This is a genomic window from Pseudomonas sp. FA-1 (assembly GCF_056856075.1).
In genome coordinates this window covers 1-57,671 of sequence record NZ_JBWXTH010000013.1, presented here as the reverse complement: position 1 = coordinate 57,671, position 57,671 = coordinate 1, and the positions used below count along the sequence as shown (strand labels likewise).

The window sequence follows — 57,671 nt, the reverse complement described above, 5'->3', positions numbered from 1 at the left end:
GTTGTGGTCGACTGCGCCAGGCGTACGGCGGTCGTGGGGGCCGGCACCGCATGCATGCTCGCCGAGATCGAACAGGCTCTGGAGGCTGCATTCGAGAAGAAGCCAAGTGGGCCCTGAGGATCAATCGGCCAGCCATTTGTTCTTCATCGAGGTCAGCAACGCTTCTTTGGCCAGCCCTTCGATGACCATCCCTGCGCACCGATATCTATCGCCCCGATAATCCCGCTCAATAATCAAGCAAGTCGATAGTTTGAATCGCTCCAGATTGTTTTTTCTCAACCTGCCTTTGCATCACCCTTGGCTCCACAAGCGAAACCCGGAGCCACCACCATGGGCACGACCCTTCTCCACTCACTCAAGCAAGGCGCCTACCTGGCGATCCTAGGCTACACCCTGCTCGTCCTCGTCGCGTTGGCCGCCAATACCCAGGGGCTGGCATCGTGAGCGCCGGGTCATTCTGGGTGATTGCGTTCTTCGTGTTCATCAACAACGGCTGCTCGCTGCTGGGCTGCGGAGATCGTTCGGTAGGCGCCGTGGCACGGGGCATCGAATCTCGCACGGAAATCGCCAACGCCATCACGCTACAGCGGGCGCAGAAAGCCAATGCCGGTGGCCGGCCACCAGACGATGGGCAGGAGCCCTCGACGATCTTCCTGACGCTTCGTGCCTGACGCTCACTCGCCCGCCGCCACGCGCTCCAGCCGATAGCCGTATCCGTAGATGGTCAGCAATTGCCAACCGCGCTCGGCACTCAACCCGAGCTTGTTGCGCAGGCGATAGATATGCGTATCCAGTGGCCGTGAGGAGAGCACTTCTTCGTGGGGCCAGAAACGCTCGTAGAGGTACTCACGCGACAATGGGCGGCCCAGGTTGGCGAACAGGCAGCGGGCCAGGCGGTACTCCCGTTCGGTCAGGTTGATCGGTGCGCCGGCGCGGGTCACGGTCAGCTCGGCATCATCGAAACGCAGATCGTTGAAGGTCTGTACTTCATTTTGCGCCGGACGTGTCGGCGCATGGCGGCGCAGCACGGCCCCCACCCGTGCTTTCAGTTCGTTCGGCCGGAACGGCTTGCTGACGTAGTCGTCGGCCCCGCAGTTCAGCGCCTGCACGATGTCCTGCTCGGTGTCACGGCTGGTCAGCATGATCACCGGCGGCGGTGCGTCGAGGTGCTCGCGGCTCCAGCGCAGTACTTGCAGGCCGCTCACATCTGGCAACTGCCAGTCGAGCACCAAGAGGTCGAAGGTTTCCCGCTTCAGTTGCCTGAGCAGGTCCTCGCCACGCATGAAGCGATGCACGACCCAGGCTTGTTCGCCGTGCGCGGGTATCTGCTGCAGGGTGTGCTCGACCCGATCCAGTTCGGCCGGCTCATCGTCCAGTATCGCGATACGCATGAAAAAACTTGTCCTGTTCCAATGGGCCAGCGCCCTGTTTTCGCTCCATGAACGGTGGATCACGAATCTGAAGAATTGTGGCGGATCAGGCGGGTCGCAACCAGCCCTTGATAGCCTGATCTCAAATCGCCATCGGGCCAGATACAGCACCGGCCTGACCGTTCAAGGAGCAACAGCCATGGGTTCTCGGCCAATTCGTCAACGTATGCGTGACATCAACCTGCGAGCCCTCGCCGCGGTTTCCTGCATGGCCTTGCTCCTGGGCATCGGCTCGAGCAGCCATACGCAGGCGCCCGCCTTGGCGTCGGTGGTCGGCCAAGGCACTGCCAGCCCCGCCTTCGCCGCCCCGCTGGGTCTCGACACGCGCCCCCATGTGCGTGGCGACCTATGGGAAGTCAGCGGCGCTGTCAGCGTGCAGGATGACCCGCGCTGGGTATTTTGAATCGGCCGAATCTGAAATATCAGCGAAAGAATCTGAAGAAATATGGCAAATCCCCCAGCAGCTGAAGCCCGCTTGGTAGATTGCCAACCGTTGAGCAGGACGAGGGGCAAATGGACGGCCCCGACACACGGATGTGTAAACCTACTTCACCAACGGGACGAGGCAACTCGAACCCGGGTCAGGGCCGATAAAGGATGATCGCCCCAGGCAACCGAGCCGCTTCCTCCCTGGGCCGGCTCCGACACAAGGACGTGTCATCTCCTCTTCCCCTCCCGAGCCATTCCAACCACTGATGACGCGTTGCGCGTTTCACCTCTGGATCTGACAAGGACCTCATCATGAAAGCATACGGAGCCGAGTTCTTCGGCACTTTCTGGCTGGTACTGGGCGGTTGTGGCAGTGCCGTGCTCGCCGCCGGTGTACCGGAACTGGGTATCGGCTACCTCGGCGTCGCCCTGGCCTTCGGCCTCAGCGTACTGACCATGGCCTATGCCATCGGCTCGATCTCCGGCGCGCACCTGAACCCAGCCGTGTCCATCGGCCTGTGGGTCGGCGGACGCTTCCCCGCCAGCCAACTGCTGCCCTACATCGTCGCCCAGGTGCTCGGCGGCCTCGCCGCCGGGGGCGTGCTGTACCTGATCGCCAGCGGCAAGGCCGGCTTCGACCTGGCTGCCGGCTTCGCCTCCAACGGCTACGGCGAGCACTCCCCAGGTGGTTATGCGCTGCAGGCGGCGCTGATCAGCGAGGTAGTACTGACTGCACTGTTCCTGCTGGTCATCCTTGGCGCCACCTCCAAGCGTGCGCCCCAGGGCTTTGCACCGATCGCCATCGGCCTGACCCTGACTCTGATCCACCTGATCAGCATCCCGGTCACCAACACCTCGGTGAACCCGGCACGCAGCACCGCGGTGGCGCTGTACGTCGGTGACTGGGCCATCGCCCAGCTGTGGCTGTTCTGGGTCGCGCCGATCCTGGGGGCCGTGCTCGGTGCCCTGGCCTATCGCCTGGTCGGCGACAAGGACGATTGAGCCGATGCGCCTGGCACTGCGCCAGGCGCAATTGCCAGAGAAGGCTGAGGGCGCTTCGTGCGCCCGATGGTGCTGCAAGGATTGCGAAACCGGCGCTCGATCAGGCAGATTGCAACCTGACCGGATCGCCAGCGATACCTGACCCGCTGCCCAGTGAAGCCCATGACTGCCCTCCTCTTTGCTTCGAACCTTGTTTCCCTGCCGCTGCGCCCTGCCTGCCTCGCCCTGGCGTTCGGCGGCCTGCTGGCGCTGCTCGCCGGCCCTGCACCGGCCACCCCGGCCAAGACCGAACGGCCGCCGTACATCGAACTGGGCCAGGCGTGCCTGCCCCAGCCGCTGCCCGCGAGCGTGCTGTACCTTGCAGGCGATGCCTGGAAGGTCGACGCCAAAGGTAACCAGACCCCGCTCGAAGAAGGCATGGCCATCGACGAGCAGGAGGGCGTGAAAACCTCCCCTACCGCCTTCGTCAGCCTGCTGCTCGGCGATGGCAGCCGCATCGTCCTGCCATCGAGCTCGCACGTCACCCTGCACGTCGATGAACAGAAAGGAATCGCGCAAGTCGCCCTGCGCGCGGGTCAGGTCGAATCCTATGTCCTGAAAAGAATCAGCGACCACGACCGCTTCCAAGTGCTGACGCCGGTCGGCGTGCTGGGCGTGCGCGGTACCCATTTCCGCGCACGCATCGAAGACCGACAGGCCTTGGCCGAAGTCCTCGACGGGCGCGTCGCGGTCAACCGCGACTTGACCAACGACGACCTGCCGGTCGCCGGCAAGCGCCCGCCCCGCAAGCTGCCACAGGCCCGCGCAGAGCCCGACGACGTGCTGCTCGACGCCCGCCGTGGCTTGAAGATCAAGGCACAAGGCAAGCTGACCCCGGTCGACCTGCTGCCCGCCCCGCAGTTGCGCGGCCAAGGCGGCGAACACGGCCAGTCGCGCCAGTGGACGCTGTACCTGGCACCGGTCCAGGGCGCCAAGCGCTACCGCGCCCAGGTGGCCAGCGACCCGGACTTCCTGCATATCCAGCAGGAGCGCTTCTCGAGCACGCCGCAGGTCAGCTTCAGCGACCTCGAGGCTGCGTTCTACCATGTGCGCCTTTCGGCCTTCGACAGTGAGGGCCTGGAAGGCCAAACCAGCGTCTACGATATTCTCTACTACCCCCGGCGCAGCGATGCGCAATAAAGGATCGGAGCTGCGCCGATGAAACCGTTCGCCCGCCAGGACGAGCCCAGCCAGGCGCAGCGCCTGTTCCACAGCCTGGTACGCGAATGGTTGCTGGTCAGCCTGCTGCTGGTGCCGCTCACCGCACTGCTCTCGCTCGCCACCCACCTGTCGCTGAACAACCTGCTCTATGATCGCCTGCGCAGCCTCACACCGTTGGCGGTCGACCCCCGCATCCTCATCGTCAACATCGACGACCGCAGCCTGCAGAGCCTCGGCCGCTGGCCCTGGCCACGCAGCGTGCACGCCGAACTGCTGGACCGCCTGACCACCGCTGGCGCGCGCAGCGTGCTGTTCGATGTGATCTTCAGCGAACCTTCCAGCAACCCGGACGAGGACCGTCAACTGGCGCAATCGCTGTGCCGGGCAGGCAACGTGCTGCTGCCGCTGCTGCGCGAAAGCATCCCGCGTCATGGCGAGCCGCCGCGGGAAATACCGCCCACCCAGACACTGACGCAGTGCGCGGCGGGTATCGGTCATATCAATGTCGAAGCCGACAGCGATGGCACCCTGCGCAGCGTCTACCTGCGCGAAGGGCCGCTTGGGGCGCCGCGCCCCCTGCTCGCCTGGCAGGCCTTCGCCGGCAACCACGAAGCCGGCATGCCGGGGCTGGACACCATGCGCAACCTGCCCGGCTGGCAACGCGACCACGCCATCCGTATTCCCTTCATCGACGCCGACGCGGGCTTTCCCAGCGTGTCATACGTCAGTGTGTTGCGCGGCGAGGTGCCCAACGAACTGCTGCGCGACCGCCTGGTGCTGATCGGTGCCTCCGCGCCGGGGCTCGGCGACCGCTACGTCACCCCGCTCTCAGCCAGCCTGGGCACCACGCCAGGCGTGGAGATCCAGGCGAACATCCTCAACGGCCTCCTGCAACAGCGCACCAGCATCGACCTGCCACCCTGGCTGGGCGCCCTGCTCAGCGCCGCTGGCGTCGCCCTGCTCCTGGGCCTGATGCTGTTCCGCTCGCGCCATGCGCTGGCCCTGGCCTTGGCCTGCGCGGCGCTCGCCCTGGGGGGCTCTTGGGCCTTGCTGCTCAATGGGTGGTGGTGGTCGCCGCTGGCCACCTGGGTCGGCCTGCTGCTGGCCTACCTGGTCTGGAGCTGGCGCCGGCTGAACGCAGTGGTCGGCTATTTCGGCTGGGAGCTGGCGCGCCTGGACCAAGAGCCCAAGGTACTTCCCGAGCGGGCCGCCCCGCCGATGCCGGGCAACGACCCGCTGCAAAACCGCATCGCCGCCTTGGAACAGGCGATCAGCCGCACCCGCGACGCCCGCCGGTTCATGGCCGACGGCCTGGAAGGCCTGCCGGTGGCGACGCTGATCTGCGACCCAGAAGGCCAGATCCTGCTGGCCAACCGCAAGGCGCGCGAGCTGTTCGGGCAGCCACTGCGCGGCGATGAACTGCGCGAACGCCTGGCCGATCTCGGCCACCCGAGCCTCGCGGGCGGTGCGCGCCCGGCCCTGGAAACCCTGGAAGCGGTCGAATTCCATGACCACCGCGAGCGCGACCTGCAGGTCCACCTGGCACGCCTGCTGCCGGTGCACAGCGAAACCGCCATTGGTTGGTTGGTCAGCCTGATCGACCTGAGCGCCGAACGTGACGCCGAACGCCAGCGCGCCGCCCTGCTGCGTTTTCTCTCCCACGACCTGCGCGCACCCCACTCGGCGATCCTCGCCCTGCTCGATGTCCATCCCGCCAGGGACCAGAACGAGCTGCAGGTCTACCGGCAGATCGCGCAGCAGGTCCAGCGTGCCTTGGGCTTGACCGACGCCTTCGTGCAACTGTCCAAGGCCGAGTCCGACGCCTACCACTTCGAACCGTGCATGTTCACCATGCTGGCGATGGATGCCACCGACCAGCTCTGGCCGCTGGCGCAGCACAAACACATCGACCTGCAGCGCGACTGGGACGATACACAGGAGCCGATGGTCTGGGCCGACCCCGGCCTGCTCACCCGGGCACTGTTCAACCTGCTGGAAAACGCCGTCAAATACAGCCCGGCAGGCACACGCATCACCCTGGCTATCCATTTGCAAGGTGACTGGCTGGCCTGCCGGATCACCGACCAGGGCAAAGGTATCGCGGCGCAGGAGCTGCCGTGCCTGTTCGCCCCCTACCAGCGCTTGACGTCAGCCGAGGGCAGCAACGGCCTCGGCTTGGGCCTGGCGATGGTGAAGACCGTGGTCGACCGCCATGGCGGCGAGATCGGCTGCCAGAGCCAGGTCGGCCAGGGCACGACGTTCGTCATTCGCCTGCCCCTGCTACAGGGTGAGCACTGAATCGCGACACCTGCGGACAAGGCCGTTCCGGCGCCTTGCAGCGCAAACCGCCGGTCACGCCGGCCTCAGGCCATGCTCGGCTTCTCGCTCGCCTCCAGAACCGGGCCCTCTACCCAGATCAGGTCGCCGATCTCATCGTTGTGCAGGATCACCACCTGCTGCGTCCTCAGGCGCTGGTAGGTTTCAGAGGTGACACGGAAGCTCTTCATCAGGGTCCGCTCGCCAACGTTCGACACGCGCGTGCGCCGGTCGAAGCGCCGAGCGCGTATTTCGTTGTATTTGGCCCAGGCGAACAGCGCCAACCCGATCAATACGGCGCACAGCGTATAGACCATCAGGGTGCCGAAGGTATGTACCATTTGTTCCGTCAGGTCCTGCTGCGCGCCACTGCGCGATGCTTCAACCATGGCCTTCAGGCCACGCACCAGCAGGTAGGTGAATGCCGCCCAGGCCGCCAGGGTGAGCAGCAGGTCGATCGCCCGGTGCAGCCAATGCTGCGAAGTCTTGATCAGCGTCATGCAGTAGGGTTCCTTTTGATTCCACGGTCCGGGCTGGTCCAGCGTGCGCGCTGCTGGCGCACCTTGAGCATGACCTTGGGGAAGCTGACCAAGGTGGTCATGAGGGTCACCAGCCAGAAGGCGAAGGGGTACCAGATGACCCAGAACAGGTTCCTACCCAGGCGTTTTTCGTAACGTCGCTCGATCAGCAGGCTCAAGGCGAACTGCAGCAGGCAGACCACCGCCAGCAGCATGCCGGTGAAGGCTGGCGGTACGATGCCGGCCACGCGCAATTCTGGCGGCAGCTCGACCAGGTAGCCGACGCCCCACAGCAGGAGCGTCAGGGCGAAGGTGAAGGCCCAGGTCGCCGACAGGCAGAACTCGATCAGCAGCGGCCACATGTAGCGCAGGCGCCAGCGCCAGATCGTCCGGATGTTCTTGAGCAGCACCTCGGCACCGCCCTGGGCCCAGCGCAAACGCTGCTTCCACAGCCCACGCAGCGTCTCGGGCATGAGGATCCAGCACAGCGCACGCGGCTCGTAGAAGATCGACCAATGATCGAGCTGCAGCTTCCAGCTGATGTCGATGTCCTCGGTGATCATGTCCGGGCTCCAGAAGCCGACCCGATCGAGCGCGCTGCGGCGGAACGCCGCGACCACGCCGGAAACGGTGAAGACCCGGCCGTAGACGCGCTGGGTGCGCTTGATCAGCCCGATGATCGAGGAAAACTCGCCGACCTGGACGCGCCCGACCAACGTCGAGCGCGTGCGGATGCGGGGGTTGCCGGTGACCGCCCCGACACGCGGGTTGTCGATCAGCGGCGCCACCAGGTAGGAGACGGCGTCAGGGTCGAGCAGCGCATCGCCGTCGATGCACACCAGGTATTCGCTGTGCGCCGCCAAGGCGCCCATACGCAGCGCCACCGCCTTGCCCTGATTCTGCGCCAGGTGCAGCACCCGCAGGCGCGGATGCTGCGCGGCCAGGGCGTCGAGCACCTCGCGGGTGTCGTCCCTGGAGCCATCGTTGATGACGATCACCTCTATATGTTCATAGCGCTGCGCCAAGGCCGCGCCGATGGTCTCCCGCGCGTTCGGGCCTTCGTTGTAGCAAGGGATGAGAATGCTCACCAGCGGGTTGCCACTGAGCGCAGGCACGCCCTGGCGCCACGGCCAATGGCGCTCCCAGTGCAGCCAGAAATAGGTGCCGCCGGCCATCCACAACGCCGACATGAACAGCGGGTAGAAAAATACGAAGTTAAGTAACAGTTCACCGGTGACGACCAGCGCCATTCCAACGGGGGCGCCCAGTATCACCACCAGGATCAGCAGGGCTACGATTCGATCGGTCATAGTTTCGGATACCAGGAAGAGGAGAAGGCAGCACGTGTGGTTTCAAGGCCGGGCTGGTCGTTGAAGAAGTCGTCCGGGTAGTAGCCGTAGTGGCGCACGCCGTTCCAGCGCAGGCGCTTCGCCCACTCGGCCAGTTGCCGTGCCTCGATCGGTGCCTCATGGCCCGGGCGCCAGTCACGCGCTTGCAGTTCGAATACACTGCGCTCCAGCGCACCCGGGCGCTTGGCCACCTGCTGCACCAACCGGTCAAGCCAGGCGTTCGATGCTTCCAGCGTCTCCCCTTCCATCAGCGGCATGGCCATCGGCGCCGTCCAGTCGTAGGTGGCAAGGAAGTCGTCGAGGTTCTGCGCGAACCAGGTTTCGGCCTGCGGGTCGAGAATCGGCTGGGCGAAGATGTTGCGCGCCGTCAGCACCTGTGGCCCACGGATCGCTCGGACCTTGGCCGTCAGCTCGCGGGTCAGGTCGATCAGGTAGCGGCTCTTGTAGCGTGTCCAGCGCTGCAGGGTCTGTTCGTCGCCGCGCAATGCGTGCAGGTCGCCCGGCAGGCCGGCCTGGCGGTAGGCCGCCAGGGCGCCGGGGCTGGCGTCCTCGAAGTCCGACAACACTGCATCGTCATGGAACAGGAGGCCCTGGAAGCTGGCGTGCTTGGCCAGGTCTTCGTAGATCTCGCCGATCTGCTGGCGCACCCGCGGATCGAACGGCGACAAACGCCGGTATTGATCCGGGGCGACCGCCACGCTGCCGGTCTGCGGGTCCCAGGCTTGCACCCGCGGCAAGGCGTCGTCCAGTTCGAAGGCCAGGACCGGCATCCATGCATAGACGCTGGCACCTGCCCGGGTGCGCAGTTGCCAGGCGACACGGTTGAACAGGTCCGCCCGCATCGGCAGGTGCCGGTTGGGGAAGTACAGGGCGTGGATATTACCGTCGCCCTTCGGGTCGGCGAAGGCCTGCAGGAACACGGTATTGACGCCCAGGTCGGCGATCCGCTGCACCAGTGTGCCGACATTGGCGTCGGTGCGCGCCGGATCAGGGTCGTAGACATAGTCCAGGTCGACATGGGCAACGCGCAGCGGGCCTTGCTCCTGCACGCTGTTGATGTCGGCGGCGAAGGTGCGCATCTCCGGGTCGCCGTTGACCAGGTAGCGCGGCACGCTCATCAGGTCGTCCACGCTACCAAGGCCGTCGTCGAGCGTCAGCGCCAGGCCATAGCCATGCTCGCCCACGATCTGCAGGGTAGTGCCGCCGGCGGCACCGTAGGGCCAGACCCACACGCGCGGGGCCTTGCCAGTGATGGCCTTGAGCGTGGCGCTGATGGCAGCGACGTCCGTGTCCAGGCGCTGGTGTAGCTCGGCGTCGGTCTCGTAGCGCTGCTCCTTGGCCAGGTACAGGCGGTTGGCCACCGCCGGAAGCGTATTGCCCTGGGGGTTGGCCAACAGGCCAAGGTGCGACGCGTAGGTGTGTGCGCCGATCTCCACCAGGTTCGACTGCGCCAGCTCACGCACCTGCTCCACCGTCAGGAAACGCTCGCGCGGGGTGGGCAAGCCGCCAAAGTCCACCGCCTGGTTCGGCGCAGTCTTGAGCCAGACACCCACCGGCGCCATGACTGCCGGCCATCCATAGGCCTTGAGTATCGGCAGCACGCGGCTATGGAAACTGCTGTAGCCGTCATCGAAGCTGAGCAACAGCGGCTTGTCCGGTAGCGGCGCGCGGCCTTCACGGGCGGCGATGATCTGATCGACGGAGACGGCCTGGAAACCTTGCTCGCGCAGCCATGCCAACTGGTCGACCAGGTGAGCGGTACGGGTGGTGATGTAGGCCTGGTTGCCGTCGATGTCATCCACATCGTGGTAGGCCAGGGTCAACAGTCGACCGGACGGCCAAGGCGACTCGCTGATGGCCACCGGGCGCTCCTTGGGTGCAACGAAGGGCGGCGCTTCGGCTGCGCAGCCGGTCAACAGCACGGCCAGGCAGAGAATGCGAAACAAGACATTCATGTCCAAGATCCTCAGAAGCGGTAGTTGATGTCGAGCATCAGGCGGTAGTCCATTTCGCGATCGCCGTCGTAGGGGCGGCTCATGGCCGTGAGGTTCACGCCGCCATCGAAGCGGTCGTCGAACTTCAGGCGCTGCCCATAGCCGACCAGGGCGATCGGCTCGGTGCCGTGACCCTGCTGGCTGTAGGTGCCGACGCCGACCTGCGCCTGCTGGCTCCAGACGGTCTGGTAATGCCGATAGAGGATGTGGTCGATATCCAGGGTCGGCAGCACGCTGAGGTCGCGCTTGGGGTTGTAGTACGGAACGTCGTCCGACTTGCTGTTGTGGCTGGCGCCCACTTCCAGGCCGATATCGGCTTTCAGATAGGGCTGGTTGTAGACCTGCTGCCGGCCGGTCAGTACCAGGGCTATGCGCTGGTTGCCGTCGCTGAAGCGCTGTGGGGTGAAGGCGAGCCTCGCCTCGCGGGTCTCATCCTGACGCCAGGCCAGCCAGGCACTGCCGGCGTTGGAGCGGATGCCACTGTTGAGCGCGCGCAAAGGGGTTTCGCGCGACAGGTATTCGGCACTCCAGCCGTACTGCCAGTGATCGTCGATCTCGTGGCTGCCGGAAAGGCGCGCGCCAGGCTTGTCGCCATCGCCATAGGCGTTGTGCGAGAGCTCGCCTTCGACCGTGTTGCCACGGTCACGCCACTCCAGCCCCGCGCGCTGGTAGCGGTAATGGCCGGTGCCCTCGAGAAAGTCACCGGTGGCGTAGCCGACACCAGCGAAGACGCGCCAGTTGTCGTCCATCGGCGGACTGTAGAGTACGCTGTCGATGCCGAAGTCGCGGTTGCCGACCGCGTCGCCGCCACCGTTGCTGCGCCCGGCATAGGCGCTCACCTGCAGCTCGAACATGTGGTGCACCTTGCGCAGCTTGTCCAGGCGCTGCGCTGGCAGTTGTTCGGGGAAACGCTGGATGACGTCATCGGCCAGCAGGTCGGCCTGTCGCCACTCCTGAAGCGCCAAGGCGGTAAGCCCCTGCTGCACCTCCAGCGCGGCTTCTCGCGGGCCGAGGGATTCGGCGCTCTTGAGCACATCCTCGGCCCGGCGCGGCCAACCACGCGCCAAGTAGACACTGGCCAGCCCGGTATTGAGCCTGCCATTCGCCGGCGCCGCATGGGCCAGCGCCTCGAACGCCTGCTGTGCCTGCTCCAGCTGGTCACGGTACAGGTAGGCATTGGCCTGCATCACCTTCGCGTCCAGGCGGTCCGGGTTGGGCACGCCGACGGCGGCGCCCTGCGGGTAGGTCAGCACCGGCTGCTGCGCGACCAACTGTTCGGTCATCGGCTGGATAGGCTCGAGCTGCTCGCTTTCCACCAGGGCATAGAACAACCCTTGGTTGTCTTCCGTCCATTCCAGGTCCTTCGGCGACTCGCCGGTCAGTACCTTGCGGTACAGCTCAGCCGCAGCGGCGGGCTGACGCAGGTACAGGTAGGCGCCGGCGACCCAGCGTTCGGCGTAGGCCGGCAGCTCGACCTGCGCCTGGCGCAGTTGCTGGTGTTCCTGCACCACCTGTTGCATCCGCATGCGTGCGTACAACGCGCCCAGGCGGTCGATGCGCACGCGGTTGCGCTCCTGCTCGGCGCCCGGCAGCGCCTTCCATGCTTCCAGCAATGCGTCCGAGCGCGCGATGGCGCGATCGGCGATCACGAACCGATCGGCCTCGCGACGTACCGGGAGCTGGGCAAAGCGCACCTGGCGCGCCAAGGCATCGGCTTGCAGGCGTCGGCTTTGGGCGTCGTCGACCAGCCCAGGCTGCGCCATGGCCTCGCGCAGCGCCGCCTCGGGCAGGTTGGCCCCCTCCAGGCCACGCATGTACTCACTGCGTACATACCCCTTGTCCGGGGCCAGGCTGTTCGCCTTGTCCAGCTCGGACAGCGCCGCATAGGGCTGGCCCGCACGGGTATGGGCGTAAGCCAGGGCAATGTGCGCGTCGGCCTCCCCAGGCAGCGCGCGCACCAGCGCCTGCGCGCGGCGCAGGGCCTGATCATGCTGCCCGGCATCGGCCAGGGTCATCACCTGCCCCACCCGCAAGGCACTGTGTCGTGGCGCCTGGGCCAATCCTTGGCGGTACACCGCCAAGGCCTCGTTCCAGCGTTTCAGGTTACGGTAGGCGCGGGCCACAAGGGCCTGCGAGTCGACGCTCAACATGCCCTTGCCCCGGTTGGCCTCGTAGACCTGCACCACTTCCTGATCGCGCCCGGCCCAGCTGGCGATGGCGACATGGTCATTGAGATAGCGCGGCGTCCCCGGCTGGCGCGCCAGGTAATCCAGGGCCGGCGCATGATCGCCGGCCCGTGCTTTGATCACCAGGGCGTCATAGCCGTCCTGTGCCTGGGCCCAGGGGGTGCACAACAGCAACCCGGCGACCCAGGTAGCGCACGCACCACCTGAAAGGGCCCGGGAACGTGCCTGCCAGAAAGCCGGCACAGTTGGAACATCATCAAGGCTTCGCATAAGAAATGTTCGGGTCAACGTAAAGATGAAGACCCCTGCGGCAAGGCCGGCCGGGTCGGATATCAAGGCGTGAATCGCAGGCAAGCGCCGCCGTCGATCACGCGCGGGCGTGTCGGCGTGAACGCTGCCTTTGTTTCAGGGCTTGGTCTTCAGCTTGCCCATGCTGGCCGGCATCGGCCCGTCGACGGGCGCAACGCAGCGCCCGCACCGGTCAAGACACCAGGCGAACGTTGGTGGCAGCAGCGTCTTGCGCTGCGCGAGGCATACAAGGAGGGAGTTGCGATAGCAGCGACGGCGGCAAGGCGGCTCGATGTCGTGCCACCATGGCTTGATATCAGTCCAGTGGACACCGCAATGCGAGGAGTGGAGTTCGGCATACTGATAAATCCCTGTCAGTCAAATAAACGATCCTGTCGGCAGAAGCCGGGTGACTATACCTGCAAGGTCAATTTTCCGCCACAAAAACGAACAAATAATATACAACCAATGAAAAAGTCATTGTATTGACACTTCTTGTGTCCCTAGCACCTCCTGCCGGCGGTCTCGGCCTGACATGCATCCGCAGATAGCGGGTGTTTATTCGCGATTATTTCTCATTTACACTCAGCCTCCTCCCCCGAAGCCAAGCTCCTTTCCTGGGTGCATTCGTGTCGCTCGATCCCGCCAAACCAACGCTGTTGTCCACCCTGATACGCCACTACGACGAGCTCGTGGACCACGTTCGCCGTCGCTTCGGCGACCGAACCACGGCGCGCGACGTCGTGCATGATGTGTGCGTGCAATTGCTCGAGCGCAATGACAAGGAGGACGTACGCACGCCCCTTGCCCTGCTGCGAAAAATTTCCCACGATACAGCGATCAATCGCTATCGAAGCGAACGTCGCCGGGCCGTGTGGGTGGAGGCTGTTGCGGAACTTCCCGAGGTCGCCTGCACGGCCGCGACACCCGTGGGCCGCCATGAGGCTGAGCACGAGTTTCAACAGCTCGTCGACGCCATCGCCGCCCTTCCCCCGCGTTGCCAGGCCGTATTCGTCATGCACAAGATCCACGAAATCCCCCAGGCGGAAGTCGCCACCCGTCTTGGGATCTCCATCAAGACCGTCGAAAAGCACCTGCGCCTGGGGATGGCGGCCTGCAGGGCGCGGCTTGGCCGTGGCGAGGTTCGACCATGACCCGCCCCCCTTCGCACAAGACCGGGCAAGCGCCTATAGACGAGGCCCTTGGCCGTCATCGGGAAACGTTGAAAACCCTGTTTCCACTGCCGGCTTGCGAACCCAGGCGGCGAAGGTCGGCCAAGGTTGCCGGCATCGCCCTGTCGATCGTGATCGCCGGCGGGGCCCTGGCCTGGCTGGACCCAGCGTACAAGACCGAGCGCTTCGCTACCGCCATCGGCGAGCGACGCACCGTGGTCCTGGACGATGGCAGCACGCTGCTGCTCGACAGCGCCAGCGATGTCGAGGTGCGTTGGCGCATGCTCAGTCGCCAGGTGGACCTGCAGGCTGGCCAGGCGCTGTTCGACGTAGCTGCAGCCGTGTACCGCCCTTTCGTGGTATCAGCCGGTGCCACGCGGGTCGAAGTGCTCGGCACCTTGTTCAATGTCCGGCGCCTGGATAACGACAATGTGCGCGTGACCTTGGCCCGTGGACGCGTCGAAGTCGTGCCGGCAAACGCAGCGCAAGCTCCGGCTATCTTGATGCCGGGGCAACAGGTCGATTCGATCGCTGGGCAATTGACGCCGGTCGCCAAGGTCGATGCCGCCACCGCCATGGCCTGGAAGGATGACCGCATTGTGTTCGAGCAGACGCCCCTGGACGAGGCAATCGCGGTGTTGCGCCACTATCGCAAGGCGCCCATCGAGATGGGTGACCCAAGCCTGGCCGCGCTCAAGGTGACGGGCGTCTTCGACGCACACAAGGTCGATCGACTGCTCGACCTGCTGCCGAGCATCCTCCCCGTTGCCGTCCTGCGCCAAACAGATGGCACCGTCCAGGTCCAACGCAAAACGACAAGAAAATAATTCTCAGAAGCAGGTAGGGTTTCGGGATTCCCGGGGCGGCTATTTGGAAAAAGCCAACCTACAAAGGAATTCCAGACGTGCATTCTTCTTTCAAGAATCGCTCCCTACGCCTGTCGTTGCTGGCCAGCAGCCTGCTCATCGCGATGTCGGCCCAGGGTCGGGAAAAGGTAGATGTGGACCTACCCGCCGCCCCGCTCGGCCAGGCCATCAACACCCTCGCCCACCAGTCCTCGGTGCAGATCATCTTTGCCGGCGACCTGGGTGCAGGCCGCCAGGCCCCTGGGATCAAAGGCCGGTTCACGCCGGAGGAAGCCCTGCAGAAGTTGCTTCAGGACAGCGGCCTGCAAGCGCAAGCCAAGGACGAACACACCTTCATCATCGTTCCGTCCAGCGCGGCCCAGGAAGCCGCCGCAGCCGCGCCGAGCCAACCTCTGGAAATGGCGCAAATGGAAATCACCGCCTCACGCACCAGCAGCGACCTGGTCTCGGCCACCCGCCAGTCCACTGTCATCGACCACGCCCAGTTGCAGGAGCTGCGCCAGGGTTCCGACAGCCTGGCCACGGTGCTGGCCAAGGTGGTCCCAGGCATGTCCGACTCCAGCCGCACCATCACCGAATACGGCCAGACCCTGCGCGGGCGCAGCATGCTGATCATGGTCGATGGCGTGCCACTCAATACCAACCGCGACTCCTCGCGCAACCTGGCCAATATCGACCCTGCCCTGATCGAGCGGGTCGAAGTCATTCGCGGCAGCAGCGCCATCTATGGCAGTGGCGCCACCGGCGGCATCATTTCCATCACCACCCGCCCCGCTGGCGGCGAGTTCCGGGCCGAAACCAGCTTGAGCGCCACCTCGCCCCTGACCCGCCTGGGCAGCGACGGGCTGGGCGGCCAGTTCCAGCAGTACGTTGCAGGCTCCCAGGGGGCGGTGGACTACGCGTTCGATTTCGGTACCCGCCACGTCGGCGCCTCGTACGATGCGAACGGCGACCGCATCGCGCCCGAACCCAGCCAGGGCGACCTGTTCGACTCGAACATCTACAACATAGGGGGCAAGCTCGGGCTGCACATCGACGAGGACCAACGGGTCCAGCTCGCAGTCAGCCACTACGACGCACGCCAGGACACCGACTACGCCACCGACCCGAGCGTTGCCAAGCTCCCGCCAGGTTCGGTCCCGGCCAATGCGATCAAAGGCCTGGACCTGGACGAGCAGAACCGCATTCGCAACACCTTGGTGAACCTTGAGTACGAGAACCTGGACATTCTCGGCAGCCGGCTCTCCGCCCAGCTGTACTACCGGGACTATTTCACCCGCTTCACCCCCTTCGACGCCCGCGCCGTCGCAACCCGTGGCGGCAATGTCGACCAGGTGATGCAGAACAGCGAAGTGTTCGGCAGCCGCCTGACCCTGCGCACCCCGCTTGGCGAGAGCGGCAACACCGAACTGGTGTGGGGCGGCGATTACAACCAGGAACGCAGCGACATGCCGCTGGACGTGTTCGACCCGGACGCCTACGACGCCAGTGGCGGCCTGGTGTTCGACAAGACCGGCAAGCTTACCTACATGCCGCCGCTCAAAACCCGAAGCGCTGGCGCGTTCGCCCAGCTGCAACACCGTTTCAACGAACATTGGTCGATCGACGGCGGCCTGCGCTACGAGTATTCCACGGCCAAGTTCGATGACTTCGTGCCATTGTCCGAATCCAAGGCGGCTTCGCCGGCCACGGTCAAGGGCGGCGACATCGACTACGATGCGCTGCTGTCGAACATCGGCATCGTCTATTCGCCGGTCGCCGGCCAGGAGCTCTACGCCTCCTTCAGCCAGGGCTTCCAGTTGCCTGACATCGGTATCCAGCTGCGCAATGCGCGCCGTGGTTTCGACCTCGGCGCTTCGAACCTGGAGCCGGTCAAGACCAACAACTACGAGCTTGGCTGGCGCGGCGAGCTGGGCAGCAACACCCTGGGTACCCTGGCGCTGTTCTACACCACCTCCAAGCTGGGCGATGTACAAAGCTTCAACAACGGCCTGATTCTCACCCGGACCAAAGAGCGTGTGTACGGCGTCGAAGCCAGTGCAGACTGGCTCGCCGATGACGAAGTGTGGGGCGCAGGCGGTAGCGCGACCTGGATGCAAGGGCGCGAGAAGCCGGACGGCAAGGGCTGGCAGGACATGACCGGTTATCGCGTGCCGCCGTTGAAGCTGACCGCCTACATCCAGTACAAGCCGACCTTCGAATGGAACAACCGGCTCCAGGCCACGTTCTTCGATTCCAAGGACTATCGCCTCGATGGTGTCGACAGCTTCGGCCGCCATCAGGTCAGCACCTACACGACAGTGGACCTGGTGAGCCAGTATCGGCTAACCCCCGATGACCAGGTGAGCATCGGCATCCAGAACCTGTTCAATCGTGACTACTACCCGCTCTACAGCCAATTGCTGCGCAATAACAACAACACCAGCCACCTGCCAGCACCCGGGACCGTGCTGACGGCCAGCTATACGCACAACTGGTGATACCGTTCCGGCCGCCGGGCCCGTTGCGAACCCGGTGGCCGGCATCGAATACCAGGGTCGATGTCAGGCCTGCACGGCACCGGCGCTGGGCCGATACATCAGATAGGCGTCCCCCGACACTCGAACCATCGGATGTGGCGCGATCCGGCAGGTCTTGACGATGCCGAAGCCCTTGCGCTCATAGAAGCGCCGTGCCCCGGTGTTCTCGGCATAGTCGATCAGGCTCAGGCCTTTGAGCCCCAGTTGGTCGGCACGTGCCTGGGCGAGTTCGAGAAAGCGCGCGCCCAGGCCCTGGTTACGCCAACCGTCATGCAGCGCCAAGCTGGAAATGTAAAGCGTGTCCGGTACTTCCATGTCGGCGTAGGGTGCCAGCACTGGGTCGGTCACAGGCTCGGCTTCCGGGTCGTGATACATCGCATAGCTGTGCATCATGCCGATCACCCGCCCTTGTGCTTCGGCGATCAGGCAGTTCTGGTACGAAAAATCCACATCGTCCCGGGCATAACGGATGGCACCGACATCCAGTAAAGCCTGCCCTGGCTCGGCCAGCTGGCTCCAGATGTAATCGGCCACCCCTTCGGAAGTGATCTGGAACAGCCGGGCGATATCACGGGCATCCGAGCGGCGCGCCGGACGAAATTCAACGGTCATGGGTAGGGTTCCAAAAGGGATGGAAGCGTCCTTATAACGGTCTGATCAGGGCCATTTCAATCCGTTTGCCGGTTGCAACCCCAACACGTCGTCCCGAGGCACTGGCGTGACGTACCCAGGCAACGCAAGGCCTCTGCCTCGCGATGCCCTGTGCCGTCGCAGCAAGAAAGAAACCTGCCCAGGTATGCGCACAAGGGTGTGTTTTGATGCCGTCATTTTTCTAACGAAAAAGGGCTTTTCTCACCACGTTTCCTAAGTATTCACGCTAAATCGCTGAACCACCGTGTCTCAGCCGTGAGCCTACTGCTCGCCAGGAAAGTCAAATTAACGTCATATTTGCTAATCACTAAAAATTATTAGCAGGTTTTTGACGCTCACTCTATAGTCGCCGGGTTTCTGGCTGCACGTTGTTCTTTGGACCTACAAGGAAATACGACATGCCGAACCCGACTCCTCGTATCGCGGTACTGGGCGGGCTGGTGTCGAGCCATGGGGGCGCGACACTGGACTGCTTCGCCGACCTGGACAACCTGCTGGCCGCGCCTTTATTCGATGTGCTGTTGATCGACCAGCCCGCCGCGGTTGCCAACCGCTCCCTGCATGCTTTACGCAACGACAGCCCCTACCGTTTCCACCTGATCTACTGTTGCCGCGACCTGGACGATGGCTGCCACGCGCTGAGCGATGGGCCGGTGCCTGCGGACCAGAACGAATTGTCCATGCGCTGGCAATTGTGGCAGTCGCGCTTTGCCCGCTTCGAGTCATCGCTGGCTGCCGATCGCTTCGAGGGCCGTATACTGGCCTGGCTGTGGATGCGCGCCAGTGCGCAGATCCTCGCCGTGCGCGACCCGCATGTCGCCCAGCACTACCGCTACCCGCTGCTCGAGGCCCTGGCCGGTGAAGAGCATGTCAACAGCTTTGCCTGGCTGAGCCTGATGGCGCAGCAAGACTGGCTCGAGGAAGGCGACATGCTCGACCGCATCCGCCTGTGTGGCGAATGCGGCAGCGGGCGTTTGAATTTCGTCGACGTCTGCCCCGAATGCCAGGACCTGGACATTTCCCGGCAACCGGCGCTGCACTGCTTCACCTGCGGCCACGTGGCGCCCCAGGATGCGTTTCTGAAGAACGCGATGCTGCTGTGCCCCAACTGCCTCAAGCAGCTGCGCCACATTGGCAGCGATTACGATCGCCCCCTGGAAAACTACTGCTGCCGCAGCTGCAAGGCGTTCTTCGTCGACGCCACCGTGCAAGCACGCTGCATGGATTGTGGCCAGGCCCATGCACCGGAGCGCTTGCGCGTCCGTGAGATACGCCACTACAGGCTGACCGAGGCCGGTCGCCTGCGCTGCCGCCAGGGGCTGGACAGCGCGAGCGGCGACATCAGCCACTTCAACCGGCTGAACCTGCTGGGCGGACGCGCCTTCCACGACCTGCTGAGCTGGCAATTGCAGATCGTGCGGCGCTATGACACTTCGACCTTCTCGGTACTGGGCCTGCGTTTCATCAACCTCGGCCAGACGCTCCTGCGCCTGGGCGAACACCGCGGGCACGCCTTCATCGACAGCCTGGTGGCACGCCTGCAGGAAGTGCTGCGCGAAACCGACCGCTGCTCGCGTGGCACGGAGGAAATTCTCTGGGTCTTGCTGCCCCATACCGGTGCAGATGGGCTGGAGACGGTCAAGCGGCGCCTGGGTCAAGTCGCGGAGCTGTTCAGCGACCCCGAGGTGAGCAGCATCAGCCTGCGCATCTCCAGCCTGACCGCTCCCCAGGACCTTCATGGCGACGAGAATGCCGAACTGCTGCTGGCCCGCGTGGCCAGCGGGCTGGCATGAGGAGAGCGCCATGCCGCCGTTTTTCGAGCAGCTGTACAACGCGTTGTACCCGCTGACCGGGCCCGATGGCCTGAGCCGCGTGTTCCTGATGCTGTTTCCCTACTTCCTGATGCTGGAACTGCCCCTGACCCTGCTGGTGTTGCTGGGCGTACTGCGCTGGTTCGTGCGCCGCCACGCCTCCACGCCCCAGGCGTCCCTGTACCGCCCACGGGTCTCGTGCATCATCACCTGCTACAGCGAAGGGATGGATGTACAGAAGACCCTGCTCAGTTTGTGCGAACAGACCTACCCGGGGCACATCGAGTTGATACCCGTGGTCGATGGCGCCACCGTCAACCAGCCGACGCTGCAGGCCGTGCGCAGCTTCCGCCTCGATTCGCACCTGTATCCCAAGCGCCACCTGCGGCCGATCGCCAAATGGCAGCGCGGCGGGCGCGTATCGTCGCTCAATGCGGGGCTGTCGCTGGCCAGTGGCGAAATCGTCATGGCCCTCGATGGCGACACCTCGTTCGACAACAACATGGTCAGCTCGATCGTCCGTCATTTCGCCGACCCTTCGGTACCGGCGGTGGCCGGCAGCCTGCGAGTACGCAACACCTGGGCGTCGGTGTCGACGGCGATGCAGGCGCTGGAATACTTGCTGTCGATTCACATGTCCAAGATCGGCCTGGCAGAATGGAACCTGGTCAACAACGTGTCCGGTGCCTTCGGCGCGTTCAGGCGCAGCTTCCTGGTCAAGATCGGCGGCTGGAACACCCACACCGCAGAAGACCTGGACCTGACCCTGCGAATCAAGAGCTACTTCGCCCGCCACGACCTGCGCATTCCCTTCGAGCCCCAGGCCATCGGGCACACCGACGCGCCCGTGACCTTCCGCCAATTCCTCATGCAGCGCCTGCGCTGGGACGGCGACCTGTTCTTCCTCTATGTGCGCAAGCACAACCACAACATCACCCCGTCGCTGCTGGGCTGGCCGACCTTCATCATGATCCTGCTCAGCGGCTTCTTCTTCCAGCTGGTACTGCCGTTCATCATTCTCGGCTACCTGCTGCTGGCCGTGTTCGTGCTGCCGGGCACCACGCTGTTTGTGCTCGCGGCGTTGATCTACCTGCTGTACCTGTCGATCACCTTGGTGCTGTTCCTGGTGATGCTGCTGATGGTGTCCGACCGGCCACGCCAGGATGCACGCCTGGCCGTGCTGGTGCCGGTATTCCCGTTGTTCATGCTGGTCATGCGCTGCTGGAGCGCGGTGGCCATGCTCAATGAAATTTTCCGTCGCGGCCATGAGGAAAGCAGCATGGCGCCTTGGTGGGTCCTCAAGAAAGCCACGAGGTTCTAGATGCGTTCATTTCTCCTGGTATTGACCTTGTCCATGACCAGCGGTCTGGCCCAAGGGCAGCTCTTGACCCTGCAGGAACTGCTCGACAGGCAGCAGGACAACCCCCTGACCCGGGCCGGCGCGGCCGACCTACGCGCCTTGCAGGCCGAAGCCAAGCTGCACGAAGACCGCGCCGGCTGGCAGGTATTCGCCGGCGCCAGCGTCGGCCGCTTCGAAGAGCTGGTCACCGAAGACATCCGCGATGACTACTATGGGCGCAACCTCAACCTGGGGGTACGCCACCCCCTGCTTGGCAGCCTCAACCGTCAGCTCGAGCTGCTGGAGAACAACCAGTACGAGCAACAACGCCAGCAGATGCGCCAGGCCCTGGAGCGTTCCAGCCGGCGTCTGGCATTGCGCAGCGCCTATGCCGACTGGTGGCGGGCGCAACAGGAGCTTGTGCTGTGCCGATCGCTCAATGCCGGTGCCTCGGATGCCGCGGGCAAGATCCGTATGCGCCGTGAAAAAGGCTGGCTGCGCGACTCCCAGGCACAACTGCGCCTGAGTGAATGGCAGGCCATGACCCAGCGTTGCGATGGGCTACCCCAGCTGGAGGCGGACATACGCGCCGACCTTGCCCTGCTCAGCGGCCAACCGGTACCCGAGGGCGCCCAGGCGGCGGCCGAACCCCTGGCCCTGGCGCCGGAGCCGCTCGATCGCTGGCAAGCCGTGCTGGGCCGCCATCCCCGTATCAGCGAGAAGCAGAACCTGCTCGCCCAGGCCGACGCCCAGCGTGACAGCCCTTGGTACAACGCCATCGACTCGGATGTGATCCTTGCTGGCAGCAAGGAGTACCGCAGCGGCTCGGACAAGTCCGGCAGCGGCCTGTTGGTGGCGTTGAACTTCTCCATGCCCTTCGACGTGGTCGGCAACAGCCGTGCGCGCAAGCAACTGGCCCAGGCCCGCTATGATGCGGCCAGCGAACGCCTCGAGGCAGAACGCCAGGCACTGGGCCTTGAGCTCAACAAGGCACTGCGTGCACAGCGCGCCGGGCAGCTCACCCTCGAGCAGCGGCGCCAGCAGCGCAGCGTCGTCGCCCAGGCCCTGGAAGAGGAAAAACGGCGCAACATCGGCGGTGGCGACGATGGTTTCGATGGGCAACTGATGGCCCAGCGGCTCTACTACCAGAGCGGCCTGGACCTGATCGCGGCCTGGCACGCCGCCTGGTTGCGCCAGGCCAACCTCGACCTGCTGCTCGAAGATGCGCCCCAGGCCGAGCAACTGCTGGGGCGCGAGCGGCAGCAGTGGACCGCTCTGGACAGCTCCCCGGCCCCGCTGACCCTGGCCGCGGCTGCTCCGCTGCTGCCCATCTCCGCCGTGCGCGACGCGCCCGTTCGCACTGACGGCTGGAACCAGGGCACCTATGTCTGGAACAGTGCTGCGCTGCTCGAGCCACGCCGTCGCCCTGCCGAACTGCAAGCTTTGCAGCAGGCCGGCATGCAGAAGATCTACCTGGGCCTGGATGCGGCGCAGGTGCGCAACCTGTCTGCCACCCGCCAGGCCCTGGAGCAACTGCTCGCGCAAGCCTCGCGCCAAGGTCTTCAAGTGAGCCTGCTGCTCGGCGACCCCAGTTGGATCGAACCGGCCCAGCGTCATGAACTGATCGAACTGGTCAAGAAACTCGACGGCCTGGCCTTCGACAGCCTGCACCTGGACCTTGAAGTCGAACAGCTCGGCTGGCCGGTGCCCGAGCAACGCCTGCGCGATTGGCTGGACACGCTCAAGGCCGCCGTACAGGCCAGTCCATGGCCAGTAGAAATCGCCAGCCACCCACGCTGGTTCGAACCCGACCCGCCCGCCAAGACCTGCGTGCCCTGTGCCTTGCCCGGCCTCGGCGTACGCCAGGTGAGCGTGATGATCTACACCAGCAACAGCGAGCGTGGCATCCAGCGGGCCAACGCCATCGCCAAGCGTTGGCCCGACCTGCGCTTCCGCCTGGCCCAGAGCGTCGAACCGCAGTTGCTCAAGAGCGAGAGCTGGGCCGGGCAGACGCCGGCGCACTTGCAACAACAGGTCGCTACGTGGCGCAAACACTTATCCCCCCAGGGCATCGCCGGGATCGACTGGCAAGCCTGGGCTGACTATCCCAAACGGTGAACGGCCCATGAACATTCGCTTTGACAGCCCCAAGGAACTGAACCCGACCCATGACCATGGCTTGAAGGTGCTCTACGCACCGGGCAAGCGCATGGCGTTTCGCCTGCGTTGGTACCTGATCCTGTTCCTGGTCGCCAGCCCGCTGCTGTGGTTGCTGGGCAAGCTCTTGTTCAGCCTGGTGTTGATCGATGCCCCGGCGCAATTGCGCCTGCCCATCGAGGAAGTGCGCGCCCGTGATGCCGGCAGGGTCGAGCGATTGCATGTAACGGCCGGCGAGCAGGTCCAGCCCGGCCAGTTGCTGGTGAACCTGGACAACCCGGAATGGCGCGTACGCCTGCAACAACTGGCCGCCATGCCCACCGAGATGCCAACTGCCACCGACTCCGAATGGGTGAGCCGCGAAAGGCAGTCGCTGCGTGCCAGCGCCGGGCGTGCCGGCCAGCGGGTACGAGAACTGTCTGCCCTGCTCGCCCAAGGCGCGGCCACCCGCGGCGAACTGATGGCCGCGCAGGCGGAACAGGACCGGCGCCAGGCCGAGCTGGCAGCCTTCGAGCGCCGCGAACAGCTGACCCGCCAACCGCGCGAATTCGATCGCCAGCTGATCGAGCAGAACGCCGAACGGCAATGGCTGCAGACCCGTTTGCAGGCGCTGTCGCTGGTCGCCCCCGAGCCAGGGCGTATTGCCGAGGTACTGGTTACGCCGGGTGAAAATGTCGGCCCGGGCACGTTGCTGATGCGCCTGGAGCGCGTCGGCGATCCGCTGCTGTGGATCTACCTGGAGCCTCACAACATCGGCTACGCCGGGGTCGGCCAGCCGCTGCAGGTCCGTATGCCGGACGGCAACTGGCTCGACGCCCATGTGGTGCAGGCGGTGGACAGCGCCGGCCGCACGCCAGTGGTGCTGCGCGGCCCGTTCGCCGCCAGCGAGATGGGCCTGCAGGTGGCGGCGCGCTTCGACCAGCCACTGTCGGCGCGCTGGCGCATCGACCAGTTGCCCTTGCATGTACGCTTCCCCACAAACTGGAAGCGCACCTTGGGCTTCGACTGACCCGGCAGGTCTCATCCAATCGTGGAGTAAGCATCAAATCCCTTCCGAAAAAATCCTGGTTACCGGTGGGGCCGGCTTCATCGGCTCGCACCTGGTCGAAGCCCTGTTGGAAAAGGGTTACTGCGTGCGGGTACTGGACGACCTGTCGACGGGCAAGCTGAGCAACCTGCCCGTCGACAACCCACGCCTGAGCGTGATCATCGGCGATGTCGCCGATGCCGAGACGGTGGCCCAGACCCTGAAGCATTGCACCGCGGTGGTCCACTTGGCCGCCGTGGCATCGGTGCAGGCGTCGGTGGACGACCCACTGCGCACCCACCAAAGCAACTTCATCGGTACCTTGAACCTGTGCGAGGCAATGCGTGAGCGAGCGATCAAGCGGGTGGTGTTCGCCTCCAGCGCGGCCATCTACGGCAGCAACGGCCAAGGCAGTGCCATCCATGAAGACACCCCCAAGATGCCGTTGACCCCCTACGCCATCGACAAGCTCGCCAGCGAGCATTGCCTAGGGTTCTACCAGCGCCAGCACGGGCTGGAGCCGGTGATCCTGCGCTTTTTCAACATCTTCGGCCCGCGCCAGGACCCAAGTTCGCCCTATTCCGGGGTCATCAGCATCTTCAGCGAGCGGGTGAACGCCGACAGCCCGATCACCATCTTCGGCGATGGCGAGCAGACCCGCGACTTCGTCTATGTCGCCGACTTGGTGCAGGTCCTGATCCAGGCCCTGGAAAGCCCTGCGCCCTGCCCGGAGCCTGTGAATGTCGGGCTCAACCGCGCCACCAGCCTCAACGACCTGGTCGCGGCCTTGAGCCAGGCCACCGGCAAGTCTCCAGAACTGCGCTACGATGCCGAGCGCCCGGGCGATATCCGACATTCCCGTGCCGACAACAGCCGCCTGCTGGGCCAGTTCACCCTACCGACGGTAACGGGCCTGGAGCAAGGGTTGACGCGCCTGTTGGCCAGCCTCAAGTGCTAGGGGCACTCGCCGTGACACTTTCGGGGCGGCGCGCGATCTCACAGCCATCAAAGCTGCTACGGCAAACACGCTGTTTTCTTGACCTCAGCGGATCTGGTGCTTGTGCAGCAGCCGGTAGAAGGTGGGCCGGGACACGCCGAGCACCTTGGCGGCAATACTGAGGTTGTCACTGTGCCGATCGAGCACGTCACACAGCGCCTGGCGTTCAGCGCGGTGCTTGTAGTCCTCCAGGGTGCCCAGGGGCTGATCTTCCTGCTCGGTACCCTGTAGCCCCAGGTCCTGCGCCTCGATCTGCCGCCCTTCGGCCAGCACCAGGCCGCGCCGTACCCGGTTGGCCAGCTCGCGAACGTTTCCGGGCCAGTCGTGGCGACCCATGACTGCCAATGCATGGTCACTGAACGAGCGTGGGCGCCTGCCGGTCTCCACGCTGTAGAACTGGGCGAAATGGCTGGCCAGCATCGACAGGTCGCCATGCCGGTCACGCAGTGGCGCGGTGACCACCTGCAACACATTCAGCCGGTAGTAGAGGTCTTCTCGAAAGCGCCCCTGGAGGATCGCCTTCTCCAGGTCCACATGGGTTGCGGCCAGTACCCGGACGTCCACGGGGATAGGTTGGTCCCCGCCGACCCGCTCGATGTGTTTTTCCTGCAGGAACCGCAGCAGGTTGGCCTGCAGCTCCAAAGGCAGGTCGCCGATCTCGTCGAGAAACAGCGTACCGCCGTTGGCCGCCTCGATACGCCCTACCTTGCGCTGGTGGGCACCGGTAAAGGCGCCTTTTTCATGGCCGAACAGTTCCGACTGGATCAGGTGCTCGGGGATGGCGCCGCAATTGATGGCAATGAACGGTTTGTCGCTACGTTGCGACTGGCGATGCAGAGTACGAGCCACCAGCTCCTTGCCCGTACCACTCTCTCCCCGGATCAGCACTGGCGACTCGGTGGGCGCCAGTTTGCCAAGCAGGCGGCGCAGTTCGCGGATAGGCCGGCTGTCGCCGAGCAGTTCGTGCTCAGGCTCGTCGACCCGCACCGAACCCTTGCCACGCAGACGCGCCATGCCAAAGGCCCGTCCGAGGGTGACCTGGACCCGCGATACGTCGAACGGCAAGGTATGAAAATCGAAAAACCACTCGCAAACGAAATCACCGATGTTCTGCGTACGCAGCTCTTCGGCGCTGAGCACAGCGATCCATTCGGTGTTGCTGCGGGTGATGAGGTCCTTGACCGCCTCGGGATGGCGCAGGTGCGAAGGCTGCAGGCGCATTAGGCCGACATCGCACGGCTGTTCCAGGGCCGAGGCCAGGGTACAGCTGTGGACATCCCAACCGACGCTGCGCAGGCCCGGTAGTAGACGGTGGCAATCGTCGCACGGGTCGACGATCAGCAGGCGGCGTTGAGCGGTCGGTTCGGGCATGACTGTTCCTTGGCGCCAGAAAGTGGTTTTTTAAGTAGAAACAGTAAGTTGCAACGTCCGAATTAACAGTAGCAATGAACCTCGACCACCCCACGACCGTTTGTCCGCCAATGGTGGTCACCTACCGGTCATCTGGGAATCTTTGGAAGTTTCGGGCGTCACAGGCGCACAGGTTGCGCTACTTATCGCGTACCCTTTGAAAAATTTTTTAATGGCTGTGTGACTTCAACCCCAACTTGGAGCATCAGTACGAATAACCCCGCGCTGCGCATCTCTGGATATCAAGCAACGCGGACATCACTTCGCTGTTTGGGACCATAGAGAGACCGAACCATGAACGCCCCGCTCCGTGTCAACGAAGCACTGCTGATCGCCGACCACGCCTTCGAACCCTTCCAGTGCGTAGCCTGGGATGCACCCAATGGTACTGGTGAGCTGAGCCTGGCAGTGATCGACCGGACCAGCACGCGTATCGGCAGCAAGCAAGTATCCTCGCGTATCTATTCCGACCCTGCGCAATGGGCCAGCTTGATCGAGGAAGTGCGTGCCGAACTTTGCGAAAAAGGTTATGACCTGCAACCCTGGTCGATGCCTGAATAATATCGACGCCCCACACATGTGCGTGGCCCGCTCACGCACTTGTGCAACTTTTCCTCTGCCCTGTCGGCAACTTTTTATTTGCGGCTTATTGTCGCAGCCCGCACGTCTTCAGCACGTTCAAGCCAACGGCTTGAACTGCTCGATGTGTCGATAATCGGCCTGCAGTTGCGCCGCCAGTTGCTGCCCCCGCCCCACACGCACCGCCGCCCGTTCGATGTCCACCAGCACCGTCGCGCACGGCATCGGGTGCAGCGGGCTCCAACGCTGCAGGCGACCATCGGTGACGACCAGGCAGCGCCGGGTTTCCTGAGGGTGTCGCTTTTCACGCGCCAGCAACCAGCGGCGCGCTTCTTCCAATGCAGCGATCAATGGCGTACCGCCGCCTGCACCGAGTGCCTGCAACCACGGCTGCAGCGCCGCCGATGCCTTGAGCCCATGACGCTGCCAGCGCGGCGCACCACCGCTGGCCGTCAGCAGGGCCAGGCGGGCACGCTGACGGTAGGCCTGGTCGAACAGCTCGGCCAGCAGGCCCTTGGCCTGGGCCAGCGCCTGGTTGCGCCGGGTGGACGCCGAGGCGTCGACGATCACCAGCCACAGCTCCGGCGCCTTGGCCTGGCGCTGTTGCCAGCACAGGTCCTGGCGTTGCCGCGGTCGCCCTTTGAGCAAGGTGGGCAGCCAGGCGACCCGCGCCGAACCACCATTACGGGCCCGGCCCCGGGTCACACCGGCGAGCGCTCCTGCCTGGGGCCTGGCATCCGCCGCCTGTGCAGCGGGCGGGCGGATGCTCAGGGCTTTTTTGCCCAGTTCGGCACCTCGCGCCGGACACCGCTGCCGACCGCCTGCGGTGCCAACGCGCCCCAGTCGCCCTCACCGCCCTGAGGGCCTGCATGGCCACCGCTCGGGGCCGGCGCTGTGGTCGGGGCATCGGCCGTCGGCAGCTCGCGGCGCCGATGGCGCAAGGCGAATTCCGCCACGGCCTGCACGTCGCCCTGCTCGATCGTCTCCCCCCCTCGCCAGGCTGCGTGGGCCCGAGCCGCGCGTAACCAGACCAGGTCGGCACGCAGGCCGTCGACCCCTGCACTGAAGCAGCCTTCGGTGATCCAGGCCAGGGCCTGGTCATCCAGCGGAATCTGCGCCAGGCGCTGACGTGCAGCCTGGCAGCGCTCGCGCAGCTGCGCCTGGGCATCGGCCCACTGCGTGCAGAACGCCTGCGGGTCGCTGTCGAAGGCCAACCGGCGGCGAATGATCTGCTGCCGGGCCTCTGGCGGCGGCAGGCCTTCGAGGGCGACGTTCAGGCCGAAGCGGTCGAGCAGCTGCGGGCGCAGCTCGCCTTCCTCAGGGTTCATGGTGCCGATGAGCACGAAGCGGGCGTCGTGACGGTGCGAGATACCATCGCGCTCGATGCGGTTGGTGCCGCTGGCGGCTACGTCCAGCAGCAGGTCCACCAATGGGTCGGGCAACAGGTTGACCTCATCGACGTAGAGCACGCCGCCATCGGCCTGGGCCAACACGCCGGGAGAAAACTGCGCCTTGCCCTGCCCCAGCGCGACATCCAGGTCCAGGGTGCCGACCAAGCGTTCCTCGGTGGCACCCAGTGGCAGGGTCACGAACGGCGGTGTGTGCCCAGGCGCTTGCAGCAGGTCGGCCAGGCCGCGGGCCAGCGTGCTCTTGGCCATGCCCCGGGGGCCTTCGATCAGCACACCCCCGATCTTGGGGTCGATGGCGGTCAGGCACAGGGCCAGCTTGAGTTCGTCGGCCCCCACTACGGCGGCCAGCGGGAATTGCAAGGGGTCATTCATTTCAGGCTTGTTCCTCGCCATCGAGCAATTGCTCTTCGAGCGCTTGGCGGTAGTCACCCGGCGTCTCCCACAAGCCGCGCTGCTGGGCTTCGAGCAAGCGCTCGGTGAGGTCGCGCAGGGCCTCGGGATTGTGCTGGCGCATGAAGTCACGGGTCGCGGGGTCGAGCACATAGGCATCGGCCAGGGACTGGTAATGGTGGTCGTCGATCAGGTGCGTGGTGGCGTCGAAGGCGAACAGGTTGTCGACCGTCGCCGCCAGCTCGAAAGCACCTTTGTAGCCGTGGCGCTTGGCACCGTCGATCCACTTGGGGTTCAAGGCCCGGGCGCGGATCACCCGGTTCAGTTCTTCCTTGAGGGTCCGGATGCGTGGACGGTCGGCCTGGCTGTGGTCGCCGTGGTAGCTGGCCAGCGTTCTGCCGGCCAGGGTTTCGGAGGCTGCGAGCATGCCGCCCTGGAACTGGTAGTAGTCGTTGGAATCGAGCAGGTCGTGCTCGTGATTGTCCTGGTTGTGCAGCACCGCTTGCACCTGGCCCAGGCGCCGGGCGAACGGGGCTCGGGCCGGGGTGCCTTCGTCAGCGGCGCCATAGGCGTAGCCGCCATGGTTGAGGTAGACCTCGGCCAGGTCGTCGCGGGTCTGCCAGAGCCGACCATCGATGGCGTTCTGCACACCGGCCCCATAGCTGCCGGGCTTGGCGCCGAAGACCCGCCAGCCGGCCTGGCGCGCGGCTTGCTCGGGCTGCAAGCCTTCGGCCAGCAACGCCTCGCGTTCGCGTCGCACGCGGGCGGCCAGGGGGTTGAGATCCTCGGGCTCGTCCAAGGCTGCCACCGCCTGTACCGCGGCGTCGAACAGGCGGATCAGGTTGCCGAAGGCATCGCGGAAAAAGCCCGATACGCGCAGGGTCACGTCGACCCGTGGGCGGTCGAGGAGGCTCAAGGGCAGGATCTCGAAATCGTCGACCCGCTGGCTGCCGGTGGCCCACACCGGGCGCACGCCCATCAAGGCCAAGGCTTGGGCGATGTCGTCGCCCCCGGTGCGCATGGTCGCGGTGCCCCACACCGACAGGCCGAGCTGTCGCAAATGGTCACCATGATCCTGCAGATGGCGCTCGAGAATCAGGTTGGCCGAGGCGAAGCCCAGGCGCCAGGCAGTGGTCGTGGGCAGGTTGCGTACGTCCACGGTATAGAAGTTGCGGCCCGTGGGCAGCACATCCAGGCGCCCACGACTAGGCGCGCCGCTCGGGCCTGCCGGAACGAAGCGCCCGCTCAGGGCCGCCAGCAGGCCGTCGATTTCCGCTGCACCACAGCCATCCAGGGTCGGCGCCAGCGTGTCGACCAACGCCTGGAGTACTGTCGCGACCGGTTGCCAGGCGGGCTCGCCGGGCAATTGCAGGTGCCCCGCCAAGGCCTGCTCGATCAGCACCAGCGCCAGGAGCTCGAGGCGTTCGCGGGTATCGCCGCAGGTGCGCCAGATCGCGTCGTCGAGCGCCTGCAAACGTTGCGGGCGCGGCCCCTGCCACGGTTGGCCGAGGTCACAGTCCAGCGGGTCGAAGCCCAGGGCCATGGCCTTGGCCAGGGCGCGGACAAGGCTGGCGTTGGCGCCTTTGCCATCGCCGCGCTCGACACGCAGCAGCGCCAGCAAGGTGTCGCGGCGCAAACGCCCTTGCGGCGACTGCCCGAACACATGCAGGCCATCGCGGATCTGTGACTCCTTGAGGTCGCACAGGTAGGTATCCAACCGTGGCAGCCACAGTGAAGCATCGTCCAATTGCCCCTCGAGCTGAAGTTCGCGGTCGATATGGTTGGCCTTGAGCAGCTCGAGGATATCGCGCTGCAGTTCGCGGGCCCGACGCGGGTCGAGCAGTTGTGCGTCGTAGTATTCGTCGGCCAGGCGCTCCAGGTGGCGCAGCGGGCCGTAGGTTTCGGCACGGGTCAGCGGCGGCATGAGGTGGTCGATGATCACCGCCTGGGTTCTGCGCTTGGCCTGGGCACCCTCGCCCGGGTCGTTGACGATGAACGGATAGATATTCGGCAGCGGGCCAAGCAATGCGTCCGGCCAGCACTCGGCCGACAACCCGACGCCCTTGCCGGGTAGCCATTCGAGGTTGCCGTGCTTGCCGACATGAATCACGGCGTCGGCGGCATAGCCGTTGCGCAGCCAGAAATGGAACGCCAGGTAGCCATGCGGCGGCACCAGGTCCGGGTCGTGGTAGACCGCGCTGAGGTCCACCTGGTAGCCCCGGGCGGGCTGGATGCCGACAAAGGTCAGGCCATAGCGCAGGCCGGCGATCATCATCCGGCCGCTGCGGAACATCGGGTCCTGCTCCGGCGGCCCCCAACGCTCCAGTACGGCCTGCTGGTTGGCCTGTGGCAGCGAGGCGAAGGCCTGCTGGTAGTCGGCCATGCTCAGGCTCTGGGCACAGGGGCGCTGGTCGAGGTGGTCCAGGTCGTTGGTCACCCCCCCCAGCAATTGGTGGATCAACGCAGTGCCGCTCGGCGGCAGGCCCTCTACCGGGTAGCCCTGCCCCTGCAGGACCTGGAGGATATTCAGCGCGGCGCCTGGGGTATCCAGGCCAACGCCGTTGCCGATGCGCCCGTCGCGGGTCGGGTAGTTGGCCAGCACCAGGGCCACACGCTTCTGCGCGTTGGGCAGGCGCGCCAGCATCACCCAGCGACGTGCCAGTTCGGCGATGAAGTCCATACGCTCGGGATGGGCGCGGTAGCAGACCACGTCCGACTGGCTGCGCTCGCTGCGCCAGGCCAGGTCCTTGAAGCTGACCGGCCGAGTGATGATACGCCCATCCAGCTCCGGCAAGACGATGTGCATAGCCAAGTCACGGGCGCCCAGGCCCTGTTCGCTGGCCTCCCAGGCCGGCTGGTTGTCCTGGGCGCAGATCGCCTGGAGCACCGGGATGTCGCGCCGCAGCGGGCGCAGGTTGGGCTGCTCCGGGCTGGACAGGGCAAAACCGGTGGTATTGATCACCACTTCGGCGCCGGCCTCGTCCAGCCAGGCCTCGACCTGCGCGAGGCAGGCGGCCTCCTTGAGGCTGGCCACGGCGATCGGCAGCGGGTTGAGCCCTGCGGCCTGCAGGCGCTGGCAGAACACATCGACGAACGAGGTGTTGGCCGCCTGCAGGTGCGATCGATAGAACAGCACCGGCGCTACAGGTTGGTCGGGGTGCCATTGGGCGTACCAATCCTGGAGGGTCGCGCTGGGCTTGCCGGGGTGGTACACGCTGGTACGCGGCAAGGGTTGCGGTTCTTCCCAGGCGTAGTCGCGCTCCAGCCACAGGCTGGCCAGGCAGTTGAACAGGTTCAGGGCATTGGCCTTGCCACCCTGGCGCAGGTAATGCCACAGGCGTTCGGCCTGTGCATCGGTCACCGTGCCCAGGCCGGTCAGTTCAGGGTCCGGGCGGTCGTCCCCAGGCACCAGGATCAGCTGGACGCCACGGGCGGCCAAGGCCACCAGCTGTTCGACTCCATAGCGCCAATAGCCGACCCCACCGTGCAACGACACCAGGATCACCTTCGCATGGCGCAGCACCTGGTCCACATAAAGGTCGACCGAGGCGTGGTTCTGCACCTGCATGGGGTTGGCCAGGCGCAGGCTGGGGAAGCCCTCCGGCAACTGCTCGGCGGTTTCGGCGAGCAGCGCCAGGTGCGAGTCGCCGCTGCAGAGAATCACCAGCTCGGCCGGCGTCTGGCCGAGGTCGGCGATGCTGTCGTCCGGCACGAAGCCGCCGGGCTGGGTCCGCAGCAGGTGCATGGGTCAGGCGCCCAGGGCCTGGCGCAGGCGCGCTTCCAGCTGCGCGGCGTCCAGGTCCTGGCCGATCAGCACCAGGCGCGTGATGCGCGGCTCTTCGGCGCGCCAGGCACGGTCGAAGTGCTTGTCGAAGCGGGTGCCGACGCCCTGGATCAGCAAGCGCATGGGCTTGCCGGGGATGGCGGCGAAGCCCTTGGCGCGCAGGATGCCGAACTCCACCACCAGTTGGGTCAGGGCGTCGAGCAGCAGGCTCTCGTCCGCCTCCGGCAGGTCGATGGAAATGGAGTCGAAGGCATCGTGGTCGTGATCGTCGTGGTCATCGCCGTCGTGATGGGCATCATGGTGGGTACGGCGACCGTCGATGTGCGCCTCGGCCTCGGCCCCCACGCCAAGCAGCACCTCAAGCGGCAGGCGGCCGCTGCTGGCCTCGATGACCTTGACCGCCGGCGGCAGCTCCTCCAGCACCTCGGCACGGACCTTGGCCAGGCCTGTAGCATCGATCAGATCAGCCTTGTTGAGCACCACCAGGTCGGCGCTGGCCAGCTGGTCGGCGAACAGCTCGTGCAGAGGCGACTCATGGTCCAGGTTGGGGTCGAGCTTGCGCTGGGCATCCACCTGGTCGGGATAGGCCGCGAAGGTACCGGCGGCCACGGCCGGGCTGTCGACCACGGTGATCACTGCGTCGACGGTGCAGGCGTTGCGGATTTCCGGCCACTGGAAGGCCTGTACCAGTGGCTTGGGCAAGGCCAGGCCGCTGGTTTCGATGAGAATGTGGTCCAGGTCACCGCGGCGTGCCACCAGTTCACGCATGACCGGGAAGAACTCTTCCTGCACGGTGCAGCACAGGCAACCGTTGGCCAGTTCGTAGACACGGCCACTGGCCTCCTCCTCGGTGCAACCGATGCTGCATTGCTTGAGGATTTCGCCATCGATGCCCAGTTCGCCGAACTCGTTGACGATGACCGCGATGCGCCGGCCCTGGGCGTTGTCGAGCATGTGCCGAAGCAGGGTGGTCTTGCCCGAGCCGAGGAAGCCGGTGACGATGGTGACGGGGAGCTTGGCCAGTGTTTTCATGTCGCGATGCCCTTGGCAGGATGGCGCGGGCATGCAGGACGAAAGCCTCGGGCTTGCCAGCCGGGCTCGTTCGCCACCGGATCACCCCGCCCGGTTGAAAGTCGAAAACGTCACGAGGCAGGTCTCCTGGCTTGCACCGTACCGGCCGTGGCCGGTGGAGCGACGCCTTCCCGCGCGGAGCGCAGTGGCTGTGTCGATCCTGTTCAGTGCCTACAGTTGCGGGGGCAGCCGCGGCTTGGACCGCGTTCCCGTCTTAGCTGCGGCCGACGCCGCAGAACCTCGAAGCGGCAAGGCTACGCAGTGGTGGGTAGGCGGTCAACCATCAGCGCAGTATTCCCACCATCTCCATAGAGAACGGATTATGTGGGAGCGGGTTTACCCGCTCCCACAGGAGATGCTCCTACGACACCAATTGACGGAGCATCGGCCGCATGCTTTGCTTGCACCTTGCGTTCAGGTGCCCCCTCGGGGGTGAAACGGGAAACCGGTGCGTCGCAGGCCCCAAGGGGCCGGGCAAGGCCGGTGCTGCCCCCGCAACGGTAAGCGAGTGCGCGTCTTGACCACTGTGCCGTGTCGTATGGCATGGGAAGGTGACGCTGTCCAGGGAGCCTGCCTCCTCCTCGCCAGCCCGGAGACCGGCCTGACGACGAATGAACACCCCGCGGTGGGCGGGTGCTGTCGTGTGCCTTGGGCAAGCTCTGCCCAGGCGTGACGCCCGTGCCCGTCGCCCATAAAAAAGCAGAGGAACGCGTCATGTCCGTCACCAGCGCCAAACACAGCATCGCCACTCCCGTCAGCCTCAGCCAGCGCGTGCTCCTCGCCATCGGCGCCAGCCTGCTGGGCCTGTGCCTGGTCTACTTCGCCGGCTTCTCGCACATCGAGGCCGTGCACAACGCCGCCCACGATACCCGCCACAGCGCCGCCTTCCCTTGCCACTGAGTACGCCTGCATGATCAAGCGCATTGCCCGAACCGCCGGCTTCAGCGGGCTGCTCGCTGCCCTGTTGCTGACCTTGTTGCAGAGTCTCTGGGTCACGCCGCTGATTCTCCAGGCGGAAACCTACGAAAACAACGCCCCGAGCGCCGAGCACCACGCGCATGACGATGGCGTGGCCGCCCACACCCACGACGCCGAAGCCTGGGCCCCTGAAGACGGCTGGCAACGCCTGGTGTCCACGACCGGTGGCAACCTGGTGGTGGCCGTCGGCTTCGCCCTGGTCCTCGCTGCGCTGTACAGCCTTCGCGAGCCCCGCACGTTGAGCACCGGTGCGCTATGGGGGCTGGCCGGCTTTGCGGTGTTCTGCCTGGCGCCGACCCTCGGGCTGCCCCCGGAACTGCCGGGCACTGTCGCGGCCGACCTGGGCCAACGTCAGGCCTGGTGGGCCAGCACGGCGGCTGCCACCGCCGCAGGCCTGGCACTGGCGGTGTTCGCTCGGCACTGGCTGTTCAAGACGCTCGGCGTGGCCTTGCTGGCAATTCCCCATCTGGTCGGTGCCCCGCAACCAACCGTCCATGAGAGCCTGGCCCCCGAGGCCCTGGAGACCCAATTCAAGCTTGCCTCCTGGTTGACCAACGCGGCCTTCTGGCTCGCTCTCGGCCTGCTCAGCGCCTGGCTTTATCGTCGCTCCAGCCAGGCCTGATGACTCGCCCTCCCCTATTGCCGGCGTTCTACGCCGGCTTTGGGTGCCGCAGAGGATGCCCGGCCGACCACCTCGAGCGGCTCCTGCGTGACGCACTGGCTGCCCATGGCCTGCAACTGGCGCAATTGCGCGGCATCGCCAGCATCGACCTCAAGGCCGAAGAAGCCGGGTTGCAGGCACTGGCCAGCCGCCTCGGACTCGCCCTGACGCTGTTTCCGTCCGTACAATTGCACGCCTTCGAACCATTGCTCAGCCATCGCTCGGCCGCCGCATTCAACCACAGTGGCTGCTGGGGGGTCGCCGAAAGTGCAGCCTTGGCGCTGGCCGCACAAAAAAAAGGGACGCCCCGGTTGCTGGTGCCACGCCAGGTAGGCGACCGGGCTACCGTTGCCTTGGCGTGCAGCCGATAATCGCTGCTCCTTATTGCCCTACTGCAAGGACTTCCCATGACGGTCTTCTTCATCGGTGCCGGCCCCGGCGATCCGGAATTGATCACGATCAAGGGCCAGCGCCTGATCCGTCAGTGCCCGGTGATCATCTATGCCGGCTCCCTGGTGCCTGCAGCCGTCCTGCAGGGCCATAATGCCCATACGGTGATCAACAGCGCCGAACTGCACCTCGACCAGATCATCGCAGCCATGCGCAGCGCCCATGAACAAGGCCATGATGTCGCTCGCGTGCACAGTGGCGACCCGAGCCTGTACGGCGCTATAGGCGAGCAGATCCGCCACCTGCGCGAGCTGGGTATCGACTACCAGGTCATCCCAGGCGTCACGGCCACTGCCGCCAGCGCAGCCCTGCTCGGCTGCGAGCTGACCTTGCCGCAAGTGGCGCAGACGGTGATCCTCACCCGCTACGGGGACAGCTCGCCCATGCCCGCGGGCGAGCAACTGGCCGACTTGGCCCGACACCGCAGCACCCTGGCGATCCACCTGGGCGTCAAGCACCTTGAACGTATCGTCGCCGAGCTGTTGCCCCACTACGGCCCGGATTGCCCGGCTGCCGTGGTGCACCGCGCCACCTGGCCGGACCAGGACTGGGTGCGTGGGACCTTGCAGGATATCGTCGCGCTCACGGCAGCCAAAGGCTTCCGGCGCACGGCATTGATCTTGGTCGGGCATGTGCTGGGCGACACCCCATTCGCCGAGTCGGCCTTGTACCGGGCCGGGCACGCTCACCTCTATCGCCCCTTGGGCTGAAGCTCAAGATCATTCCTACAAAAAACATATGAGGTTACACAGATGCTCGAACTGCGCCCCAACTGCGAATGCTGCGACATCGACCTGCCAGGCGACAGCCCGGACGCAAGGATCTGCTCGTTCGAATGCACCTTCTGCCGGGCCTGCGACGAGGAGCATTTCCGGGGACGTTGCCCGAATTGCGGTGGCCAACTGGCCCCTCGGCCACCTCGAGTCGGAACCGCCCTGCTGAACAACCCGGCCTCAGGCCAGCGCGTCATCAAACCCCATAGCCGCTGCACCCGGGCCGGCGGATAGGGACCGCGGGTTGCGATGACTGCCCAGCCTGTACCATTGCCATGCCGCTTGTAGGAATTTTCAACAAACACACTTCGTTTATTCAACATCCCTACGCTTCCCATTACTATGCCCCCCGAATAAACGTATCTTGCGCGCTCCGCGCAGGTCCCAGAGGGTATTCCTGCGGGATTTCAGGAAACGGACCACATTCCTACAGGAGTTATCCAATGACAGCCGTTCTGATGGTTGACGACCATCCAACCGTTCGACTCGCGGTACGCATGTTGCTCGAACGCGAACGTTTTCGCGTCATCGGTGAATCAGGAGACGGTATCGATGCCGTGCAGCAGGCCCGCTCGCTGCGCCCCGACGTGGTGATCCTCGACATCGGCCTACCTGGCCTTGACGGCATGGAAGTGATCAAGCGACTACAATTGCTTGAGCCTGCACCGAAGATCATGGTGCTCACCGGCCAACCTGCCGACCTTTATGTACGTCGCTGCCTGGATGCCGGGATTGCCGCCTTCGTCAACAAGGATGAAGACCTCGACGCCCTGGTGTTCGCCTTGAAGGCGCTGGTCAAGGGTTACTCGACCTTTCCACAGATGTCGGTCAACAGCAGTTCGCTGGAGAGCGAGTGCGAACGCCTAGGGAGCCTTTCAAATCGCGAAATGGAAGTGCTGCGTCGCCTCAGCCGAGGGGAGAACAACAAATTCATCGGCGAATGCATGAACCTCAGCGCCAAGACCATCAGCACCTACCGGGGTCGTATCATGGACAAGCTCAAGACCGAGTCGCTGGTCGAGATGGTTGACCTGGCCAAGCGCAACCAGGTCGCTTGAACGCACTCGGCATGAAAGGTGCGCTGGGCGTTCTTCTATTGGGCCTATGCCTGGTAGCCACCTCGCCAGCGGCAAGCACGGACAGCGAGGCACGCCACTTGCTGGCCCGGTCCCTGAGCGTCGCACCGCCCTTGCCGATGGACCCGGTCGATCGGCAATGGCTGGAGCGGCGCAAGACGCTGGTGCTCGGGAGTTCGAAGCCGGACTACCCACCGTTCGAGATCAACACCAGCCTCACCGATTACGAAGGGATCAGCGCCGACTATGCCGGCCTGATCGCCGCACAGTTGGGTGTGGCGATCGAAGTCCGACGCTTCCCCGATCGCCAGGCAGCCATCGAGGCACTCCACGCAGGCAGCATCGACCTGCTGGGCAGCTCGAACGCGTTCGAGGCCGCCGATGCCCAATTGGTGCTCAGCCAACCTTATGCCGATGACCTGCCAGTGATCGTCAGCCGGCAAGACCGGATGCTCGCCCGGCACGCCAAGGACCTGGCCGGCTTGCGCCTGGCGATGGTCGATCACTACCTGCCGGAATCCGAGGTCCGCAAGCAATACCCCCAGGCGCAGCTACGCCTGTATCGCTCTACCCTGGCAGGGCTCTCCGCCGTGGCGCTGGGCGAGGTGGATGCCTACCTGGGCGATGCCATCAGCACCGACTATCTGGTTGGCAAGAGTCTGCAGGGCCTGGTGAAGATCGACCATTTCAGCCCGCTGGCGACGGATGTCTTCGCCTTTGCCCTGGCTCGCGACAACCCTCGCCTACAGCGACTGGTCGATAGCGCCCTCGCCAGGATCAGTGACAGTGAACGGCTGGACATATTGCGCCGCTGGAGCACTGGCAACACCAGCCTGCTACTGAAGAACCACACCGGGGCCCTGACTGCCGAAGAGCAGGACTGGATCAAGCAAACCCCGAAAATCCGCGTACTGGTAAACAGTTCGCTCGCCCCCCTGACCTTCAATGACGCTGCACATCACCCCAGCGGTATCACGATCGATCTACTCAAGCAGATCCGCCTGTTGACCGGCCTGCGCTTCGAAATCGTCGAACGCGACTCGATCCAGGAAATGGTCGACCAGGTGGCCGAGGGTAAAGCCGAGATGATCGGCGCCCTGGGCTATGGCCCCGAGCGGGCGGCACGCCTGCGCTATACCCGCCCTTACCTGGTGAGCCCAAGGGTCCTGGTCACCCGCAGCGATGCTTACTGGGCCGGCGCCCCCACCGCCTTGGACGGGCGACGGGTCGCACTGCTGCGCGGCGCCCCACAGCGAGAGACGCTGCGGCAGAAATACCCTCGTGCACGCCTGGTCGAAGTGGACACCCACCTGGAGCTGATGGAAGCAGTGGCCAATGGCGAGGCGGATGTCGCCCTCAGTTCGCACATCAATGCCAGCTATTACATCGCCCATGTGTTCAAGAACACCTTGCGCATCGCCGGCCTGCAGAGTGACGAACCGGCGGTGGCGGCCTTCGCGGTGGCGCCCAACCAGCCACTGTTGCAATCGATCCTGAACAAGACACTGTTGAGCATACCGCCCGAGGAGCTGGATCAGGTGGTCAATCGCTGGCGCACCACCACCGTGGTCAGCGACAGCCCGTGGCGCAACTACCGCACCCTGGTCTTGCAAGTCCTCGCGCTGGCCGTCCTGCTGCTGGCCGGCGTGGTGTTCTGGAACACCTACCTGCGCAAGCTCATTCACCAGCGCACCGAGGCCGAACGCGCCCTGCAGGCCCAGCTGGCCCTGAGCCGGAGCTTGCTGGAGCAATTGCGCCAGGCCAAGGACGACGCCGAACAGGCCAGCCAGGCCAAGAGCACCTTCCTGGCGATCATGAGCCACGAAATCCGCACGCCCATGAATGCCGTGATCGGCCTGCTCGAGCTCGCGCTGGAAGACAGCCGTCACGGCCGCAGCGACACACAGGCGCTACAAACCGCACACGGCTCGGCGGTAGGCCTGCTTGAGCTGATCGGCGACATCCTCGATATTTCGCGCATCGAGTCCGGCCACCTGACCCTGCAACCGGCGCCCACGGACCTGGTCGAGCTGGTCCGCTCGACCTTGCGTGTGTTCGAAGGCAATGCCCGCATCAAAGGCCTGCTTCTGGACGCCGAACTGCCCCAAGCTCCGGCCTGGCTGCAAGCCGACCCGGTGCGCCTTAAGCAGATTCTCTCCAACCTGATCAGCAATGCCATCAAGTTCACCGACCACGGCAGCGTGAAGGTCAGCCTGAAGCTTGCTCCGGATGCGCCCGGGGCACCAGTTCGCGTTGCATTGGCCGTACAGGACACGGGTATCGGCATAAGCCCTGAGAACCAGGCGAGGCTATTCAATACCTTCGCCCAGGTAAACGGGACCCAGGCCCGCCAGGGCGCAGGTTTGGGGCTGGTGATCAGCCGCACCCTGGCCGAGCTCATGGGCGGCCAGTTGCACCTGCAAAGCGTGGAAGGCATGGGCACCCGGATCGAAGTGGAGCTTTCCCTGCCGCCTGCCACGCCACTGCCCTGTCACGAACACCCCGAAGCCCCCCCATCACAGGCGAGCAGGCCATTGAATATCCTGGTGGTCGACGACTATCCGGCCAACCTCCTGTTGCTGGACAAGCAGTTGGCGACCCTGGGGCATCGGGTCACCCTGGCCGAACACGGTGCGGCGGCCTTGGCGCTATGGGAAGCCGGCAGCTTCGATGTGGTGTTGACCGACTGCAGCATGCCCGTGATGGATGGCCATGAGCTGACCCGGAGGATCCGCGCCCTGGAACGTGAGCGCAATTTACCGCCTTGCCGGATGCTTGGCATCACGGCCAATGCCCAGGCCGAGGAAAAGGCCCGGTGCCTGGCCAGCGGGATGGACGATTGCCTGTTCAAGCCCATCGGCCTGCAGGCACTCAAGGCCCACCTGCCCCAGGCGCGACCGCAGCCGTTGCCGACCTCCGAACCGCCAGCGCCTGAGGAACCCAGCCCGGTCGATGTCCCGGCCACTGGCTTCAACCTCAATGAGCTGCGTCACCTGACCCAGGATGACGAGACACTCATTCGTCGCCTGCTGGACCAGCTTGCCCATAGCGCCAGCGAAGACCTCGCCGCGCTGCGGGCCCTGGGCGACACGCCCGAAGACGAAGCGACCCGCGCCCTGGCCCACCGTATCAAAGGGGGTGCCAAGATGCTCAAGGTACGTGGCGTGGTAGGCGATTGCGAAGCGGTCGAGCACGCCATCGCCCAGGGCCAGCCAAGCAGGGCCGCGTTGCACCGCCTGGAAGCCAGCCTGGAAATCCTGCTGCGGGAGTTGCGGGAAAGTCTCGACAGGCTCGATACGCCGTCTTGACCCCTCGGCCTGCCGAGCCTCAGGTGCTTTCGCGAACCATCAGCTCGAACCCCAGGTCCTGCTGCTCGGTCGCCACCCGCTTGCCGTCGAGCAGGGCCAGCAACGCCTGGGCCGCACCACGGCCGACAGCGGCCCTCGGCGTGCGGATCGAGGTCAGGCGCGGCACCATGTGTGCCGAGGCCGGCAGGTCGTTGAAGCCAACCATCGCCACCTGGTGCGGCACCTGAATCCCTTGGCGCAACGCCTGCAGCACCGCGCCCTGGGCAAGGTCGTCGTTACAGAAGAAGATGCCATCCACGTCCGGCGACTGCACAAGCAAACGGCTGAACAGCTCGCTGCCAAGGGCGATGGACGAAGGCTGCGGCGCCAGCAGCTCCAGCTCCGGTGCGTGCAGGCCGGCTTCGGCCAGGGCCTGGCGAAAGCCCTCGGCGCGCTGCATCACCCGCGGGTCGAGCTGGGCGGCGATGAACGCCAGGCGCCGCCGGCCTCGATCGATCAAGTGGCGTGCCGCTGCACGCCCGGCCTGCTGCTGGGAGAACCCCACCGACAGCTGGCCCGCCTCGCCGCCCAGCTCCATCATGTGCACGCAGGGCACCCCGCTGGCCATCAGCATCTGCCGCGCGGCGTCGCTGCGCTCGAAGCCGGTGAGCAACATGCCGCAGGGCTGGTAGGCCAAGTAATTGCGGATAAGGTTTTCTTCTTCGGCAGTGTCGTAGTGATAGTTGCCGATCAGCACTTCCAGCCCGCGCGGGCGCATCACCTCGTGGATCGCTTCGAGGGTATCGATGAACAGCTGGTTGGACAGCGATGGGATCAGCACCACCACCGATTGGCTGCGCGCCGACGCCAGCGCCCGCGCAGCCGGGTTGGCCACATAGCCAAGGCTGGCAGCGGCGACCATGACTTTCTCGACCAGCTCCGGGGCGACGGTACTGATGCCGCGCAAGGCGCGCGAGGCGGTGATGGGGGAAACACCGGAGAGCCTGGCGACTTCTGCCAGAGTGGGGCGACCGGTGGTACGCGAGCCTGTGCGGGACATGGGAGTTGTAATTTTACTACTTGCCAGAAAGGGGAACGGCCACTAAGGTAGCGCTGTCTCAGGACACAGGCAACGTAAAACTTTAGCGGCTATGTGCCCAGCGTCCATACTGCGTGAAGACAAGACCAATAACACCCGGGAGGGTGGCGCTTGCAACCTCGTTTCGTCGTCAGCGAGACAGCGCTATCTTACCCCGCAGGAGGTACTGATGAACTCTCCCCTGTCTGCAATAGTGGTGATGGGTGTGGCTGGCTGCGGCAAGAGCTGCATCGGTTCGGCCATTGCCAGCACCAGCGGCGGTCGCCTGATCGAAGGCGATGCCTTTCACCCTGCCGAGAACATTCGCAAGATGAGCGCCGGCATTCCCCTGGACGACGATGACCGTGCCGGTTGGCTGGTGCGCCTGGGCCAGGAACTGCAAGCCACGCTCCAGGCCGGCGAACGCCCCATCCTCACCTGCTCCGCGCTCAAGCGCCGCTACCGCGAAACCCTACGTCAGGCCGTGCCGGGTCTTGGTTTCGTATTCCTGGAGCTGACCCCGGCCGAAGCCGAAAAACGCGTGCTCGCCCGCCCTGGCCACTTCATGCCGGCCAGCCTGATCGACAGCCAGTTCGCCGCCCTCGAGCCGCCCCATGGCGAACCGCTGACCCTGACGCTGGACGCCACCCAGCCGATCGAGACCCTGGCCCTGGCCGTAGATACCTGGCTAAAGCCCTGCGGTGACCGGAGACTGGCGCGAACTGCCTGATGCCGGCGGTTTTTCCGGCTCACCAAAGACAGCGCTGTCTCGACACCTGAGCGTGTCGAACGTTTCGCCAAAACAACGATAAGATCGAGGCACTTCAACCATGTTCGGACTGGCTACTGATACCTTCCTGCTGCTCGACGCCCTGGTGACCATCGTCGGGCTCATCCTGCTGATTACCCATTTCAAGGTCCACCCCTTCGTCGCCCTGACCCTGGCCGCGGGTTTTCTCGGCCTGACCTCCGGGATGCCGGTGGCCAAGGTCATGAAGTCGTTCCAGGACGGCTTTGGCGGCGTGCTTGGCTTCGTCGGCATCGTGCTGGCGCTGGGCACCATGCTCGGCAAGCTGATGGCCGATTCCGGCGGCGCTGACCAGATCGCCCAGACCCTGATCCGCGCCTTCGGCAAGCAGAAGGTGCACTGGGCCATGATGTTCGCCGCCTTCCTGGTGGGGATCCCGCTGTTCTTCGAAATCGGCTTCGTGCTGCTCATCCCGCTGGTGTTCATCGTCGCCCGCCGCTCCGGGGTGTCCCTGGTGAAGATCGGCATCCCGCTGCTGGCCGGCCTTTCCGTGGTCCATGGCCTGGTACCGCCGCACCCGGGCCCCCTGTTGGCGATCGGTATTTTCCATGCCGATATCGGCAAGACCATCTTCTACGGCCTGCTGGTCGCGCTGCCGACCGCCGTGATCGCCGGCCCGCTGTTCGGTAATTTCATCTCCCGCTACATCCCGGGCAACCCGTCCCAGGAGCTGATGGACCAGATCGCCCGCGAAACCAACCAGCAGAACCTGCCAAGCTTCGGCATCACCCTGCTCACCGTGCTGCTGCCGGTGGCGCTGATGTTGCTCAAGACCTTTGCTGACGTGGTGCTGCCGGCCGAACACATCGTGCGCCAGTGGATGGACCTGATCGGCCACCCGATCACCGCCCTGCTCGCCGCCCTGCTGCTGGCGTTCTACACCTTCGGCTCTGCCCGCGGCTTCTCGCGCCAGCAGATCATGAAAATGCTCGACCAGAGCCTGGCGCCCACCGCCGCCATCGTACTGATCGTCGGTGCCGGCGGCGGCTTCAAGCAGATGCTGGTGGACACCGGTGTCGGCAACGTGATCGGGCAGATGGCGGTACAGGCCGAGATCTCACCGATCCTCCTGGCGTGGCTGGTGGCGGCGGTGATCCGTATCGCCACCGGTTCGGCCACCGTGGCGACCATCACCGGCGCTGGCATCGTCGCCCCGGTGGTGGACCTGGTTCCCGGGGTGAACCGCGAACTGCTGGTGCTCGCCACCGGTGCGGGGTCGCTGATCCTGTCCCACGTCAACGACGCGGGTTTCTGGCTGGTCAAGCAGTACTTCAACATGACCGTGGCTGAAACGTTCAAGACCTGGAGCATGATGGAAACCATCCTTTCGGTGGTGGGCATCATCTTCATCATGCTGCTTTCGACGGTGGTCTGACCGTTCATCGTGGTGGTGGCACCTTGCGGCAGGCCTGTAGCCCAACCCGGTACAGGTCATTTACAAGGAGCCCCCCATGAAACTGCACCGTACCTGCCTGCTCGCCGCCCTGCTGGCCTCTCCCCTGGCCCTGGCGGCGGGTACCGGGCCGACCCACCCGGACGACCCGCACAGCCCCGCGCCCCAGCCCGGCGCCGACAGCACGCTCAACCCGATCGAAAAACCCATGCCGCGCGACACCGACCCGCGGATCCAGGGCAATGACCCGGACAGCCCGCCCGCCGAACAGAACGACAATCGCCACCTGCCCGGGATGGATGGTGGCGGATCGGAAGGGATGCGCGGGCATGGCGATGGCAGCGGGACGCGCGGCGGCGATAGCGGCCAGCCCTGAGGTGTGCGCACGGAACAACGCAAAACTACTGGTTTTGCGGCGCCTATATCACGTGCCAAGCCTCACCACTGACGCTTGTCGGGCCGGGTCAACCCCAGCTTCTCGATCCGATAACGCAGCATGTCCCGCGATAACCCCAGCAGGCGCGCCGACTTGGTGACGTTCCAATCGGTCCGATCCAGGGTCTTGCACACCAGGTCGCGCTCCATGTCCGGCAGGCTGGTGCCAGCCTCCGGCTCCTGACGCGGCAGCTCGAATGCTGTGGGCATCGGCTGAGCCATGGGCTCATCGACAAGCGTCATGCACAGGTTCAGCTGGTGGGCAGCGATCACCTCACTGGGCGCCAGCAGCACGGTCTGCTCGAGCATGTTGCGCAGCTCGCGCACGTTGCCCGGCCAGCTGTAGGCGAGCATCAACGCCTCGGCCTCGGCACTGAAGCGCAGGTTGGGCTTGCCATAGCGGCGGCCGTGATGAGCCAGGAAGTGCCGGGCCAGCAGCAGGATATCCTGCCCTCGGGCATACAGCCGCGGCACCTTCAGGGCAATGATGCGCAAGCGGAAGAACAGGTCGCGACGGAACTTGCCCTGCTGCACCATCTGTTCGAGGTTGCAGTTGGTGGCACTGATCACCCGTAGGTCGACCTTGCGCTCCTTCACCGCACCAATGCGCCGAATGCTGCGGTCTTCGAGAAGCTTGAGCAATTTGGCCTGGAGCACCAGGTCCATCTCGCCGATCTCATCGAGGAACAAAGTACCACCATCGGCCGCCTCGACCAGGCCCACCCGACGTTCCTTGGCATCGGTGAACGCGCCTTTTTCATGGCCGAACAGTTCGGCCTCCAGGAGGTTGGCCGGGATCGAAGCGCAGTTGAACTCAATGAACGGGCCCTTGCTGCGCGCGCCATCGAAATGCAGCGCACGGGCCACCAGCTCCTTGCCAGTGCCTGTCTCGCCTTCGACCAGCACCGGCGGCAGGTCGTCGCTGGCCATGCGCCGTTCGGCATCGAGCAACTGGCGCAAGGTGTGCTTGAGGCTCTGCATCACCGGCGACTCGCCGATCAACGCCTGCAACCCGGATTTCTGCGCCTCGCGCTCCTGGTAGAACGACAAGGTACGCTCCATCCGCTCGGCGGCCAACGCCTTGTCCAGCATCAGCTTGAGCTCAGCGAGCACCACCGGCTTGGTCAGGTAGTGGAAGGCGCCCTCCTTCATCGCCAGCACGGCATCTTCCACGTTGCCGTAGCCGGTCATCATGATCACTTTCAGGTCCGGCGCCTGGGCCACCAGATTGCGCAGCAAGTCGTGGCCGCTCATGCCAGGCAATGAGTTGTCGGTCAGCACTGCGTCGGGCAAGCCCTGCCGAATCTGCTCCAATGCCTGCTCGGCGCTATGGCAGACCGTGACCTCGAAGCCCTTCAGGCCCAGGTATGTGCGTATATTGTCAGCGAGGATCTCGTCATCCTCGACCACCAGAATGCTGGGCCCCATGGTCCCCTCCCGCTGCGATATTGAAGACAAGGCTGACGCGGGTTCCTTCCTCTTCGCGGCTGCTCAAGCTGACCGAGCCGCCAAAGCGTTCCATGATGCGCTTGACCAGGGCCAGGCCAACACCGAGGCCGCCCTGCTTGGTGGTGAAGAACGGCTTGAAGACCATTCGCTCCTGTTGCTGGCTCATGCCTTTGCCGGTATCGCTGAGCACCAGCTTCACCTGCTGCCCCTCCAGGCTGCTGACCTCGGCGCACAACAGGCCGCCCTTTGGCATGGCCTCCAGAGCATTGGCGAACAGGCTGTTGAGGATCTGGGTCAACTGCAACGGCTGGCTGACCACCCAAAGCTGGGTAGGCCCTTCGAAGCTGAACTGCACGCCGTTGCGTTCGATCTGCTGCAGGAACGCCAGCCGGGTGTCCTCGATCGCCGCTACCAGGTCCACCGCCTCGGGCTCGTCGCTGGTCGGGCGCAACGACACCAGCAGGTCACGCACCCAGCGCGACATGCGGTCGACCTGGCTGATGATGTCGGCGATGTTCTTGCGTGCCGGCTCGCTGGCGATTTCCTGGGCCAGTTCGGCACTGGAGCGGATATTGGCCAGCGGGTTGCGCAGGCTGTGAGCCACCGCCGAGGACATCTCGCCAAGGGCGACATAGGTCTCGCTGGCCACCAGGCGGTCCTGCTGGTGACGGAGCATGCCGGCGGCGCGGCGCACGATCCAGAACAGACCAAAATAGACCAGCGCCCCGCCCAGCAAGGTCGACACCCAGATCAGCACGTAGCCGCGCTGGATACGCCGGACCAGGTCCTGGGGCTCTTTGTAGATCTCGACCATCGACAACACCTGCTCGCCCTGGCTGTCGAACAGCGGGATGTAGTTCTCGATGAACAGGTACTGCGGCTCACGTTGGAACTTCTGCTCCTCGCGGTCCTCGTCGGCCTTGTGGTAGCTGGCCGACACTGGCTTGCGCGAATGGAAGGCGTGGTCCAGGTCGTCGTCCTCGGCGATGCGCTTGCCTAGCAATTCCGGGTTGGTTGACCAGACGATCGTGCGGTCGTGGGCATAGACATTGGCCAGCAGCGTGTCAGGCAGGTGCTCGACATGGTCGAGGAATTCCACCCGGGTCGACTTGACCAGTGCCGGCGCGATCTGCAAGTGCTGCTCGTCCAGCCGCGGGTCGAGCAACTCGCCCATGGTGGTGCCGGGCGGCAATTGCGAATGACGGACCTCGGCCTGAGCCATGGCCTGGATGAACTGGGCAGTGAGCATCGCGTCGCGCTCGACGCTGTCGCGCACCACGAAGCGGGTGGAGAAGTAACCCAGCCCACCGGCCACGGCGGCGATCACCAGCAGACTGATCACCGAAAACCAGCGTAGCAAGTTGAATTCACGCAGCGGCGCGGCCAACCCGCTCGAGCCAGGCGACGTCTTGTCGGGAACATCATGATCCAGCGTCTGCATGGTGGGGTTCCCGCTCTGAGGTCTTCATCGAAGGAAGCAAGGCGGTGCTACCGCCCGTAGCAAGGTGATAGCACTTTGCCTGTTGCGCTGCTGCCGCCGTCTGTCGTCAAAGGGCGCAGCAAGAAACCGGCCAATCCATTCTGAAATTGAATATCCAAATAAAACAGCAAGTTATGAAACATTTATAACCTCGAATCGAGATCAAGGACCCACAATTGGGGTATTCTTCACCCAAAAATAAAAATTATTTAAAAAACAAATAGTTATAAAATCTATATGCTGATTTGCTTTAACTCTTGATCAGCCGAAAGCTCAAGGAAACGCTCGTACCCACGCCCTCCCGGCTGCTCAGTCGGACCGAGCCACCGAAGCGTTCCATGATCCGTTTGACCAACACCAGCCCAACCCCAAGCCCACCTTGCTTGGTGGTGAAGAAGGGCCGGAAGGCCATGCGCTGCTGTTGTTCGCTCATACCTCTGCCGGTGTCCGAAACCCGCAAGGTCAAGCTGCGACGGTCCTGGCGCACCACCTCCACTCGCAACTGGCCGCCTTGTTCCATCGACTCCAGGGCATTGGCGATCAGGCTGTTGAAGATCTGCCCCAGCAACACCGGATGCCCTAGCACCTGGTGCGGCGGCAAGGGCTTGAGATCCAGGCTCACACCACTGCGCCCCAGCGGCACGGCGAAGGCCTGCAAGCTGTCCTGGAGCGTTTGCGACAGGTCCACGGGGACCGCATCGTCATTGAGCGGGCGCAGCGATTGCAGCAGTTGGCGCACCCACTGGGACATGCGATCGACCTGGCTGATGATGTCGTTGATGTTCTTCTGCGCTGGCCCTTCGTCGAACGCCTGGGCCAGTTCGGCGCTTGAACGGATGCTGGCCAGCGGGTTGCGCAGGCTGTGGGCGACCGCCGAGGACATCTCACCCAGCGCCACGAAGGTCTCGTTGCTGATCAGCCGCTTCTGCTGCACCGCCATCACTCGGGCGGCACGCCGCATGATGCCGTACAGGCCCAGGTAGACCAGGCTCGCCCCGATGGCGATGGCCAGCCAGATCAACAGCAGGCCGTGTTCGATGCGCACGATCAGGTCATGGGGCTCCTTGTAGATCTCGACCATGGCCGCGACCCGCTGACCGTCGGCGTCGAACAGCGGAATATAGTTCTCGATGAACAGCTGCTTGGGTGGGGTCACGAATTTCTGCTCGCTGCGCGCATCGTCGAAATCGTGGTAGCTGGCCGACACCTGCATCTTGTATTCGAAGGCACGCTCAAGGTCGTCGTCGGACTCGATCATCTTGCCGATCAGCGCCGGGTTGCTCGACCAGATCACCGTATGGTCGGGCGCGTAGATATTGGCCAGCAGCACATCCGGCAAGTGGGCGATATGGTCAAGGAACTCGCCACGGGCGCGGCGCCGTGCATCCGGGTCGACATCGGGCATGGCCAGGTCCATGCGCGAATCGAGCAGTTCGCCCATGGTGCGCACATTAGGGATGGACACGTGGCGCACTTCGGCGTCGGCGATGGCTTGGATGAACTGCGCGGAGAGCAGCGCATCGCGTTCGACGCTCTCGTTGATGATGAAACGGCTGGAAATCAGGCCCAGACCCACGGCCACCGAGACGATGATCGCCAGGCTGACCCAGGCATACCAGCGCAACAGGTCGAACGGCTTATGGGCCGTACCGCCATCACCACCTGCGGGCACTTCGAGTGTGTCAGAACGTGGGGCGAGGTCCATGACGGACTCCAACGGCTGGGGCACCTTCTGAAGGTTATAGCCCAGAGTTGGGGGTTCGCCCGCTGCTCACCGAACAGGCTCTTGGCAAAAAGCCACAAGCCTTGCCTTCACCACCCGCTGTAGAGCGGCGCATCCTCGGCCAGCCCCTGCAAGCGGCGGTAGTCACGCAGTACATTGGGCACGTACTTCTGCGTCTCGGCGAACGGCGGCACCACCCGCCCCCGGCTGAGCACAGCTTCCGGGCCGGCATTGTAGGCGGCCACGGCCAGCGTTATGTCGTTGTCGAACAGCGTGAGCATGCGCTTGAGGTATCGTGCGCCGCCTTGCAGGTTGGAAGCGGGGTCGAGCACATCCTTGACGCCCATTTCCTTCGCCGTGCCGGGCATCAGTTGCATGAGCCCAGCCGCGCCCTGGGGCGAACGCGCCTTGGGGTTGTAGCCGGATTCGGCCTTGATCAGCGCATGCAGCAGCGCTTGCGGCACGCCATGGGTACGCGCGGCGGCGGCCACCAGGTCAGCGTAGGGGCGCCCGGTGATCAGTTGCGCATCGACAGGCCCGGCGTGGGCCTGGGGCTCGCTGATGACCCTTTCATAGTGCCGCCCTGGCCGATGCACGTTGGACAGCACATAGCCGCCCTTGGCATCGATGGCGATGTACATGTCGGCCTGGGCGGCACCTGCCGCCAACCAGACCAATCCCAGGATGATTCCACGCATGTCGGCTGCCTCCCCGTCGTGGCCCCCGATGTGGGGGAAATGCCCCGGAAAACCCAGGGTTTCCAGCTGGAACGCAAGCACTGTGCCGCTTGCCATGGCCCATGGCGCAAGGCCCCGAGCCAGACGTGCACGGCTGTTGCATGGCGAAGGCAAACCTGCCCGAACGCACTGGAGGGTTTCACCATGCAGCGCAGATCCATCACCCAACGCGGCTTCACCCTGCTCGAACTGTTGGTGGTCCTGGTGGTACTCGGCCTTCTGGCCGGCATCGTCGCACCCAAGTACTTCAGCCAGCTCGGCCGCTCGGAGGCCAAGGTCGCCCGAGCGCAGATCGAAGGCCTGGGCAAGGCACTGGACCTGTACCGCCTGGAGGTCGGCCACTACCCCAGCAGCGAGCAGGGCCTGCAGGCATTGGTAACTGCACCGAGCGGCGAACAACGCTGGTCGGGCCCCTACTTGCAGAAGGCCGTGCCTCAGGACCCCTGGGGGCGCCCCTATATCTACCGTCAACCCGGTGAGAATGGCGGCGAGTACGACCTGCTCTCGATGGGCAAGGATGGCCAGCCCGGCGGAGACGGAGAAAATGCCGAAATCACCAGCTGGCAATGAGGAGAGCCACCATGCGCTACAGCCTCAAGGCCCTGGGCCGGCAGGGCATCGTCCAATTGCAGGTCGAGGCCGAGGATGCCGGCCAGGCGCGGCGCCACGCCGAGGCGCAGGGCCTGCGGGTGGTCAGCCTGCGCAGCCAGGGCGGCGGCTTGCACTCGCTGCCTTGGCGCCGCACGGCACGTTTCGACCTGGTGTTGTTCAGCCAGGAACTGGGCACCTTGCTCAGTGCCGGCCTGCCACTGATAGAAGCCCTGGAGAGCTTGGCCGAGAAGGCCCCCACCCCTTCGGCGCGCCAGGTGCTGGAAGCCTTGGTACGCCAGCTCTACGAGGGCCACTCGCTGTCCCAGGCCCTCGGCCAGCAGGCGAAGATATTCCCCGCCCTGTATGTAGCATTGGTGCAGTCGAGCGAACGCACCGGCGCGCTGGGCGATGCGCTGGCACGCTATATCGGTTACCGACAACGCCTGGACCTGGTTCGGCAGAAGCTGGTCGGTGCCTCGGTCTATCCGTTGCTGCTGTTGCTGGTGGGCGGCGGCGTGGTGCTGTTCCTGCTCGGCTACGTGGTGCCTCGCTTCAGCCTGGTATTCGAGGGCATGGGCAACGAGCTGCCTTGGCTGTCTCGGGTCTTGATGCAGGTCGGCCTGTTCCTGCATGCGCAGCAATTGCCCCTGGCATCGGCGGCACTGGGTGGCCTTTGCGCCTTGGCGCTGCTGCGGCGCCACCCTGCCGTGCGCCGCTGGGCCAGCCGCCAGTTGCGGCGCCTGCCGGCCTTGCACCAGCGCCTGGTGATGTATGAGCTTGCCCGCTTCTATCGCTCGCTGGGCATTCTCTTGCAGGGCGGCATCCCTATCCTCACCGCCATGGGCATGGCCCGAGGCCTGCTCGGCAGCGCCGCTGCGCAAGGCCTGGAACAGGCCTGCCGACGTGTGGGCGAAGGCCTGCCGCTGTCCGATGCGCTGGAGGCGGGGCAGCTGGTGACGCCGGTGTCGCTACGCCTGCTGCGGGCGGGCGAGCGCTCAGGCAACCTGGGCGAGATGCTCGAGCGCTGCGCCGACTTCCATGACCAGGAGATCGGCCGCTGGGTGGAATGGTTCGTGCGCCTGTTCGAGCCGTTGCTGATGACCTTCATCGGGCTGCTGATCGGCCTGATCGTGATCCTCATGTACATGCCGATCTTCGAGCTGGCTTCAAGTATTCATTGAAACCCACGCCGGCCCTGAAGGACCGGGGTCGCCCGGTTTGCGGCCGCTGCGCGACCGATCGCGAGCCCTTCGTAGGAGCGGATCAGGTCAATAGTCGAAGCGGTCCACCGCCCGACGCCGCTCGTTGTCGTCACGCCGGTCATAGCTGGCGGTGGTCTGGATATTGGCGTGGTGCGCCAGCTTCTGGGCAATCGACAGGTCATGCTCCTCGATCACCCGGGTAATGAATGCCCGGCGGAAGTCGTGGGGCATGATCTTCACCCCCACCTGCGACCCACGCTGGCGCGCGATGTAGTAGATCGCATGCTTGGTGATGCGCGCCCGGGTAATGTGGCTGCCGCGCCGGATACGGTTGAACAGGAACGCATCGTCGGCCTCGCCCGCCGGCAGGTGCGCGCGGCGCAGGTCCAGCCAGGCCTGCAGCTTCTCGAAGGCCCAGGCCGGTGCGTACTTGATCAGCTGCCGGTTGCCCTTGCCCACTACCTGCAGGCTGCGTGCCTGGAAGTCCACCTGGGCCAGGTCGATGTCCACCGATTCGGACTTGCGCATGCCCGTGCCATACAACAGCGCGATGATCGCGGCATCGCGCACGCCCTGTGGGCGCGGGTCGGCCGCACACACGTCCATCAGCTCGCGGATCAGGCTGCGCCGCAGGTTACGCCCCGGTGGCAGGCGGCTGCCGCTGGCCGGTTTGACCTCGCGGATGTGCATCAGCTTTTCATGGTCTATCAGCCCCTGGCGCCACGCTTCGTTCATCACGCCACGTACCGCGTTCACATACAACGACGAGGTATTGGGCGCGTAGCCATCGGCGCGCAGCGCCGCCACCAGGGCGACCACATGGCCAGGCTCGAGCAGGTGCCACGGCACCTCGGTGACATCGCAGTCGACGAAACCCAGGCGGTCGGCTGCGTCCTGGAGGATATAGCGCATGGTCAGCTGGCTGGAGGGGGCCAGACGGGCCAGGTACTGCAGCAGAGGATTGTGCAGGTGGTCGGACAAAACGTGGATCCTGTAGCGGGAGCTTCGAGCAGGGTATGGCATGAAGCGAGTCATTACGACTGGGTTAATAAATCAGCGCGACAACAAAAATGGACAGGTCATTGAGACCCAGGCCGTGCCATCACTTCGACATTCAGGGCTGCCGGTGGCACGGTTGGTGATGGTACCCCATTAGCCGCCCACTGTTCGAACCGAGGATCGCTCCATCCTCATCCCGTCGGATAGCTGTACCTGATGCGGTTGGTGACCTACCAGATGGACCGCTGGTCTGAAAGTGCAACGTTTCTCGATCAATGGCCGGAACCTCCAGACCGGCCGGTCCTGCCCCGGAAAAACGTTTGCCCCGGCGGCTTGCGCCGCACGGCCAGCCACCGCTCGCCTGTGACGTACGTCAAACAATGGCATTTTTGTCATGTTCGGCGCGAGATACTGGCGATACAGGTGCTATGGTTAGATTCCCACCGGCCGAGTGAGCGGCCGATCACCGGGTTCAGGATCAGAACAAGGAGGCTGGCATGAACAAGATGACGTTCCCCAACGCCTGCCAGGTGATGCGCTGGCATTTTCACCCATTGGGCTTCGAAGCCAGTATGGATGCCCCCCGCAGCATGGTGGCACGGCTGTTCGACCGCGCGACCGGCGAAACCCTGCTGGCCATCGCCGGCATCCCCTGCGCCGCGATCATGCCCGCAGCGGACGTGGAACGTATCATCGAGGCCGTCGAGGCCGAGATGGAAGCGTTCGAACCTTCCTATGTCTTGCGGGACGCGGTCTAGCCAGCCCGGACCTCGTCGCCAGGCTGGCCCATGGCATCTAGCCGTGCCATGAACTGCTCGGCCGGCACGGGCTGGCCGAGCAGGTACCCCTGCAACGAATCGCAACCCAGCCGGGTGAGGAACTCCTGCTGGCGATTGGTCTCCACACCTTCGGCGACGATGCGCAGGTCCAGGGCCTGGCCCAGGGCGACGATGGCCGAGACGATCGCCGCATCGTCGCTGTCCTGCTCCAGGTCGCGGACGAACCCGCGATCGATCTTCAGCTCGTTAGCCGGCAGGCGCTTGAGGTACATCAGGCTGGAATAGCCCGTACCGAAGTCGTCGATGGACAGATCCACCCCCATGCCGGACAGTTTTTGCAGTACCGCCAGGCTGGCATCGGCGTCGCGCATGGCGGTGGTCTCGGTGATTTCCAGGGTCAGGCGATTGGCCGGCAGGTTGTTGTCCTGCAGCGCACGGGCCACGCTGTCGACCAGCCCGGCGTGACAGAACTGGATGGCCGACAGGTTCACCGCAATGCGCCAGTCGCTGCGCCCTTGGTCAAGCCATACGCGCATCTGCCGGCAGGCTTCGTCGAGCACCCAGTCACCGATCGGGATGATCAACCCGGTCTTTTCCGCAAGGCCGATGAAACGGTCCGGCAACAGCAGGCCATGTTGCGGGTGCTCCCAGCGCAGTAGCGCCTCGGCACCGATCGGCTGGCGGGCAACTGCGTCGAACTTGGGCTGGTAGTGCAGGCGGAACTGGCCATGCTGCAGGGCCGCACGCAGGTCCTGCAACAGCTGCAGTTGCTGGCGTGCATTGGTATTCATGGAAACGTCGAAGAAACTGTAGCCGTTCTTGCCGGCGCTCTTGGCGTGGTACATGGCAGCATCGGCGTTGCGCAGCAGTTCGTGCTGGTCCTGCCCGTTGCCGGGGTACAGGACGATGCCCACGCTCGCCGACAGCTGCAGGTCATGCTCGGCCACACGGTAGGGCCGGGCCACCAGGTCGACCTGCTTGACTGCCACGTCCATGGCATCGGCCGGTTCGTCCAGCGCCACCAGCAGGACGAACTCGTCGCCACCGATACGCGCCAGGGTGTCCTGGCTGTGTAAATGACCACGCAGGCGCGCCGCCACGGCCTTGAGCAGCTGGTCGCCGACATGGTGGCCAAAGGCATCGTTGACCGGCTTGAAGCCATCCAGGTCGATGAACATCAGGGCGAAACAGCCGCCCTGCTCCGCGACCTTGCTGATCGCCTGCTCGATGCGCTCGGCCAACAGGGTGCGGTTGGGCAGGCCGGTCAGGGTGTCGTGCAGGGCCAGCTGGGTCAGCTCCTGGTTGGCCAGGGTCAGCGAATGCGCCAATGCCGACGTACGCGCCTCCAGGCGCGCATCCAGCACTGAAGTGAGCAGCGCCACCGCCAGCACCGCCAAGGTGGTGATCAACACCAGGTAGGCCAGGCCGTCGCCACGCAGGCCACCGGCCAGCGCGCCACAGAAACTGCCTTCCGGGAAATTGGCTGCTGCCATGCCGGTGTAATGCATGCCCACGATGGCGATGCCCATCACCACCGCCGCCGCACCCCGGATATGACGCACATAGGGCGTATGCTGGCGCAGGCGGAAGGCGATCCACAATGCCGCCGCCGAAGCCCCGACGGCGATGCCCAGGGACACGCCGAACAACGTCGGGTCATAGTCGATGCCCGGCAGCATGCGCAGGGCCGCCATGCCGGTGTAGTGCATACTGGCGATCCCGCCGCCCATGATCGATGCCCCCAGCCCCAAATGCAGCCAGGGCAGGCTCGGCTGGCTCACCAGCCACAGGGCGAAGGCCGAGGACAGCACGGCGATCAGCAGCGACAGTGCCGTCAAGGTCAGGTCGTACCCCAGCTCGATGGGCAGGCTGAAGGCGAGCATGCCAATGAAGTGCATCGACCAGATGCCCACGCCCAAGGCGAAGGCGCCTCCTCCCATCCACAGGTAGGCCGAACGGCCCTTGGCCGTGGCGATGCGACCAGTCAGGTCCAGGGCGGTATAGGACGCCAGGATGGCCACGCACAATGAAATCAACACAAGGGAAGAGGAGTAGCTACCGATCAGCATTCGAATCCCAGCCAGCGCTGTACATGAGTCCGGAAAAAGCCGCTCATTGTACTGGAGCGCCGGTGAAACGCACGGGCTTTCGAGGAGGGGGATAGCTGGACGAAAAGGCCGCGCAGCCCATCGGACTGCGCGGCATGGCACCACGAACGCGCCGTGGTTGCAGGCGAGCAAGGGAGGGGTTGCCCCTCCCCGCCCTGGTCAGCGCACGGTAAATTGCACGTGCACGATGATGTCCCTCAAGCTCTCCAGCAACGCTTGCTGGTCGCCTTTGGCATCGGCAAAGCTCAGGGTCATCACGGTTTTGGCACCGGGTTGCTTTTCATCGGCGTTAACCTCTGCAATGTGCAACCCTTCGAAAGGCAGCCACTGGGCGCCCCAACGCGGATGGGAGTCACCGCCATCCGGTGAGAACAGCCCTTTGTCCTGCATGCCATGGGAGATCACGGTCTCCTCGCAACCATGCGGCAGCCCCCGGGCGTCCGTGCGCAGACGTGCACGCACATTCTGGTAAGGGCCGAGCAATGCCGGCAGGGAGACGGCAATGCTGCGCACCCTGCGCACCTTACGGTTGAAATCGCCTGCCAGGCCCAGTTCACTCAAGCCGAAGTGAACCGCCAAGTCACCCGTAGTTGCCATTTCCAGCTTGCTCAACGGGAACTTGTCGACGCCAAAGCTGACCCCCGAATCTTCGATCAGGCGCTTGAGCGCTTCATTGAGCGTTTTCGGGTTATCCCCTTGCGTCTTACCTGAAGTGAACCGTCCTTCGAACAGTTGTGCCAGCGAGACGGTGCGGGTCACTTCCAGCTCTCGCTTCTGCCATTTCACCCAGGCGTTTTCCATCTGCCCCAGGGCGAGCATCAGCCCCTCGCCACACAGCAACCCGGCCCAGGCCCCATTCCAGGTGCCGGTGCGCAGGTAGCGGGTGTTGTCACCCATTTCCCATTGCAGGGCCTTCTGCGCCATCATGCAGCGCGATGCCGTCAGGTCGTAATAGGTGTAGAAAATCGTGGCCAGGCGCGAGCGCAGCCAGCTGTACATCTTCTTGCCGGTGAACTTGCCGCGCAGCAGCTCCAGCTGTGCCTGAGCATGGGCCGACTGAGTTTGCATATGGGCAATCTGCATGTTGGCCGAGGTCTCGCGCACGGCCAAGGCGTCGAGCTGGGCCTGGATGACTTTCATTTCCTGTTCGGCCGCCTTGTACTGGATTTCCCAGTCCTGGCGACGGCGGCGGTACATTTCTTCCTGGCCGATACGCCACGAGGCAATGTCCAGTCCATCGGACGCCAGGCTTGTACAGATGGCTAAGGCGTTGAATGCAGCCCCCCAGCGGCCACCACCGTTAGCCAGACCAAATATGTTCGGCACTGCATCGGCGAACGAAGCAGCCATATGCAAGCCCTTCGCAGCCGCCCGAATGGTCTGGGATGAAGTGGACATATTCAACACCTGCTTTTCACGGCCGTTGATGTCCTCTTCGTAGAGCCGATGGTAATGGCTGTAACGCAAGCTGGCGGTTGCATAGGAGGCCGTTAGCACTTCACGCTCGGCGGCCAGTTCGTTCAGGGTTTGCTGCTGCAGCTTCACACTGCTGTCGGCCAACTCCACCCCTTGGGTATTGAGCAGTTCCGCCAACGCTTCGGCATCCTGGCGCTCCAGGATGTTCTGCATCGTGCTGCCGAACTGGATGAGCTGGGACGCCATGGTCCGCGCCCCTTCCATCAGCGGAATGAAGCGCAACGCCGGCACGTTGTCGATGGTCGGCAAGGCATTGGCCCCGCCCGCCTCGGCGGCCACCGCGTCGGCCCACAG

48 protein-coding genes and 2 riboswitches (1 of these 50 running past the window's edge) are annotated in these 57,671 nt (G+C 64.7%); of the genes, 29 read left to right on the top strand and 19 right to left on the bottom strand.

From position 1 onward, the window contains the following. Positions 1–117 carry the end of a hypothetical protein gene (locus tag AC1MHZ_RS20905; protein WP_368828887.1) on the top strand. 243 nt of this gene lie to the left of the window's left edge, so 117 of the gene's 360 nt are visible here — the last part of the coding sequence; its start codon lies beyond the left edge, outside the window; it ends in the stop codon at positions 115–117. Positions 118–440: 323 nt separating this feature from the next. Further along, on the top strand, positions 441–671 hold the full coding sequence (locus AC1MHZ_RS20900; RefSeq protein ID WP_084858051.1) for a hypothetical protein: 231 nt from the start codon (positions 441–443) through the stop codon (positions 669–671). A gap of 3 nt (positions 672–674) precedes the next feature. Here the strand turns inward: AC1MHZ_RS20900 and AC1MHZ_RS20895 are convergent, their stop codons facing one another. Further along, complete coding sequence (locus tag AC1MHZ_RS20895) at positions 675–1,391, bottom strand: response regulator transcription factor (RefSeq protein ID WP_084858052.1); 717 nt, start codon at positions 1,389–1,391, stop codon at positions 675–677. 178 nt (positions 1,392–1,569) lie between these two features. On the opposite strand from AC1MHZ_RS20895, the gene AC1MHZ_RS20890 reads away from it, so the two are divergent. The 4 genes from AC1MHZ_RS20890 (at position 1,570) to AC1MHZ_RS20875 (ending at position 6,359) form a co-directional block, all read left to right on the top strand. Next, positions 1,570–1,833 (top strand): hypothetical protein, encoded by a 264-nt coding sequence (locus AC1MHZ_RS20890; protein WP_324814382.1) that lies wholly within the window; start codon positions 1,570–1,572, stop codon positions 1,831–1,833. Positions 1,834–2,171: 338 nt separating this feature from the next. Next, positions 2,172–2,861, top strand: coding sequence for an aquaporin Z (gene aqpZ / locus AC1MHZ_RS20885; protein ID WP_482966870.1), 690 nt, complete (start codon positions 2,172–2,174; stop codon positions 2,859–2,861). A 162-nt stretch (positions 2,862–3,023) separates the two neighbouring features. Beyond that, on the top strand, positions 3,024–4,040 hold the full coding sequence (locus AC1MHZ_RS20880; protein WP_482966869.1) for a FecR family protein: 1,017 nt from the start codon (positions 3,024–3,026) through the stop codon (positions 4,038–4,040). An 18-nt stretch (positions 4,041–4,058) separates the two neighbouring features. Next, positions 4,059–6,359: a CHASE2 domain-containing protein gene (locus tag AC1MHZ_RS20875; RefSeq protein ID WP_482966868.1), complete on the top strand. Its 2,301-nt coding sequence runs from the start codon at positions 4,059–4,061 to the stop codon at positions 6,357–6,359. A 65-nt stretch (positions 6,360–6,424) separates the two neighbouring features. Here the strand turns inward: AC1MHZ_RS20875 and pgaD are convergent, their stop codons facing one another. Genes pgaD through pgaA form a run of 4 tightly spaced genes read right to left on the bottom strand, consistent with a single transcriptional unit; the run spans position 6,425 to position 12,667 of the window. Beyond that, the gene (pgaD, locus tag AC1MHZ_RS20870; RefSeq protein ID WP_084858057.1) at positions 6,425–6,877 is read right to left on the bottom strand and encodes a poly-beta-1,6-N-acetyl-D-glucosamine biosynthesis protein PgaD; all 453 of its coding nucleotides are present in this window, start codon (positions 6,875–6,877) and stop codon (positions 6,425–6,427) included. Further along, positions 6,874–8,205 (bottom strand): poly-beta-1,6-N-acetyl-D-glucosamine synthase, encoded by a 1,332-nt coding sequence (pgaC, locus tag AC1MHZ_RS20865; protein ID WP_482966867.1) that lies wholly within the window; start codon positions 8,203–8,205, stop codon positions 6,874–6,876. The genes pgaD and pgaC overlap by 4 nt, the downstream gene beginning before the upstream one ends. Continuing rightward, a complete protein-coding gene (gene pgaB / locus AC1MHZ_RS20860) occupies positions 8,202–10,199 on the bottom strand; it encodes a poly-beta-1,6-N-acetyl-D-glucosamine N-deacetylase PgaB (RefSeq protein WP_324814367.1) in 1,998 nt (665 codons plus the stop codon). Before pgaB ends, pgaC begins: the two co-directional genes overlap by 4 nt. Positions 10,200–10,210: 11 nt before the next feature. Beyond that, complete coding sequence (gene pgaA, locus AC1MHZ_RS20855; RefSeq protein ID WP_482966866.1) at positions 10,211–12,667, bottom strand: poly-beta-1,6 N-acetyl-D-glucosamine export porin PgaA; 2,457 nt, start codon at positions 12,665–12,667, stop codon at positions 10,211–10,213. A 96-nt stretch (positions 12,668–12,763) separates the two neighbouring features. Here pgaA and AC1MHZ_RS20850 point away from each other — a divergent pair, with 96 nt between their 5' ends. The 4 genes from AC1MHZ_RS20850 (at position 12,764) to AC1MHZ_RS20835 (ending at position 17,230) form a co-directional block, all read left to right on the top strand. After that, positions 12,764–13,201, top strand: a complete 438-nt coding sequence (locus tag AC1MHZ_RS20850) for a hypothetical protein (RefSeq protein WP_482966865.1) — start codon at positions 12,764–12,766, stop codon at positions 13,199–13,201. Positions 13,202–13,341: 140 nt separating this feature from the next. Further along, positions 13,342–13,866: an RNA polymerase sigma factor gene (locus AC1MHZ_RS20845; protein WP_084858093.1), complete on the top strand. Its 525-nt coding sequence runs from the start codon at positions 13,342–13,344 to the stop codon at positions 13,864–13,866. After that, on the top strand, positions 13,863–14,711 hold the full coding sequence (locus AC1MHZ_RS20840; protein ID WP_482966864.1) for a FecR family protein: 849 nt from the start codon (positions 13,863–13,865) through the stop codon (positions 14,709–14,711). Before AC1MHZ_RS20845 ends, AC1MHZ_RS20840 begins: the two co-directional genes overlap by 4 nt. Before the next feature lie 143 nt (positions 14,712–14,854). Beyond that, a complete protein-coding gene (locus AC1MHZ_RS20835; protein WP_482966888.1) occupies positions 14,855–17,230 on the top strand; it encodes a TonB-dependent receptor in 2,376 nt (791 codons plus the stop codon). A gap of 63 nt (positions 17,231–17,293) precedes the next feature. Here AC1MHZ_RS20835 and AC1MHZ_RS20830 read toward each other — a convergent pair whose 3' ends face one another. Beyond that, positions 17,294–17,881, bottom strand: coding sequence for a GNAT family N-acetyltransferase (locus tag AC1MHZ_RS20830; RefSeq protein ID WP_084858063.1), 588 nt, complete (start codon positions 17,879–17,881; stop codon positions 17,294–17,296). A 437-nt stretch (positions 17,882–18,318) separates the two neighbouring features. Between AC1MHZ_RS20830 and AC1MHZ_RS20825 the strand changes: the two genes are divergently transcribed. The 5 genes from AC1MHZ_RS20825 to AC1MHZ_RS20805 are packed head-to-tail and all read left to right on the top strand — an operon-like array spanning position 18,319 to position 25,212. Continuing rightward, entirely contained in the window at positions 18,319–19,713 is a 1,395-nt protein-coding gene (locus AC1MHZ_RS20825) for a TackOD1 domain-containing metal-binding protein (protein WP_482966863.1), read from the top strand. 10 nt (positions 19,714–19,723) lie between these two features. Then, a complete protein-coding gene (locus AC1MHZ_RS20820; protein ID WP_084858065.1) occupies positions 19,724–21,052 on the top strand; it encodes a glycosyltransferase family 2 protein in 1,329 nt (442 codons plus the stop codon). After that, positions 21,053–23,188, top strand: coding sequence for a TolC family protein (locus AC1MHZ_RS20815; protein WP_482966862.1), 2,136 nt, complete (start codon positions 21,053–21,055; stop codon positions 23,186–23,188). A 7-nt stretch (positions 23,189–23,195) separates the two neighbouring features. Further along, positions 23,196–24,236, top strand: a complete 1,041-nt coding sequence (locus AC1MHZ_RS20810) for an HlyD family secretion protein (protein WP_465001149.1) — start codon at positions 23,196–23,198, stop codon at positions 24,234–24,236. A 37-nt stretch (positions 24,237–24,273) separates the two neighbouring features. Then, complete coding sequence (locus tag AC1MHZ_RS20805; protein ID WP_084858067.1) at positions 24,274–25,212, top strand: NAD-dependent epimerase/dehydratase family protein; 939 nt, start codon at positions 24,274–24,276, stop codon at positions 25,210–25,212. A gap of 84 nt (positions 25,213–25,296) precedes the next feature. Here AC1MHZ_RS20805 and AC1MHZ_RS20800 read toward each other — a convergent pair whose 3' ends face one another. Next, entirely contained in the window at positions 25,297–26,622 is a 1,326-nt protein-coding gene (locus AC1MHZ_RS20800) for a sigma-54 dependent transcriptional regulator (protein WP_465001150.1), read from the bottom strand. 333 nt (positions 26,623–26,955) lie between these two features. Between AC1MHZ_RS20800 and AC1MHZ_RS20795 the strand changes: the two genes are divergently transcribed. Next, complete coding sequence (locus AC1MHZ_RS20795) at positions 26,956–27,222, top strand: hypothetical protein (RefSeq protein WP_084858069.1); 267 nt, start codon at positions 26,956–26,958, stop codon at positions 27,220–27,222. 117 nt (positions 27,223–27,339) lie between these two features. On the opposite strand, the gene AC1MHZ_RS20790 is transcribed toward AC1MHZ_RS20795, so the two are convergent. The 4 genes from AC1MHZ_RS20790 to cobW form a co-directional block, all read right to left on the bottom strand. Further along, positions 27,340–27,945, bottom strand: coding sequence for a vWA domain-containing protein (locus AC1MHZ_RS20790; RefSeq protein ID WP_084858070.1), 606 nt, complete (start codon positions 27,943–27,945; stop codon positions 27,340–27,342). 62 nt (positions 27,946–28,007) lie between these two features. Continuing rightward, complete coding sequence (locus tag AC1MHZ_RS20785; RefSeq protein ID WP_324814335.1) at positions 28,008–29,021, bottom strand: magnesium chelatase ATPase subunit I; 1,014 nt, start codon at positions 29,019–29,021, stop codon at positions 28,008–28,010. 1 nt (position 29,022) lies between these two features. Continuing rightward, positions 29,023–32,784: a cobaltochelatase subunit CobN gene (gene cobN, locus AC1MHZ_RS20780; RefSeq protein WP_482966861.1), complete on the bottom strand. Its 3,762-nt coding sequence runs from the start codon at positions 32,782–32,784 to the stop codon at positions 29,023–29,025. Positions 32,785–32,787: 3 nt separating this feature from the next. After that, positions 32,788–33,855, bottom strand: coding sequence for a cobalamin biosynthesis protein CobW (gene cobW, locus AC1MHZ_RS20775; protein ID WP_084858073.1), 1,068 nt, complete (start codon positions 33,853–33,855; stop codon positions 32,788–32,790). 99 nt (positions 33,856–33,954) lie between these two features. After that, a riboswitch (cobalamin riboswitch) is annotated at positions 33,955–34,152 on the bottom strand. Between the two features lie 141 nt (positions 34,153–34,293). After that, positions 34,294–34,513, top strand: a riboswitch (cobalamin riboswitch). Positions 34,514–34,608: 95 nt separating this feature from the next. Between cobW and AC1MHZ_RS20770 the strand changes: the two genes are divergently transcribed. From AC1MHZ_RS20770 to AC1MHZ_RS20740, 7 genes are all read left to right on the top strand, one after another. Further along, positions 34,609–34,794 carry a CbtB domain-containing protein gene (locus AC1MHZ_RS20770; protein WP_084858074.1) on the top strand — a complete coding sequence of 62 codons (186 nt, stop codon included), beginning with the start codon at positions 34,609–34,611 and terminating at the stop codon, positions 34,792–34,794. 10 nt (positions 34,795–34,804) lie between these two features. Next, complete coding sequence (locus tag AC1MHZ_RS20765) at positions 34,805–35,494, top strand: CbtA family protein (RefSeq protein WP_084858075.1); 690 nt, start codon at positions 34,805–34,807, stop codon at positions 35,492–35,494. 17 nt (positions 35,495–35,511) lie between these two features. Next, on the top strand, positions 35,512–35,904 hold the full coding sequence (locus AC1MHZ_RS20760; protein WP_324815499.1) for a cobalamin biosynthesis protein: 393 nt from the start codon (positions 35,512–35,514) through the stop codon (positions 35,902–35,904). A 36-nt stretch (positions 35,905–35,940) separates the two neighbouring features. Next, the gene (cobM, locus tag AC1MHZ_RS20755) at positions 35,941–36,693 is read left to right on the top strand and encodes a precorrin-4 C(11)-methyltransferase (protein WP_084858077.1); all 753 of its coding nucleotides are present in this window, start codon (positions 35,941–35,943) and stop codon (positions 36,691–36,693) included. A 42-nt stretch (positions 36,694–36,735) separates the two neighbouring features. Continuing rightward, positions 36,736–36,990: a DUF1272 domain-containing protein gene (locus tag AC1MHZ_RS20750; protein ID WP_084858078.1), complete on the top strand. Its 255-nt coding sequence runs from the start codon at positions 36,736–36,738 to the stop codon at positions 36,988–36,990. Positions 36,991–37,199: 209 nt separating this feature from the next. Beyond that, positions 37,200–37,814, top strand: coding sequence for a response regulator transcription factor (locus AC1MHZ_RS20745; protein ID WP_084858079.1), 615 nt, complete (start codon positions 37,200–37,202; stop codon positions 37,812–37,814). 11 nt (positions 37,815–37,825) lie between these two features. Continuing rightward, positions 37,826–41,140 carry a transporter substrate-binding domain-containing protein gene (locus AC1MHZ_RS20740; RefSeq protein WP_482966860.1) on the top strand — a complete coding sequence of 1,105 codons (3,315 nt, stop codon included), beginning with the start codon at positions 37,826–37,828 and terminating at the stop codon, positions 41,138–41,140. Between the two features lie 19 nt (positions 41,141–41,159). Here the strand turns inward: AC1MHZ_RS20740 and gntR are convergent, their stop codons facing one another. Beyond that, positions 41,160–42,179, bottom strand: coding sequence for an HTH-type transcriptional regulator GntR (gene gntR, locus AC1MHZ_RS20735; RefSeq protein WP_480463890.1), 1,020 nt, complete (start codon positions 42,177–42,179; stop codon positions 41,160–41,162). Positions 42,180–42,387: 208 nt separating this feature from the next. Between gntR and AC1MHZ_RS20730 the strand changes: the two genes are divergently transcribed. From AC1MHZ_RS20730 to AC1MHZ_RS20720, 3 genes are all read left to right on the top strand, one after another. Beyond that, positions 42,388–42,927, top strand: coding sequence for a gluconokinase (locus AC1MHZ_RS20730; protein WP_084858082.1), 540 nt, complete (start codon positions 42,388–42,390; stop codon positions 42,925–42,927). 100 nt (positions 42,928–43,027) lie between these two features. Next, entirely contained in the window at positions 43,028–44,380 is a 1,353-nt protein-coding gene (locus AC1MHZ_RS20725; RefSeq protein WP_084858083.1) for a GntP family permease, read from the top strand. 82 nt (positions 44,381–44,462) lie between these two features. Next, the gene (locus AC1MHZ_RS20720) at positions 44,463–44,774 is read left to right on the top strand and encodes a hypothetical protein (RefSeq protein WP_084858095.1); all 312 of its coding nucleotides are present in this window, start codon (positions 44,463–44,465) and stop codon (positions 44,772–44,774) included. Between the two features lie 62 nt (positions 44,775–44,836). Here AC1MHZ_RS20720 and AC1MHZ_RS20715 read toward each other — a convergent pair whose 3' ends face one another. From AC1MHZ_RS20715 to AC1MHZ_RS20700, 4 genes are all read right to left on the bottom strand, one after another. After that, on the bottom strand, positions 44,837–46,261 hold the full coding sequence (locus AC1MHZ_RS20715) for a sigma-54-dependent transcriptional regulator (RefSeq protein ID WP_084858084.1): 1,425 nt from the start codon (positions 46,259–46,261) through the stop codon (positions 44,837–44,839). Beyond that, a complete protein-coding gene (locus AC1MHZ_RS20710) occupies positions 46,230–47,723 on the bottom strand; it encodes a sensor histidine kinase (protein WP_084858085.1) in 1,494 nt (497 codons plus the stop codon). Before AC1MHZ_RS20710 ends, AC1MHZ_RS20715 begins: the two co-directional genes overlap by 32 nt. A 289-nt stretch (positions 47,724–48,012) precedes the next feature. Then, a complete protein-coding gene (locus AC1MHZ_RS20705) occupies positions 48,013–49,467 on the bottom strand; it encodes a sensor histidine kinase (RefSeq protein WP_084858086.1) in 1,455 nt (484 codons plus the stop codon). A gap of 107 nt (positions 49,468–49,574) precedes the next feature. After that, a complete protein-coding gene (locus AC1MHZ_RS20700) occupies positions 49,575–50,183 on the bottom strand; it encodes a lytic transglycosylase domain-containing protein (protein ID WP_084858096.1) in 609 nt (202 codons plus the stop codon). A 183-nt stretch (positions 50,184–50,366) separates the two neighbouring features. Here AC1MHZ_RS20700 and gspG point away from each other — a divergent pair, with 183 nt between their 5' ends. Both gspG and AC1MHZ_RS20690 read left to right on the top strand, forming a co-directional pair. After that, positions 50,367–50,792, top strand: coding sequence for a type II secretion system major pseudopilin GspG (gspG, locus tag AC1MHZ_RS20695; protein ID WP_084858087.1), 426 nt, complete (start codon positions 50,367–50,369; stop codon positions 50,790–50,792). Positions 50,793–50,803: 11 nt separating this feature from the next. After that, a complete protein-coding gene (locus AC1MHZ_RS20690) occupies positions 50,804–51,994 on the top strand; it encodes a type II secretion system F family protein (RefSeq protein ID WP_084858088.1) in 1,191 nt (396 codons plus the stop codon). 87 nt (positions 51,995–52,081) lie between these two features. Here the strand turns inward: AC1MHZ_RS20690 and AC1MHZ_RS20685 are convergent, their stop codons facing one another. Further along, complete coding sequence (locus tag AC1MHZ_RS20685) at positions 52,082–53,038, bottom strand: site-specific integrase (protein WP_430317047.1); 957 nt, start codon at positions 53,036–53,038, stop codon at positions 52,082–52,084. Between the two features lie 473 nt (positions 53,039–53,511). On the opposite strand from AC1MHZ_RS20685, the gene AC1MHZ_RS20680 reads away from it, so the two are divergent. Then, positions 53,512–53,772, top strand: coding sequence for a DUF1652 domain-containing protein (locus AC1MHZ_RS20680; RefSeq protein WP_084858090.1), 261 nt, complete (start codon positions 53,512–53,514; stop codon positions 53,770–53,772). On the opposite strand, the gene AC1MHZ_RS20675 is transcribed toward AC1MHZ_RS20680, so the two are convergent. Together AC1MHZ_RS20675 and AC1MHZ_RS20670 are read right to left on the bottom strand one after the other, a co-directional pair. Then, positions 53,769–55,862 carry a putative bifunctional diguanylate cyclase/phosphodiesterase gene (locus AC1MHZ_RS20675; protein ID WP_084858091.1) on the bottom strand — a complete coding sequence of 698 codons (2,094 nt, stop codon included), beginning with the start codon at positions 55,860–55,862 and terminating at the stop codon, positions 53,769–53,771. The two genes, AC1MHZ_RS20680 and AC1MHZ_RS20675, sit on opposite strands and share 4 nt — an antisense overlap. A gap of 198 nt (positions 55,863–56,060) precedes the next feature. Next, the coding region (locus AC1MHZ_RS20670; RefSeq protein ID WP_482966859.1) for a Tc toxin subunit A-related protein at positions 56,061–57,671 on the bottom strand (1,611 nt) is incomplete at its 5' end.

Bases quoted from the DNA above. Each gene is read 5' to 3' on its own strand.
- AC1MHZ_RS20815 (WP_482966862.1), top strand. From the start codon at position 21,053: ATGCGTTCATTTCTCCTGGTATTGACCTTGTCCATGACCAGCGGTCTG.
- AC1MHZ_RS20840 (WP_482966864.1), top strand. From the start codon at position 13,863: ATGACCCGCCCCCCTTCGCACAAGACCGGGCAAGCGCCTATAGACGAG.
- AC1MHZ_RS20675 (WP_084858091.1), bottom strand. From the start codon at position 55,862: ATGCTGATCGGTAGCTACTCCTCTTCCCTTGTGTTGATTTCATTGTGC.
- aqpZ (WP_482966870.1), top strand. From the start codon at position 2,172: ATGAAAGCATACGGAGCCGAGTTCTTCGGCACTTTCTGGCTGGTACTG.
- AC1MHZ_RS20680 (WP_084858090.1), top strand. From the start codon at position 53,512: ATGAACAAGATGACGTTCCCCAACGCCTGCCAGGTGATGCGCTGGCAT.
- gntR (WP_480463890.1), bottom strand. From the start codon at position 42,179: ATGTCCCGCACAGGCTCGCGTACCACCGGTCGCCCCACTCTGGCAGAA.
- cobN (WP_482966861.1), bottom strand. From the start codon at position 32,784: ATGCACCTGCTGCGGACCCAGCCCGGCGGCTTCGTGCCGGACGACAGC.
- AC1MHZ_RS20825 (WP_482966863.1), top strand. From the start codon at position 18,319: ATGCCGAACCCGACTCCTCGTATCGCGGTACTGGGCGGGCTGGTGTCG.
- AC1MHZ_RS20690 (WP_084858088.1), top strand. From the start codon at position 50,804: ATGCGCTACAGCCTCAAGGCCCTGGGCCGGCAGGGCATCGTCCAATTG.
- AC1MHZ_RS20835 (WP_482966888.1), top strand. From the start codon at position 14,855: ATGTCGGCCCAGGGTCGGGAAAAGGTAGATGTGGACCTACCCGCCGCC.
- AC1MHZ_RS20830 (WP_084858063.1), bottom strand. From the start codon at position 17,881: ATGACCGTTGAATTTCGTCCGGCGCGCCGCTCGGATGCCCGTGATATC.
- AC1MHZ_RS20725 (WP_084858083.1), top strand. From the start codon at position 43,028: ATGTTCGGACTGGCTACTGATACCTTCCTGCTGCTCGACGCCCTGGTG.
- AC1MHZ_RS20685 (WP_430317047.1), bottom strand. From the start codon at position 53,038: ATGCCATACCCTGCTCGAAGCTCCCGCTACAGGATCCACGTTTTGTCC.
- pgaD (WP_084858057.1), bottom strand. From the start codon at position 6,877: ATGACGCTGATCAAGACTTCGCAGCATTGGCTGCACCGGGCGATCGAC.
- AC1MHZ_RS20810 (WP_465001149.1), top strand. From the start codon at position 23,196: ATGAACATTCGCTTTGACAGCCCCAAGGAACTGAACCCGACCCATGAC.
- AC1MHZ_RS20740 (WP_482966860.1), top strand. From the start codon at position 37,826: ATGAAAGGTGCGCTGGGCGTTCTTCTATTGGGCCTATGCCTGGTAGCC.
- AC1MHZ_RS20710 (WP_084858085.1), bottom strand. From the start codon at position 47,723: ATGCAGACGCTGGATCATGATGTTCCCGACAAGACGTCGCCTGGCTCG.
- pgaB (WP_324814367.1), bottom strand. From the start codon at position 10,199: ATGAATGTCTTGTTTCGCATTCTCTGCCTGGCCGTGCTGTTGACCGGC.
- cobM (WP_084858077.1), top strand. From the start codon at position 35,941: ATGACGGTCTTCTTCATCGGTGCCGGCCCCGGCGATCCGGAATTGATC.
- AC1MHZ_RS20820 (WP_084858065.1), top strand. From the start codon at position 19,724: ATGCCGCCGTTTTTCGAGCAGCTGTACAACGCGTTGTACCCGCTGACC.
- pgaC (WP_482966867.1), bottom strand. From the start codon at position 8,205: ATGACCGATCGAATCGTAGCCCTGCTGATCCTGGTGGTGATACTGGGC.
- AC1MHZ_RS20765 (WP_084858075.1), top strand. From the start codon at position 34,805: ATGATCAAGCGCATTGCCCGAACCGCCGGCTTCAGCGGGCTGCTCGCT.
- AC1MHZ_RS20785 (WP_324814335.1), bottom strand. From the start codon at position 29,021: ATGAATGACCCCTTGCAATTCCCGCTGGCCGCCGTAGTGGGGGCCGAC.
- AC1MHZ_RS20895 (WP_084858052.1), bottom strand. From the start codon at position 1,391: ATGCGTATCGCGATACTGGACGATGAGCCGGCCGAACTGGATCGGGTC.
- AC1MHZ_RS20745 (WP_084858079.1), top strand. From the start codon at position 37,200: ATGACAGCCGTTCTGATGGTTGACGACCATCCAACCGTTCGACTCGCG.
- AC1MHZ_RS20875 (WP_482966868.1), top strand. From the start codon at position 4,059: ATGAAACCGTTCGCCCGCCAGGACGAGCCCAGCCAGGCGCAGCGCCTG.
- AC1MHZ_RS20890 (WP_324814382.1), top strand. From the start codon at position 1,570: ATGGGTTCTCGGCCAATTCGTCAACGTATGCGTGACATCAACCTGCGA.
- AC1MHZ_RS20795 (WP_084858069.1), top strand. From the start codon at position 26,956: ATGAACGCCCCGCTCCGTGTCAACGAAGCACTGCTGATCGCCGACCAC.
- AC1MHZ_RS20715 (WP_084858084.1), bottom strand. From the start codon at position 46,261: ATGGGGCCCAGCATTCTGGTGGTCGAGGATGACGAGATCCTCGCTGAC.
- AC1MHZ_RS20770 (WP_084858074.1), top strand. From the start codon at position 34,609: ATGTCCGTCACCAGCGCCAAACACAGCATCGCCACTCCCGTCAGCCTC.
- cobW (WP_084858073.1), bottom strand. From the start codon at position 33,855: ATGAAAACACTGGCCAAGCTCCCCGTCACCATCGTCACCGGCTTCCTC.
- AC1MHZ_RS20730 (WP_084858082.1), top strand. From the start codon at position 42,388: ATGAACTCTCCCCTGTCTGCAATAGTGGTGATGGGTGTGGCTGGCTGC.
- AC1MHZ_RS20705 (WP_084858086.1), bottom strand. From the start codon at position 49,467: ATGGACCTCGCCCCACGTTCTGACACACTCGAAGTGCCCGCAGGTGGT.
- AC1MHZ_RS20750 (WP_084858078.1), top strand. From the start codon at position 36,736: ATGCTCGAACTGCGCCCCAACTGCGAATGCTGCGACATCGACCTGCCA.
- AC1MHZ_RS20800 (WP_465001150.1), bottom strand. From the start codon at position 26,622: ATGCCCGAACCGACCGCTCAACGCCGCCTGCTGATCGTCGACCCGTGC.
- gspG (WP_084858087.1), top strand. From the start codon at position 50,367: ATGCAGCGCAGATCCATCACCCAACGCGGCTTCACCCTGCTCGAACTG.
- AC1MHZ_RS20880 (WP_482966869.1), top strand. From the start codon at position 3,024: ATGACTGCCCTCCTCTTTGCTTCGAACCTTGTTTCCCTGCCGCTGCGC.
- AC1MHZ_RS20700 (WP_084858096.1), bottom strand. From the start codon at position 50,183: ATGCGTGGAATCATCCTGGGATTGGTCTGGTTGGCGGCAGGTGCCGCC.